Annotated in this window: 44 protein-coding genes and 2 tRNA genes; 23 read left to right on the top strand and 23 right to left on the bottom strand. The window is 59.7% G+C overall.

Annotated elements, in window-relative coordinates; genetic code table 11:
* The first annotated feature begins 133 nt into the window (after window positions 1-133).
* Window positions 134-526, top strand: coding sequence for a hypothetical protein (locus tag RCH09_RS16815; protein ID WP_326942291.1), 393 nt, complete (start codon window positions 134-136; stop codon window positions 524-526).
* A gap of 133 nt (window positions 527-659) precedes the next feature.
* Here RCH09_RS16815 and RCH09_RS16810 read toward each other — a convergent pair whose 3' ends face one another.
* The 8 genes from RCH09_RS16810 to prfA all read right to left on the bottom strand — a co-directional run bounded on the left by RCH09_RS16810 (window position 660) and on the right by prfA (window position 9,589).
* Entirely contained in the window at window positions 660-1,247 is a 588-nt protein-coding gene (locus tag RCH09_RS16810) for a UbiX family flavin prenyltransferase (RefSeq protein ID WP_326942290.1), read from the bottom strand.
* Window position 1,248: 1 nt separating this feature from the next.
* Window positions 1,249-1,560 carry a Grx4 family monothiol glutaredoxin gene (grxD, locus tag RCH09_RS16805; RefSeq protein ID WP_326942289.1) on the bottom strand — a complete coding sequence of 104 codons (312 nt, stop codon included), beginning with the start codon at window positions 1,558-1,560 and terminating at the stop codon, window positions 1,249-1,251.
* Complete coding sequence (gene iscB, locus RCH09_RS16800) at window positions 1,557-2,978, bottom strand: RNA-guided endonuclease IscB (RefSeq protein ID WP_326942288.1); 1,422 nt, start codon at window positions 2,976-2,978, stop codon at window positions 1,557-1,559. Before iscB ends, grxD begins: the two co-directional genes overlap by 4 nt.
* Window positions 2,979-3,362: 384 nt before the next feature.
* Window positions 3,363-5,714, bottom strand: a complete 2,352-nt coding sequence (locus RCH09_RS16795) for a Tex family protein (RefSeq protein ID WP_326942287.1) — start codon at window positions 5,712-5,714, stop codon at window positions 3,363-3,365.
* A gap of 76 nt (window positions 5,715-5,790) precedes the next feature.
* A complete protein-coding gene (locus tag RCH09_RS16790; RefSeq protein ID WP_326942286.1) occupies window positions 5,791-7,122 on the bottom strand; it encodes a DUF3422 family protein in 1,332 nt (443 codons plus the stop codon).
* 11 nt (window positions 7,123-7,133) lie between these two features.
* Complete coding sequence (gene prmC / locus RCH09_RS16785; protein WP_326942285.1) at window positions 7,134-7,976, bottom strand: peptide chain release factor N(5)-glutamine methyltransferase; 843 nt, start codon at window positions 7,974-7,976, stop codon at window positions 7,134-7,136.
* 2 nt (window positions 7,977-7,978) lie between these two features.
* Complete coding sequence (locus RCH09_RS16780) at window positions 7,979-8,455, bottom strand: disulfide bond formation protein B (protein WP_326942284.1); 477 nt, start codon at window positions 8,453-8,455, stop codon at window positions 7,979-7,981.
* Window positions 8,456-8,506: 51 nt separating this feature from the next.
* Window positions 8,507-9,589: a peptide chain release factor 1 gene (gene prfA / locus RCH09_RS16775; RefSeq protein WP_326942283.1), complete on the bottom strand. Its 1,083-nt coding sequence runs from the start codon at window positions 9,587-9,589 to the stop codon at window positions 8,507-8,509.
* A gap of 104 nt (window positions 9,590-9,693) precedes the next feature.
* On the opposite strand from prfA, the gene RCH09_RS16770 reads away from it, so the two are divergent.
* A complete protein-coding gene (locus tag RCH09_RS16770; RefSeq protein WP_326942282.1) occupies window positions 9,694-10,758 on the top strand; it encodes an RNA-guided endonuclease InsQ/TnpB family protein in 1,065 nt (354 codons plus the stop codon).
* An 81-nt stretch (window positions 10,759-10,839) separates the two neighbouring features.
* Here RCH09_RS16770 and hemA read toward each other — a convergent pair whose 3' ends face one another.
* From hemA to RCH09_RS16750, 4 genes are all read right to left on the bottom strand, one after another.
* Window positions 10,840-12,129 carry a glutamyl-tRNA reductase gene (gene hemA, locus RCH09_RS16765; RefSeq protein ID WP_326942281.1) on the bottom strand — a complete coding sequence of 430 codons (1,290 nt, stop codon included), beginning with the start codon at window positions 12,127-12,129 and terminating at the stop codon, window positions 10,840-10,842.
* 66 nt (window positions 12,130-12,195) lie between these two features.
* Entirely contained in the window at window positions 12,196-14,577 is a 2,382-nt protein-coding gene (locus tag RCH09_RS16760) for a CHASE2 domain-containing protein (protein ID WP_326942280.1), read from the bottom strand.
* A 3-nt stretch (window positions 14,578-14,580) separates the two neighbouring features.
* Window positions 14,581-15,993: a FecR family protein gene (locus RCH09_RS16755; RefSeq protein WP_326942279.1), complete on the bottom strand. Its 1,413-nt coding sequence runs from the start codon at window positions 15,991-15,993 to the stop codon at window positions 14,581-14,583.
* A 26-nt stretch (window positions 15,994-16,019) separates the two neighbouring features.
* On the bottom strand, window positions 16,020-16,709 hold the full coding sequence (locus RCH09_RS16750; RefSeq protein ID WP_326942278.1) for a response regulator transcription factor: 690 nt from the start codon (window positions 16,707-16,709) through the stop codon (window positions 16,020-16,022).
* A 778-nt stretch (window positions 16,710-17,487) separates the two neighbouring features.
* On the opposite strand from RCH09_RS16750, the gene RCH09_RS16745 reads away from it, so the two are divergent.
* From RCH09_RS16745 to RCH09_RS16730, 4 genes are all read left to right on the top strand, one after another.
* Complete coding sequence (locus tag RCH09_RS16745) at window positions 17,488-17,952, top strand: hypothetical protein (RefSeq protein WP_326942277.1); 465 nt, start codon at window positions 17,488-17,490, stop codon at window positions 17,950-17,952.
* 586 nt (window positions 17,953-18,538) lie between these two features.
* Window positions 18,539-18,829 carry a hypothetical protein gene (locus RCH09_RS16740; protein ID WP_326942276.1) on the top strand — a complete coding sequence of 97 codons (291 nt, stop codon included), beginning with the start codon at window positions 18,539-18,541 and terminating at the stop codon, window positions 18,827-18,829.
* A gap of 21 nt (window positions 18,830-18,850) precedes the next feature.
* Window positions 18,851-20,044, top strand: a complete 1,194-nt coding sequence (locus tag RCH09_RS16735; protein ID WP_326942275.1) for an HlyD family efflux transporter periplasmic adaptor subunit — start codon at window positions 18,851-18,853, stop codon at window positions 20,042-20,044.
* 1 nt (window position 20,045) lies between these two features.
* Entirely contained in the window at window positions 20,046-21,632 is a 1,587-nt protein-coding gene (locus RCH09_RS16730) for a hypothetical protein (RefSeq protein ID WP_326942274.1), read from the top strand.
* A gap of 198 nt (window positions 21,633-21,830) precedes the next feature.
* On the opposite strand, the gene RCH09_RS16725 is transcribed toward RCH09_RS16730, so the two are convergent.
* Window positions 21,831-21,900 (bottom strand) — tRNA-Ser (locus RCH09_RS16725).
* Between the two features lie 151 nt (window positions 21,901-22,051).
* Between RCH09_RS16725 and RCH09_RS16720 the strand changes: the two genes are divergently transcribed.
* The 4 genes from RCH09_RS16720 (at window position 22,052) to RCH09_RS16705 (ending at window position 24,531) form a co-directional block, all read left to right on the top strand.
* Window positions 22,052-23,398 (top strand): tyrosine-type recombinase/integrase, encoded by a 1,347-nt coding sequence (locus RCH09_RS16720; protein ID WP_326942273.1) that lies wholly within the window; start codon window positions 22,052-22,054, stop codon window positions 23,396-23,398.
* Window positions 23,399-23,444: 46 nt separating this feature from the next.
* A complete protein-coding gene (locus RCH09_RS16715; protein ID WP_326942272.1) occupies window positions 23,445-23,774 on the top strand; it encodes a type II toxin-antitoxin system RelE/ParE family toxin in 330 nt (109 codons plus the stop codon).
* Window positions 23,767-24,081 carry an addiction module antidote protein gene (locus tag RCH09_RS16710; protein ID WP_326942271.1) on the top strand — a complete coding sequence of 105 codons (315 nt, stop codon included), beginning with the start codon at window positions 23,767-23,769 and terminating at the stop codon, window positions 24,079-24,081. Before RCH09_RS16715 ends, RCH09_RS16710 begins: the two co-directional genes overlap by 8 nt.
* 96 nt (window positions 24,082-24,177) lie before the next feature.
* Complete coding sequence (locus RCH09_RS16705) at window positions 24,178-24,531, top strand: hypothetical protein (protein WP_326942270.1); 354 nt, start codon at window positions 24,178-24,180, stop codon at window positions 24,529-24,531.
* 85 nt (window positions 24,532-24,616) lie between these two features.
* Here RCH09_RS16705 and RCH09_RS16700 read toward each other — a convergent pair whose 3' ends face one another.
* Window positions 24,617-24,913, bottom strand: a complete 297-nt coding sequence (locus RCH09_RS16700) for a transposase (protein ID WP_326942269.1) — start codon at window positions 24,911-24,913, stop codon at window positions 24,617-24,619.
* 221 nt (window positions 24,914-25,134) lie between these two features.
* Between RCH09_RS16700 and RCH09_RS16695 the strand changes: the two genes are divergently transcribed.
* From RCH09_RS16695 to RCH09_RS16680, 4 genes are read left to right on the top strand one after another with little or no spacing between them, the layout of a single operon-like run.
* Window positions 25,135-25,503 (top strand): hypothetical protein, encoded by a 369-nt coding sequence (locus RCH09_RS16695; protein ID WP_326942268.1) that lies wholly within the window; start codon window positions 25,135-25,137, stop codon window positions 25,501-25,503.
* A complete protein-coding gene (locus RCH09_RS16690; protein ID WP_326942267.1) occupies window positions 25,503-25,931 on the top strand; it encodes a VRR-NUC domain-containing protein in 429 nt (142 codons plus the stop codon). Before RCH09_RS16695 ends, RCH09_RS16690 begins: the two co-directional genes overlap by 1 nt.
* A complete protein-coding gene (locus RCH09_RS16685; RefSeq protein WP_326942266.1) occupies window positions 25,924-26,334 on the top strand; it encodes a DUF5681 domain-containing protein in 411 nt (136 codons plus the stop codon). The genes RCH09_RS16690 and RCH09_RS16685 overlap by 8 nt, the downstream gene beginning before the upstream one ends.
* A complete protein-coding gene (locus RCH09_RS16680; RefSeq protein ID WP_326942265.1) occupies window positions 26,334-26,585 on the top strand; it encodes a hypothetical protein in 252 nt (83 codons plus the stop codon). The genes RCH09_RS16685 and RCH09_RS16680 overlap by 1 nt, the downstream gene beginning before the upstream one ends.
* A gap of 179 nt (window positions 26,586-26,764) precedes the next feature.
* On the opposite strand, the gene RCH09_RS16675 is transcribed toward RCH09_RS16680, so the two are convergent.
* Window positions 26,765-26,840: transfer RNA gene (locus tag RCH09_RS16675), tRNA-Phe, on the bottom strand.
* Window positions 26,841-26,964: 124 nt separating this feature from the next.
* Between RCH09_RS16675 and RCH09_RS16670 the strand changes: the two genes are divergently transcribed.
* The 6 genes from RCH09_RS16670 to RCH09_RS16645 all read left to right on the top strand — a co-directional run bounded on the left by RCH09_RS16670 (window position 26,965) and on the right by RCH09_RS16645 (window position 32,375).
* Window positions 26,965-28,155, top strand: a complete 1,191-nt coding sequence (locus RCH09_RS16670; protein WP_326942264.1) for an FAD-dependent monooxygenase — start codon at window positions 26,965-26,967, stop codon at window positions 28,153-28,155.
* A 38-nt stretch (window positions 28,156-28,193) separates the two neighbouring features.
* A complete protein-coding gene (locus RCH09_RS16665) occupies window positions 28,194-28,928 on the top strand; it encodes a DsbC family protein (protein WP_326942263.1) in 735 nt (244 codons plus the stop codon).
* A gap of 85 nt (window positions 28,929-29,013) precedes the next feature.
* Window positions 29,014-29,472, top strand: a complete 459-nt coding sequence (locus tag RCH09_RS16660; RefSeq protein ID WP_326942262.1) for a (2Fe-2S)-binding protein — start codon at window positions 29,014-29,016, stop codon at window positions 29,470-29,472.
* A gap of 29 nt (window positions 29,473-29,501) precedes the next feature.
* Window positions 29,502-30,059 (top strand): nucleotidyltransferase family protein, encoded by a 558-nt coding sequence (locus tag RCH09_RS16655; RefSeq protein ID WP_326942261.1) that lies wholly within the window; start codon window positions 29,502-29,504, stop codon window positions 30,057-30,059.
* A gap of 62 nt (window positions 30,060-30,121) precedes the next feature.
* The gene (locus tag RCH09_RS16650) at window positions 30,122-30,583 is read left to right on the top strand and encodes a DUF3429 domain-containing protein (protein ID WP_326942260.1); all 462 of its coding nucleotides are present in this window, start codon (window positions 30,122-30,124) and stop codon (window positions 30,581-30,583) included.
* A 1-nt stretch (window position 30,584) separates the two neighbouring features.
* A complete protein-coding gene (locus tag RCH09_RS16645) occupies window positions 30,585-32,375 on the top strand; it encodes a M61 family metallopeptidase (protein ID WP_326942259.1) in 1,791 nt (596 codons plus the stop codon).
* Here the strand turns inward: RCH09_RS16645 and trpC are convergent.
* The 7 genes from trpC to rpe all read right to left on the bottom strand — a co-directional run bounded on the left by trpC (window position 32,364) and on the right by rpe (window position 38,199).
* Window positions 32,364-33,164: an indole-3-glycerol phosphate synthase TrpC gene (gene trpC / locus RCH09_RS16640; RefSeq protein ID WP_326942258.1), complete on the bottom strand. Its 801-nt coding sequence runs from the start codon at window positions 33,162-33,164 to the stop codon at window positions 32,364-32,366. The genes RCH09_RS16645 and trpC overlap by 12 nt on opposite strands.
* Window positions 33,165-33,176: 12 nt before the next feature.
* Window positions 33,177-34,211: an anthranilate phosphoribosyltransferase gene (gene trpD / locus RCH09_RS16635; protein WP_326942257.1), complete on the bottom strand. Its 1,035-nt coding sequence runs from the start codon at window positions 34,209-34,211 to the stop codon at window positions 33,177-33,179.
* 40 nt (window positions 34,212-34,251) lie between these two features.
* Window positions 34,252-34,611, bottom strand: coding sequence for a hypothetical protein (locus RCH09_RS16630; RefSeq protein ID WP_326942256.1), 360 nt, complete (start codon window positions 34,609-34,611; stop codon window positions 34,252-34,254).
* Between the two features lies 1 nt (window position 34,612).
* Window positions 34,613-35,176, bottom strand: coding sequence for an aminodeoxychorismate/anthranilate synthase component II (locus tag RCH09_RS16625; RefSeq protein ID WP_326942255.1), 564 nt, complete (start codon window positions 35,174-35,176; stop codon window positions 34,613-34,615).
* Window position 35,177: 1 nt separating this feature from the next.
* Window positions 35,178-36,674 (bottom strand): anthranilate synthase component I, encoded by a 1,497-nt coding sequence (gene trpE / locus RCH09_RS16620; RefSeq protein WP_326942254.1) that lies wholly within the window; start codon window positions 36,672-36,674, stop codon window positions 35,178-35,180.
* Window positions 36,675-36,862: 188 nt separating this feature from the next.
* Window positions 36,863-37,537, bottom strand: a complete 675-nt coding sequence (locus RCH09_RS16615) for a phosphoglycolate phosphatase (protein WP_326942253.1) — start codon at window positions 37,535-37,537, stop codon at window positions 36,863-36,865.
* Entirely contained in the window at window positions 37,534-38,199 is a 666-nt protein-coding gene (gene rpe / locus RCH09_RS16610; protein WP_326942252.1) for a ribulose-phosphate 3-epimerase, read from the bottom strand. The genes RCH09_RS16615 and rpe overlap by 4 nt, the downstream gene beginning before the upstream one ends.
* Before the next feature lie 163 nt (window positions 38,200-38,362).
* Here rpe and apaG point away from each other — a divergent pair, with 163 nt between their 5' ends.
* Window positions 38,363-38,737 (top strand): Co2+/Mg2+ efflux protein ApaG, encoded by a 375-nt coding sequence (gene apaG / locus RCH09_RS16605; RefSeq protein ID WP_326942251.1) that lies wholly within the window; start codon window positions 38,363-38,365, stop codon window positions 38,735-38,737.
* A gap of 1 nt (window position 38,738) precedes the next feature.
* Here apaG and RCH09_RS16600 read toward each other — a convergent pair whose 3' ends face one another.
* Window positions 38,739-38,864, bottom strand: coding sequence for a hypothetical protein (locus RCH09_RS16600; protein WP_326942250.1), 126 nt, complete (start codon window positions 38,862-38,864; stop codon window positions 38,739-38,741).
* Window positions 38,865-38,879: 15 nt separating this feature from the next.
* On the opposite strand from RCH09_RS16600, the gene mltA reads away from it, so the two are divergent.
* Together mltA and RCH09_RS16590 are read left to right on the top strand one after the other, a co-directional pair.
* A complete protein-coding gene (gene mltA, locus RCH09_RS16595; RefSeq protein ID WP_326942249.1) occupies window positions 38,880-40,055 on the top strand; it encodes a murein transglycosylase A in 1,176 nt (391 codons plus the stop codon).
* 35 nt (window positions 40,056-40,090) lie between these two features.
* A complete protein-coding gene (locus RCH09_RS16590) occupies window positions 40,091-40,867 on the top strand; it encodes an enoyl-CoA hydratase (protein ID WP_326942248.1) in 777 nt (258 codons plus the stop codon).
* Window positions 40,868-41,180 lie beyond the last annotated feature (313 nt).

Below are 41,180 nucleotides of genomic sequence, written 5' to 3'. Positions count from 1 at the left end.
CTGGAAAAACTGGTTTGCTTCATGATCGTCTCGAACTTTGAAAGTTTTTCCATGTGCGAATTTTACCAACTGGGCGCGATTAAATCAGCGTTTCCTTAAAGCATATTTCAAATATAACCAAAGGAATGTCACCATGATTACAGCCATACCGCAACGCACCGTGAACATTTGCTTGTCGGGCAGAACTGACGACGACGCCTCCATAGCGTACAGTTTTTGGTCGCCAAACGATGGCCTGACACGGCTGCACGCATCGGTGTGCGACATGATCGAAAAAATCGCGACGAACACATTGTTCATACTGGACTATGCATCGACGTTGAATGGATGGACGATCGTGGGCATTGAACCAAGACCACCATCGCCAGCGATTCAATATGTAATGGGCCCGGAAAACACGTCAGTGCTGACCATTGATCCGTGTGTCGCGACCAGGACATTTGCATTTTATATCAGCTACTTGAATACGATTACCGATGTACAGTTGAAGTTTGACCCGCAAGAAAGTAATGAGCCGCACAAATGAAATTCAAATGGAATTATTGAATTTTGTGGGTCGGGGAGTGCGTATTCCAGTTGGAAGAGGTATCGCAATTTAATCGAATTTGACGCGTCTGATTATTCAAAAAATCGAACGGTCTTTTAAATTGCATCAGCCGTCACGACGATCCCGGCTTCAACCCATTCCAGCGCGGCGTCAGCTGATGCGCCACGTCAAACAGATCGAGTACCCGGCCGACCGTGTGGTCGACCATCTCGGCGATGCTGGCTGGGCGCTGATAAAACCCGGGCAGCGGCGGGAAGATGATGCCGCCCATTTCGGTGACCGCCGTCATGTTGCGCAGATGGGCCAGATTGAATGGGGTTTCGCGCACCATCAGCACCAGCCGGCGGCGCTCCTTGAGCACCACGTCGGCCGCGCGCGTGATCAGGTTGTCGGACATGCCGTGCGCCACCGAGGCCAGCGTTTTCATCGAACAGGGTGCCACGATCATGCCGTCGGATTGAAACGAGCCGCTGGCAATTGACGCGCCCACATCGCGCACGTTGTGCACGACATCGGCCAAGAGGCCAATCTGCTTGCGGTCCATGTCGAGCTCCTGATGCAGGTTCAGGACACCCGCATCCGACACCATCAGATGGGTTTCGACCGCCGCCTCGCGCAGCACCTGCAGGAGTCGCACGCCATACACCGAGCCGCTCGCGCCGGTGATGGCAATGACCAGCCGGCGCGGTGGGGTTGGCACCTCAGGCTTTGAGCAGGGTTTGCAGTTCGCCGGACTCGAACATCTCGTTCATGATGTCGGTGCCGCCGATGAATTCGCCCTTGACGTACAGCTGTGGCACGGTCGGCCAGTTGGAATAGTCCTTGATGCCTTGCCGAACTTCGGCGTCATCCAGCACATTGATGGTGACGATATTCTCCACGCCGCTGGACTTGAGCAGTTGAATCGCGCGGCCGGAAAAGCCGCATTGCGGGAATTGGGCCGTGCCCTTCATGAACAGTACAACCGGGTTGCTCGTCACGGTCTCTTGAATCCAGGTTTTTACGTCGCTCATCTGATTGCGCGTGAAACCCCGGGGTTTAGCTCGGGGAGGCAGAACTCGGTACGCGTAGCGTTCCGTGTTCTCGGTGGCGTGCCTGTCACGTCCAATTTTGCCACCCGTGAATAACCATATCCGTCCGCACGCTGAATGATCTTGCAGTGCTTGTGCGATATGCCTTGTACAACGCCTTGCTGTGTTTGAATGTTAAAACTCCCGGTCTTCCTCACTGCCACGCGCCCGGTATGCGTGCCGATTTTGCCCCCCTTGGTGACAATGGCGGTAGCCATGTCACCGGTGCAAAACCCGTGCACCGACTTCTGGCGCATCAGGTAACCGCGCGGAAATCCGAAGGCATCCAAGCGCGTGCGTTGATAGCTGCCACGCCCTGTGCATTTGATCGTCAAGGTCGGGCGGTTCCAGCTGACGGCTGCGTCGACAGCACCAATGCAGACCGCATCAAGCGAATGGGTTTTTGGTATGCCAAGACGACTGCGGTTGAACTTGGTCAGTCCGCCGGAGCCGGTTTGCACCGGCAAGCCGGTCGCCTTCAGCGCATTGAGCAGAGCCCAGCGCGTCGCGTTCACGGCGGCGGCGTCCAGCAACGGGCGCTTTAACTGGGCCGTGATGCGCGCCAGTCGAGCCGGGTCCCGCTTCAAAAAATCCTTGACGTTGCGTGCGGACTTTTTGCTGTTGCAGGGCATGCAGGCTACTGTTAAATTGGAGATGCGATCCGAGCCGCCCTCTGCCTTCGCGCGCACGTGGTCGATGTTCAGCGGGACGCCCTTGGCGTCGCAGTAGGCGCACTTGCGCGCCCACTTCTCCAACAGATATTCGCGCGCCTCGTACCCGGCTAACGTCCCCTGTTGATATTCGACGCCGGAGATTTCAGGAGCCTCCATTTGTTGCATGTCGAAGCGCACCAACTCCTGGCTGAGGCCTTTGATCGGCACCCAGCGTCGCAACCGGTCGACCCATGCGAGGATCGTATTGATGCGATGCTGCAAGCTCGGTGCGAGCCAGCCACGCGCCTTGTTGCCGCGGTTCAGAAACCGTGGCTCCCGGTAGCGCAGGTTGCCGCGGCGTCGCCGGCGCATTTGGCTGCGGGACGTCAACGCCTCGCTGATTTGTCGACCACGATGCACTAACTCGAACAAATTTAAGACGTGCGCCGAGATGATTACTTCGCCGGATGATGCATCGGTTGTTACTCTTTCTCTTACCAGCGCCAGCCCAGTTACCTTGCTGCCGGGGTCAATCTTGAGTCGGATCGGCTGCGAGGCGCAGCCGACTAACGAGCGATCAATAATCCGAATGCAGAACGGAATCAGCCGATGCACGCGTGCTCGGCCAGCCTCGAGCAGCTTGCGCGCTCGCTTCTCGCTACACGGCATCACCGGTCTTTGATTTCGGTCTACAACAAACACGGACATTACCTTCTCCAAAATGCGCTTACGCGCCTTGTGACGGACACCTCATGGCGCCGCTCCCTTCGACCATGTTGCAACGCAGCTTCGGTTCAGGAGCGGTAACCCGCACTCTCCTTTGAACCTGATGGCAGACCGTTTCGTGCTTACCCATTCGCTTGTCTGCTTCTGCCACTTGCAGAGCCTGGGACTAAGGAAGCATCCCAGGGTGCGTCTTGTACTTCGTTGCAACGGTGCGCGGTACTTTGCGCTTAGTCTGGTCAACCTAAGCTGGTTCAGCTTTTGCCTTTCAAGCTCTACCCCGTAAGGCAGGGTAGTTGACGCTTACCTCGCTAGTTGGAGTAGTCATTATAGGAAAAAGCGGCGCTGGCCGCTTGCCTGCCGCCGGGATCAGGGTTTCAGCTTGGCAAAGGCGGCCGCCATCGCGCTGTTGCCGTCATTCTGGCGCGGTTGCGCCTGTTGCTGATGCTGTGACAATCGCCTGGCGTCGTTGCGGTCGGCGCGTTGCTCGACTTTCGCTCCTGGAACCGGCGCTGTGTCGGTCAAACGCATGGTCAGCGCGATGCGCTTGCGCTTCTCGTCGACTTCCAGCACCTTCACCTTCACTACCTGTCCGGCCTTGACCACCGTATGCGGATCTTTCACGAACGTGTTCGACAGCGCCGAGATGTGCACCAGCCCATCCTGATGCACGCCGATATCGACGAACGCACCGAATGCGGCGACGTTGGTGACCACCCCTTCGAGGATCATGTCGGGACGCAGGTCACGCATTTCCTCGACGCCGTCCTTGAAGGTGGCGGTAGTGAATTCCGGGCGCGGATCGCGGCCCGGTTTTTCGAGTTCCTTCAGGATGTCGGTGATGGTCGGCACGCCGAACTTGTCATCGGCATAGCGTGCCGGACTGAGTGACTTCAACAGCCGTTCGTCGCCGATCACGGCCTTCACGTCTTTCTTGATATCGGCCAGGATTTTTTCGACCAGCGCATACGATTCCGGATGCACCGCCGAACCATCCAGCGGATTGTCGCTGCCCATCACGCGCAGAAAACCGGCCGCCTGCTCGAAGGTCTTGTCGCCCAGACGCGGCACCGCGCGCAGTGCCGCGCGCGAGGTAAACGCGCCATTCAGATCACGGTAGGTGACGATGCTTTGCGCCACGCTGCCGTTCAAGCCGGAGACGCGCGCCAACAATGGCGCCGAGGCGGTATTGACATCGACGCCGACCGCATTGACGCAATCCTCGACCACCGCATCGAGCGAGCGCGCCAACTGGGTCTGGCCGACATCGTGCTGGTACTGGCCGACGCCGATCGACTTCGGATCGATCTTCACCAGCTCGGCCAGCGGGTCTTGCAGGCGGCGCGCAATCGACACCGCGCCACGGATCGAAACGTCCATGTCCGGCAATTCACGCGAGGCGAATTCGGAGGCCGAGTAGACCGAGGCGCCGGCTTCCGACACCACGATCTTGGTCATGCGCAGTTCCGGGCGCAGTTTGATCAAATCCTGCGCCAGCTTGTCGGTTTCGCGCGAGGCGGTGCCGTTGCCGATCGCAATCAGCGTCACTTTGTGCTGGGCGGCCAGTTGCGCCAGCGTATGCAGCGATCCATCCCAGTCATTGCGCGGCTGGTGCGGATAAATGGTGGCGGTATCGACCACCTTCCCGGTGGCGTCGACGACGGCGACCTTGACGCCGGTGCGCAGTCCCGGATCGAGACCCATGGTGGCATGCGGCCCGGCCGGTGCGGCCAGCAGCAGGGCCTTAAGGTTGCGTGCGAACACGTTGATGGCTTCGACTTCGGCGCGTTCGCGCAGGTTGGTCATCAGTTCGGATTCGAGGTGCATGAATACCTTCACGCGCCAGGCCCAGCGCACCGTATCGGCCAGCCACTTGTCGGCCGGCCGGCCCTGGTTGCTGATGCCAAAGCGCACCGCGATGCGGCCTTCGCACGGATTGTGCGGCGCATCCCACTTCGGTTTTTCTTCTTCGGTGTCGAGCCGCAGCACCACGTTGAGGACTTCTTCGCGCCGTCCGCGGAACAGGGCCAGCGCGCGGTGCGATGGAATGGTCGAGAGGGTTTCGGAGTAGGCAAAATAATCGGCGAACTTGGCGCCGGCATCCTGCTGGCCGTCGATCACGCTGGAGTCGACCACGCCATGTTCGGTCAGGTATTCACGCAGTGCCTGCAGCAGCGTCGCGTCCTCGGAAAAGCGCTCCATCAGGATTTGGCGCGCGCCATCCAGCGCGGCCTTGCTGTCGGCGACACCGGGATTGTCCGTGCCATCGATGCTGAACGGCGGCTTCAGATACTTCAGCGCTTCCTCTTCCGGCGACAGCTGCGGATCGGCCAGCAGTGCATCGGCCAGCTCGGTCAGGCCGGCCTCGGCGGCAATCTGCGCCTTGGTGCGGCGCTTGAGCTTGAAGGGCAGATACAGGTCTTCGAGCCGGGTCTTGTCCTCGGCGTGCAGGATCATCTCCAGCAACGCCGGGGTCATCTTGTTCTGCTCCTCGATGGCACTGACGATGGCACTGCGGCGCGCTTCGAGTTCGCGCAGATAGCGCAGGCGTTCTTCCAGCAGGCGCAGCTGGATATCGTCGAGGCCGCCGGTGGCCTCCTTGCGGTAACGGGCGATGAAAGGGACTGTCGCACCTTCGTCGAGCAGGGCAATGGCGGCGGCAACCTGGGCCGGACGGGCGACCAGTTCGAGGGCAAGACGTTGTTCGATGGATGGCAGCATGAAGTTGGAAAAATTGAAAAGGCGTGAATTGAAAAAGCAGGCCTGCAGGATACCCGGTTGGTGCGGCTGCGCCAGTCTATTTGTGCTGAATCTGTCGATGCAGGCGGCGCATGCCGAGCCAGACGCCCAGCACCACCAGCGGCACCATCAGGCCGGTGGCAATGTCCGGATTGATCGGCAGGCCGGCCGATTTGGCGGCCTTGCCGGCATAGCTGCACAAGCCGATCAGGTAATACGATACCGCCGCCACCGACAGGCCTTCGACGGCCTGCTGCAGGCTCAGTTGCTGCGCGGCGCGGGCGTTCATCGACTGCAGGATCTGGCGGTTCTGGTGTTCCTGCACGATGCCGACCCGGGTGCGCAGCAGGTCATTGGTGCGGGCAATCCGTTCGGCCAGCGCTTCCTGCCGTCGTGCCACCGCTTCACAGGTGTTCATGGCTGGCGCCAGGCGGCGCTCCATGAATTCGCCCAGCGTCGGAATGCCGTCGATGCGGCTTTCGCGCAGTTCCTCGATGCGGGCCTTGACCAGACGGAAATACGCTTGCGAGGCCGAGAAGCGGTAGCTGTTGTTGACCGACAGTTTTTCTCCGCGTGCGGCCAGCCCGGTGATGCTGCGCAGCAGGGTCTGTTCGTCGTCGGGGACGTCATCGGTGCTGCTGGCGTCGTCACTGTCGACCATGGCCGCTGTCAGCAGCGCCAGTTCCCCTTCGATCGCATTGAGCATCGGGGTCGAGGCTTGCGCCAGCGGCAACCCGAGCAAGGCCATCATCCGGTAGGTTTCGATTTCCAGCACGCGCTGCACCAGCCGCCCGAGTTGCTGCTGGCGCAGATCGACATCGCGCACCACGAAGCGGCTGAAGCCATCCGGCTGGATCAGAAAGTCGCTCCAGACTTCGGCGCCCTGCAACACGGTGCTGGCGGCCAGGGACGCGCCATCGAATGCGGCGCGCATGTCGGCGCTGGCGGCGTCGCTGGCGTGTTCGGCTTTTTCAATGACGACGTGCGCCGCAACCAGGATGGCGCCGTCGAGCTGGCGCATCCATTGTTGCGGCACATGGATCAGCGGCACGCGCCGGAATGCCTCGGCCAGGGTGACGTTGGCATCGTGGCTCTGGGCGAACGTGAAGGTTGCAAACTCGGTGTGGCATTCCCACTTCAGGCGGAAACGGCCGAAGTCATGATAAAAATATTTGGCCTCGTCGACCGGACCGGCCACGCCGAAACCGGCGCACAGGTCGCGCAGCCGGTGTAGCTGCCAGGCGGGATCATTGCCGCCGCTGCGTTGCGGATACACCGCCAGATGGGTCAGGCTTTCCGGCGCCACCAGGCGCAGAAACGGGCGCGAATGGGCTTCAGCGGCCAGGCCAATGCGCAGCGGGTGATTGAGTGCCGGGTAATCGGTGGGCATCGCGGCAACGGCTAGGGCTTGCCGGGCACGCGCGCGCCGGTGACGCGCTCGATGCCGGACAGATCCTGCCAGCTCTGGATGTCGACGAACTCGGTCGCGCCCAACAGGGCGCGCACGGCGGCCGACTGGTCATAGCCATGTTCCATCAGCAGCCAGCCGCCCGGTTCCAGAAAGCGCCAGGCGCCCTTGACGATCTGGCGCAGCGCGCTCAGGCCGTCGGCATGGTCGGTCAGTGCGTCGATCGGTTCGAAGCGCAGGTCGCCTTCGCCCAGATGGTGGTCACCCGCCACCACATACGGCGGATTGGCGACGATCATCTCGAAGCGCTGGTCGGTCAAGGCGTCGAACCAGTCGCTGCAAAACAATTGCACCTGCACCGAATGGGCTGCCGCATTGCGCTTGGCAACCGCCAGCGCGGGGTCGCTCAGGTCGAGTGCGATGACGCAGGCGTCGCGCCGGGTGTGGGCCAGCGCGATCGCGATCGCACCCGACCCGGTGCCCATGTCGAGTACGCGTCCCTGGCGCGGCAGGCGCTCGATGGCGAGGTCGACCAGCAATTCGGTGTCCGGCCGCGGAATCAGTACCGCTGGCGTGATCTCGAAGCGCAGGCCATAAAATTCGCGCGCCCCGATCAGGTAGGCAATCGGCTCGCCGCCGAAACGCCGTGCATACAGGTCGGTGACCCGCTTTGCCTGCTCCGGCGAGAGTACCCGCTCCGACTCGGTGACAAGTTCGATGCGGGTCAGGCCGAGCGCGTGGCCGAGCAGGATGCGACGCTCGCTGATGTCCAGCACCGGGCGCAGCAAGGCCTGCGCGATGGTTTCGCCGGCGGTCAGCGGGAGCGGTTCAGTCATGATCAGCTGCGGCGCTTGAAGGCAACCCAGCCCAGCACCAGCGCCATGCCGACGAACCAGGCCAGCGACCATTGCGGAATCGACAACCCGAGAATCGGATCGTAGGGGGTGGCGCACAGGCCGTCGGCGTTGAACAGCAGCGGAAACAGCTTGGCGGTGGGAATGGTGTTGAGCGAGGTTTCCAGCGGGTCGATGCCGCATGACACTTCCGGATGCGCCTTGACCCACAGGTGCCATCCGGCCGTGCCGGCGCCGCCCAGCGCGAACAGCATTGCGAGGCCGGCGCCAACTGGAGCCGTGCCGCGTGGCATCACGGCGAACACGAGGCAGACCAGCGCGATCGCAGCAAAGGCATAGCGCTGGATCACGCACAGCGGGCAGGGTTGCATGCGTTCGACGATTTGCAGATACAGGGCAAAGGCGAGCAGCCCGATGCAGGCGAGCGCGACAAACAGGAGCAAGGGTCGGGAAGTTTTCATAAGCGTCTGGAAAGGGAAGGAAGTGTGCGACAGACCGTAAGATACCCGATCTTAACCTTCGTCCCCCAGCGCGGCCAACAATTCGGCCTGATGCTCGGCTGCCAAGGCGCCGGTCAGGTCGTTCAGGTCACCGTCCATGATGAAGTCGAGCTTGTACAGCGTGAGGTTGATGCGGTGATCGGTCATGCGGCCCTGCGGAAAATTGTAGGTGCGGATGCGCTCGCTGCGGTCGCCCGAGCCGATCAGCGATTTGCGGGTGGCGGCTTCCTTGCTTTGCTGTTCGCGCACCTGCGCATCCTTGATGCGCGCGGCCAGCACCTTCAGGGCCTGCGCCTTGTTCTTGTGCTGGCTGCGGTCATCCTGGCACTCGACCACGATGCCGGTGGGCAGGTGGGTGATGCGCACCGCCGAGTCGGTCTTGTTGATGTGCTGTCCGCCGGCGCCGGACGCGCGATAGGTGTCGATGCGCAGGTCGGCCGGGTTGATGTCGACATCGCTGACTTCGTCGACCTCCGGCATGATCGCCACGGTACAGGCCGAGGTGTGAATGCGCCCCTGGGTTTCGGTGGCCGGCACGCGCTGCACGCGATGGCCACCCGATTCGAACTTCAGGCGCGAGTACGCGCCGGCGCCAATGACTCGCACGATTACCTCGCGGTAGCCGCCCAGGTCGGAGGCCGATTCCGACACCATCTCGACCTGCCACCGATTGCGTTCGGCATAGCGTGAATACATCCGCAGCAGGTCGCCGGCAAACAGCGCCGATTCATCGCCGCCGGTGCCGGCGCGGATTTCAAGGAAGATATTGCGCTCGTCGTTCGGGTCCTTCGGCAGCAGCATGGTTTGCAGGTCGGCTTCGATTTGCGTGATGCGATTCTTGGCAGCGCTGATTTCATCCTGGGCGAGGTCCTTCATCTCGGGGTCGGCCACCATCTCCTGGGCCGAGGCGATGTCGGCCTCGGCGCTCTTGAAGGCGCCATACAGCGCCACCAGCGGGCCGAGTTCGGCATGTTCGCGGGTCAGCTTGCGGTAGTTGTCCATATCGGAGGTGATGTCCTGCTGGGTCAGCAGATCATTTAACTCGGCGAGCCGGTCGGCCAACTGATCGAGTTTGGCCAGCATTGAAGGTTTCATCAGATTTACTCCGAAATGCCTCGCCTCTTAGTGCGAGGCGTGAAATAGGACGGGAACAGATAGGTTGCTGGGCCCAGGCTAACAACACTGTATATAATTACAGTATGATTTTGGTCTATCGATATCGGGTGAAATCTCTGAACGGTTTGCTGAACAAGCAAAGCCGAGCGTGCAATTTCGTTTGGAATTACTGCAACGATCGGCAGAAAGACGCCTTGCGCTTTGACCGGCGATGGCATACCGGATTTGACCTGAACAAACTGACGCAAGGCAGCAGCAAGGAGCTTTGTCTGCACTCGGGTACAGTCAACGCCGTCTGCGAGCAATACGCGAAATCGAGGTCGCAGAAAAACCGACCGTACTTGCGCTATCGCGGCACGAAGAATCTTGGATGGGTTCCATTGAAGGGGCGCGAGCTGAAACGAGAAGGGGATGCTTTCCGGTTTGCCGACAACACGTTTCGCGTGTTCAACAGCCGTCCCCTGCCTGAAGGAAAAATCAGGGATGGGACGAACTTCTCTCAAGACGCGCGTGGCAATTGGTTTCTGAACATCGTCATTGAGGTTGCTGTCGATGTAACTGTTCGCCAGCCAATTCGCGGGGTCGGTATCGACCTTGGCTTGACGGACTTCGCTACGCTCTCCACCGGCGAGAAAATCAAAACACAACGCATCTATCGTGGCACGGAGAAGGCGCTGGCGATCGCCCAGCGGGCCGGGAAGACGCGGCGCGTTAAGGCAATTCATGCCAAGACGAGAAACCGTCGTCATGATTTGCATCACAAGCTGTCGGAACGCATCGTTCGGGAGTTTGACTATATCGCGGTCGGCAATGTGAATGCCGCCGGGCTCGCCAAGACCACGATGGCGAAGTCGGTACTCGATGCAGGTTGGTCGTCGTTCAGAAAAATACTGGCGTACAAGGCTGTTAAGCATGGCGCGTGGTACGAAGAAGTGAACGAAAAGTTTTCTTCCCAAGTTTGCTCGGATTGCGGCGCACTGCCCGATTCGCGGCCGAAAGGTATCGCAGACCTTGGAATAAGGAATTGGAAATGTTCGGAATGTGGCTGTTTGCATGATCGTGATGTGAATGCCGCTAAAAATATTCTGAAAAAATTCAATCCCCCTGTCGGACATGACAGGCTAGTTGTAGGAATTCCCGCCTTTTAGGGCGGTAAGGATGTCAAGACGGGGTCCAGGTAATTCGGGGAAAGGTGCGCGTGCGCGCCGTGACAAAGCGAAGCAGGGTCGCTAGCGGCGGGTGCGGAACAGTTGTGGCAGCAAAACGGCAAGGCGCGCGCGTTCGTCGCCTTCGGCATGATTGAGCGCCTGTTGCGGGCCATGCAGGAATTTGGCGGTCAGGCCGCGCGACAGCGCTTCCAGTACCACCTCGATGGATTCGCCCCTGGCCAGCAGTTTGCGCGCCCGTTCTAGTTCGAACAGCCGCATTGCTTCGCTGCTGTCATGCAGGTCCTGAATGATCGGTACGACGGCGCGGTGATCGATCCAGTGCAGGAACGACTGCACCCGGGTTTCGATGATGGCTTCGGCCTGGGCCACCGCCGCCTGGCGGTTTTCCATGCCGGTTTGCACCACCACGCCGAGATCGTCGACGGTGTACAGAAAGACGTCGTTGAGGCGCGCCACTTCATGTTCGATGTCGCGCGGCACGGCCAGGTCGACCATGAACATCGGCTTGTGCCGGCGCGCCTTGACGGCGCGTTCGACCAGCCCGAGTCCGATGATCGGCAGCGTCGAGGCGGTGCAGGAAATCACGATGTCGAAGGAGGCCAGCTGCGCCGGCAGTTCGGCCAGCCGGATGGCGCGGCCATTGAAGCGGTGTGCCAGGGCTTCGCCACGCTCCATGGTGCGATTGGCGACGGTGATGGATTTCGGGTTTTGTGCCGCGAAGTGGGTGGCGCACAGTTCGATCATTTCGCCGGCGCCAATGAACAGCACATGCTGCTCGGCCAGGCTGTCGAAAATCCGCTGCGACAGGCGCACCGCGGAAGCCGCCATCGAGACGCTGTGCGCGCCGATTTCGGTCGTGCTGCGCACTTCCTTGGCGACCGCAAACGTGCGCTGGAACAGCTGATGCAGATAGGTGCCCAGACCGCCGGCGGCCTCCGCCTGGCGCACGGCATCTTTCATCTGGCCAAGGATCTGCGGTTCGCCCAGCACCATCGAATCGAGTCCGGAAGCCACCCGAAAGGCATGCCGCACCGCGTCGCCCTGCGGCAACGCGTACAGATACGGGCGCAGATCGCCGTACGGCAGGTTGTGATAGCTGGCGAGGAAGTGTGCGGTCGAATCGAGCACCGCATCGGCGCCGCCCGGCAGGTCGCTGGCGGCATACACTTCGGTGCGGTTGCAGGTGGACAGGATGGCGGCTTCGTCGCCGATGCGCGAGGTGCCGTCGTTGCCGAACCAGACACGCGCAGCCTGCACCGCCTGGCCGATCTGGTCGGCCGGAAAGGCGACTTTCTCGCGCAGCGAGAGCGGGGCGGTGTTGTGGTTCAGGCCGAGGGCGAGCAGCTGCATTATGGGGAAGGCCAAAGGACTATTTCAGGCAATCATTATAACCGGTCAGGTCACCGCCACGACGACTCAGCCAGGATCGACCAGCGCTGGCAACACCACGGTGAAGGTGGTGCCGATGCCAAGGCGGCTGGCAAAGGAGATGTCGCCCTGGTGACGCTCAATGACCGTTTTGACAAACACCAGGCCGAGTCCGATGCCGTCGTGGCGCGGCTGGTTGGGCACGTCGACACGGGCAAAGCGGCGGAACAGCTTGATCTGGTCGGCTGCCGCAATCCCGTAGCCCTGGTCGGTGATGCTGCAAACCACCTGGTCGCCGGCCAGGCCGTGACGCGGTGACAGTGCGCAGACAATCAGGCTGCCGGACGGACTGTAATTGATGGCATTCGACAACAGATTGGTGAGCGCGCGCGTCATCAGGCTGCGGTCAACCCGCACCAGAAACACTTCGGCCGCCATTTCGGCGCGGATATCGATTTTCTTGCTGGTTGCCAGACTCCACATTTCGTCAATCGCGTCGAGCACCATGTCGTGAAAGTCGACGTCCTCGAAACGGTATTCGTGCGATTCGGCGCGCGCCAGTTGCACGAAATTGTCTGCCAGTCCCAGCGTCTTGCGGCTGGCGCGCTCGATTCGCGCAAATAGTTCGGCCTGTGGCAGCGCCGATGCGGCATTGGCCTGTAGTTCGAGCAGGGCCAGAATCGAGGCCTGCGGGGCGCGCATGTCGTGCGACAGGAAGCGCAAGGTTTCGTCGCGGCTGCGCTCGGCCGCCCGGATCGCGGAAATGTCGATGACACTGACGATCCAGCCGGTCAGCACGCCGTCCACGGAGCGACATGGCGCGCTGCGCACCAGCAATTCCATCCCGGCGTCATTGCGAAAGCCGACGCCGGCCGAAAAGGTGTCGGCGTGGGCCGGATCGAGCAGGTCCCACCAGTTGAATTGCGCCTCGATGGTGTGATCGAACACCTGTGGCATGGTTTGGTCGGGGGTCGTAAACAGGTAGGGCAGCAGTGCCCCGGTGATTTTCTTGAAGCCGACCCGGCTGAAATAATCGACCGCATGTTTGTTTGCCAGTAGTACATAGCCATCGACGGTGGTCACCAGCGTGGCGTCCGGCACGCTGTCGAGGCTGTCGGAGACGAAGCGGCGCAGATCGCGCACCCGCGACGCGGCGTTCTTCATCGCATTGATGCTGCGTTCCAGCACGTCGGCGCTGAACTCGCCGGTTTTCCGGGTTTCGGGCAGCAGATGCGGCTCGCTGTCGAGCCGCGAATATTCCTGATCGAGGTAGCCGATGGCCGCCTCCAGCCGGCGCCAGCTCCACAGCGGATACGCAATGATCAGTGCAATGCAGGGTGCGGCCGGCGCGATCCATAGCCCGAACCGAAACGCGATCAACGAAAAGAGGGCGCTGGCCAGGATCAATGCCGCGGTGGCAATCAGGGCCACGCGCGGCGAGAACAGGAAGTAGCACAACAGCGCAAGCATCACCGGGACGCTGCCAAACAGCGCGGCCTGCCACGGCCTGGCCGCGCTGATGGACTTGCCGTCGAGTAGTGCGGCCAGAATGTTGGCGTGGATCTCGACCCCCGCCATGCCGCCGCTTTGGCCGGACACTGGTGTCGGATAGGCATCGGCCATGCCCACGGCGGTCGCTCCGACCAGCACGTATTTGTCGGTGAAGAAACCGGGTGCGACTTCGCCGCGCAATACAGCCGCGTACGGCACCGTCGAAAAATGTCCGCTGCTGCCGGCATAGGGAATCAGGATGCGGCCGGTGCGCTGCCAGCCAACCGCAGGGGCAGCAGGCGCGGGCGCCGGCGCCGGCTGGAACAGTTTTTCGCCACCGAGCTTGAGCGCAAAATGGGGCCACAGTGGCAGCGTGTCGCCTTCATGCAGAAACACGCTGCGAATGACGCCGTCGCGATCGAGGTCCAGTCCGATATGCCCCATGCCGGCCGCCGCCACGGCCAGTGCGGGAATCGGCAGCGTGGCAGTTTGCCCCTGGCCCAGATTGTTCATGATCACCGGCATGACCACCGCGCCATTGCGCACCATGGCGGCTTGCAGCGCGAGGTCACCGACGCGCGGGGCTGGTTCGGCTTCGGCCATGATCACATCCAGCCCGACCGCGCGGGCCTTGGCGGCAGTCAGCCGGTCGAGCAATTGCGCGTGCAACTGGCGCGGCCATGGCCAGCGTCCCAGCAGGGAAAGGCTGTAATCGTCGATGGCGACGATGATGATGTCATTGCGGGCCGGGCGTCCCGAGCTGGCAATCAGCAGGTCGTACCAGGTCTGATCGATCCGCCCGAGCCCATTTTGCCAACCCAGCCCAGCCGCGACCGCCAGCATCATCAGCAACATCAAGGCCCACTCGCGCAGCGCAAAATGATTGCGCGAGGAAGGCCGTCGTGGCGTCAACTTCAGCGGCGCGACGCGGCTGGCCACGGGTCAGCGAGTCCGGCTGTTCTTGGCCATGATCGGGTTGCCGTCATTGAGCACCCATTGATCGGTGACGATGAGGGTTTGGGCGGGCGAGAACGGACCAAGGCTGCCGTCACTGCGACGAATCCGGACGCGCGCGAAGTAGGTTCCCAGTGGCGGACGCGGCAGTGCTGCTTCCGGCTTGAGGCTGTTGGCGCTGTACTGCAGTCGTTTGAAATCGGGGTCGCGCGCCAGTTCGATGGCGAAGCCGGGCGCCGCCACACTACGCCACTTGAGCAGGAACTGTTTGCCCTCGACACTCTCGACAAACGGCGCCGACGGCGTATCGGCAGTCGCGGTCACCGGCGCGCGGACATTGAGATTGACCGGCACGATGCGGGGAAACCCTTCCAGCCCGAGTACGTCGATCGCCGAGATGCGTGCGAAGTAGGTGCCGGCAGGAATGCCGTCAAGCTGGACAGTGTTGTCGTTCGAGCGGGCTTCGGCCAGCAGGTTTTGCAGTTCGGGATCGCTGGCGAGCTGTACGTGCCAGACCCGTGCGCCAGCCACCGGCGTCAACACGAAGCGCGCGCTCGAGCGTTCCTGTAGCCACGCTGCTTCGACCAGCTCCGGCGCAACCAGCAGCGCCACTGGCGCGCCGATGACGTTGCTGCCAACGATATTGCCGTGACCCGAGTGCAGCCGCACTGGAGTCGCTGATGCGATCGGAGTGACATCGACTGCGCCGGACAGCAATTCGGTGGCAGTGCTGCCGTTGGCCAGCAGCGCCACGCGGAAATGGGTGCCGCGCACGCCGGCAACCGCCAGCGGGGACCGAATCTCGAACCGCCCCATATTGCTTTCCAGCGGAGTGACGCGCGATTCGACAGAGCCGCGCAAGATGGTGATTTCGGTGCGCGGACTCTGGGTGTACCGCGCCACGCGCAGCCTGGCGAATTTGATGCGGCTGTTGGAAGGAATCGAAACGCGCGAGGCGTCCCACAGCGAAACCGTCAGAAAGCTGTTGCCGGCGGTTTCCAGCTGCGTTCCTTCCGGCACCCGGCTGCCGATTTTCAGGGCCAGCGCAGCCCCATCCGGACCGGTCGCGGTGACGGCCCCGAACAGCGCCACAACCTGCGCCTGGGCCGGATCATCGGCCAGCAAATTGGCCGGAATCCGAATTGGCGTACCAATGGGAAGGCTGGTGTCTTTGGTAACGTCGTTGATTTTTCCGAGCGCCACCCAGTTCGCGGTAGCGCTGGTCAGGCTGGTGGCGATCGACGACAGGGTGTCGCCGGCGTGGGTCGTGTAGGTGATGCCGGCCGGCATGACGACGATGCTCTCGGCTTCACCCGCGGCAAATGCGGCGTGCACCAATCCCAGCGCTGCAATAGCCGCCAGCAAACCGGTGCGAAGTCGATGGGCAATGGTCGAACACATACATTCTCTTTACTGCGACGAAAGGGTTAGGCGGTGATTTGTTCCAGCCGGTAACCGTAACTATAAACTGGTGCCAGCCGGAAACCGTTTTCTGGACGTAACTTTAACTTGGTTCGCACACGTGACACATGCGTATCCATGGTGCGCGATGGTATTTCGACATCACGCGACCAGACGGCTTCGAGGATGTAAGCCCGTGACAGCGGCCGGCCAAGGTTGCGAAACAGGAGCAGGGCCAGGTCAAATTCCTTCTGGGTCAGCTCGGCCTGTTCGCCATGGACGCTCAGGCGTCCGGTGCGCGGCTCGAAAATATACTGGCTGAACTGGATCTGCTCGATCGCATTCTGGGTGGGATAGGCCCGACGCAACAGCGCCTGCACCCGTGCCAGCAACTCACCGCGCCGAATCGGCTTGATCATGTAGTCGTCGGCGCCAGCCGCCAGGCCGGCGACGATGTCATCCTCGCCGGAGCGGCTGGTCATGAACAGCACCGGCAACGTCGCCGGCAGCTTGTCGCGTGCCCAGCGCAGGACTTCGGCGCCGCTCAGGTCAGGAACCTGCCAGTCAATGATCAGCATGTCGAAACTCTCGCGCCGCAATTGGTTGAGCATCTCCTTCCCACTCTGGAAGGCATGGCAGGTATGGCCGGACGCGGTCAAGACCTGGCAGACCAGATCGGTTTGGGTGCGGTCATCGTCGAGTACGGCAATTCTCATGATCAGGGGTCGCAGTTGCGTGGAGTGAATCGATGATCTCAATTTACCAAATTTTGTTAATTATCGGCATCATTTCGTTTTACTTTAACAATCGTTCACATCGCGAATTAACATTTTTTGCAATTCGCCTGTTGGAGTTGATTCAATGACAAATGTCGATGCCATTGGAGATTCGCCGGATTGCGCACCCGGCTTGAAACCTTTCAGTTAATCGCAACTGTTCGCCGGTGGAAATGAAACGGGACGAGATAATCGATTGATCTGAATCAGAGGGGGGGGCGCTCGCCGCATACTTTGTTGCACCCATTTAAAATGCTTATTTAACAATCTTTTGATTGCGCCTTTCGGCACATCTTTAATTTTAGAAAATATAAACCGTCAGCAGTCGCGCAAAGAGGCGCACACTCAGGCACTGCGAACCAGTCTGGCCGATCAAAGTCCGCTATGGGCGCTCGGTTTCCCCCTTCCTCGTTGAGCAGCTAACGTCCAATAAAAAGCCGGATCGTCGCGTTGCGTCGGCTTGCACTGCCATTATCGAATCAATCTCCATCGACTTTCATAGTTGCGCCAACGATGCGCGATCCGAGTGCTGCAAATAATTTATTATTCTTTGGTTACACCATGATGTATCCTGTTGGTAGTTTACATACGTCAGATTTTCAAGCCGCAGATCGAGTCGGCGACGGCCTCAAATCAGATAAGCCGCAACCATTCGCAAGAGAGACGATTCGAGTCAGTTTTTTTCGATGACCTGCCACTATCTTTGGAATAGCTCAATATGAAAACATCTTCCGAGCGCACTGCTTTCAGCACGCGCTTGCAACAAGCCCTTCGAAATGCCAATCACGCAGCAAATCATCCGACCTACTTGTCGCGCGAGTTTAACTTCCGGTTCTCCGGTAGTCCGATTACCGTGCACGCGGCACGCAAATGGCTGGTGGGTGAATCGATTCCAACGCAGGACAAGCTGCGCGCGCTGGCCAATTGGCTCAATGTCACTGCGGAATGGCTGCGTTTTGGCGGGCCGGAAGAAAACGCCGCAACTGCCGCTCTGCAGGCGCGCGACAGCCCTGAATCCGCGCAAAGCAAGCTGATTGCCGATTTCATGGATCTGGACGAGCATCATCGCCAGATTGTCCAGGACTTCATCAGGATGCTGGCCCAGAAGGGTCGCCATGCAGGTTCTGCTCCGTCACCCGAGCGGGCGCCACGCGTCGTCAAGCTCAAGATCAAGCAAACCTGACGCAACCTGTTTCACCCATGCCGGCCGGCGCGCCAGCATGGGGCGGACAATAGTCAACGGGAATGAGCCCGGTCGTCGAGACTGTCGCCGCCGCTGGCACGTGCCAGTGGCTCCAGGGCCATCCCGAATTTTCCGGCAAACTCCTGCGCGCCTGATCCTGGCGCATAAAAAAACGGTTACCAGCGAATGCGGGTAACCGTTTTTTTGGCTGCAATTTGTTGTGGCCCCGGGCGAAAACGAGCCGCCGCGACAACGATTTCATTTTTTGCGTGAGCCAGGTTGTTCTGCCAGCCACCAGCGTAGCCGGTTTCGCTACCGATTCAGCACAGCGGCAGGGTTGCTGGCGCATCGAAATTCGGTCCCCCTGCCGTATGTGTTCAGCCACCATCCTGCCCAACGCCCCTGCACGCAAACTTTCCAACGCCATCAGCCCGGTGAATCAGGCGCGGATGCTGTAAAAAAGCACCGACATACCGCTAGCTACAGGCCGGGTGGGCAAACATTAATCTGCGTCAATCCAATGGATCGGCACGTGCGGATAATCAGTTGCTGGTTTGCTACGTAACGCTTGGGCGAAAGGCCTCTTATGTACACCTATGCAGTTAAGGTTCGCACCAAGACCTATCTATGGGGATCGAGCGGCGTCGCCAACGACCTCAACGTCCCACTGCTGCTAGTTATCCATAACGACCTGTGGGGTGATCCGATTAGCCTGGGTTCCGATGCGGGCGCCGGCCAGGCCAGCTTGGGCACGCTGCAACCGGGAGAGTGCTGGACAGTTCCGCTGTTTGGCTTGCGTGGCGTGCACGCCAGTTGCCAGGCTGACAGCACACTCAACTGCATGATTTTCACTTTACCCGGTTCGACCCTCGCGTAACAGAAAGAAAGGCGGCACCAAATGGCTACAGCGAAGGCAATAAGCCTGACCGTTCGTCCAACACAGTCGGCCGACCTCTGCTACCCAATCAGCGGCATCATCGAGTACCAGCCCGAAACGCTGCTGGGTCAAACCGTGAGCGCCTACGACCTGATTGCCCTGAAGAACAAACTGCATCCCGTGGTAGAACTTCCGGCCGCGTCGATCAAGATTCGCAACTTCGATTCTTTGAGCGGCAGCAAAAAAATTGTCAGCGGTATCGCAGCCACGCTGATACCACCTCCTATCGGGGACGGCCCTGGCGAAATTGAAAGCGATCTCGGACAGTCAGTGCTGTCGCGCCTTCGCGCCAAGGACATCGCGACCGGGTTGACGCAGGCTCTCGCATGGTACGGCCTCAAAAATAGTGCCGACCTGACAGGCGAGGCGGTTAAAAACAGGACCGAGCTGCTGGGCAATAACCCGGCCGACCCCAACTCGCTGCCATCGCTGCTGGGCAGCTTGTCACGCGTGCTAAAACGGCGGCACGACCTGCTTGCGGCGCTGTATGAGTCCAATGGAGTCGACGCCGTCACCAATTCCACCTCAAACAGTACTTCCTCATCGCAAACCACCGGTGGTCAAGCATTCAACACGGCATCGCAGTCTGAAACTACCTATGGCGGACAGGAATTCCATGCATACCCGGCGGACAATGCGGCGCGCTACCTGCGCGCCGAAATCTCGCTGCGCCAGGAACGCCTGGCCGCCTTCCGTCTCGTCAAGATGAACCTTGGCGAGAACGTTGAATACGCCAAGGCGATGACGGCGGCAGATATCAGAAAAATTCAGCTGGACTTCATCGACAGCTTCCTGGTGGCGCCATTTGACGGCGTGGTGACGGCGGTGTTTCGCAATATCGGCGAATTTGTGACCGCGGGACAGCCAGTTTTGCGGCTGGAAAACGACAAGACCGTCTACCTGATCGGCCAGATCAAATGCCGCAGTCTGATACGCGTGGGTTACACGGCGCACGTGACAACCACATTGTTTGGCGAGCCAGCCGGCACTCAAGTGCAGATAGATGGCATCGTGTGTGCAATCCGTGGTCATGAGCCAATCGACGAACAATGGAACGTCATCATTCGTTGCAATAACACCGGGCCCGGCGGTTCGATTCTGCCCCTGAATTACAACTTTGATTTTGATAATACGGAAATCACGGTAGAGGCCTGAGGTGAGCTGGTTTGACTGGTTCGACGATATCTTCAGCGGCGCTTCCAGCAGTGACGGCGGAAGTGGGGGTGGCGGCGGAGGGGGCTCATTCGCCCACTTCGCTCTAGGCGAGTTTGCGGCGCAGGTTCCGTACATCGGTCCCTACCTTGGTTTCTACCTGGCTGGCCATGAAGACCTATCGGAACTGACCAACTTTCCTGAACCTGGTGAGCGTTCCAGTGCGGATTCGACAGGCACTGATCGCCTGGATCGGAATGAATTCGGCATCGACGACGGTGCCGACCATAACCTGCTGCGCAACCCAAACCTGCTGGCAGAGAACGCGGCGACGAAGGTGTCGGTGGAACCGTGGATGAACGCCCCGATCACCCCTGCCTGGGCTGGGCAGGAAATCATGATCGATACCGGCGCTCCGCCGCGCGCGCAGACGCAGCCGGCGCAAGCCCAGCCACCGCCGATCGACGAGGTGATTGTCCGCGGCGTTCGTCCGGATCGCAGCAAGGCGTCGCCACCAATTCAGCTGCCGAGTTCGTCCCATCGTGCGCCGTATCGGCCGTCCGAAAGCCGGCCGGAGCGCCAGGGACCGCCGCGCACGGAGACCAAGGCGCCGGAAGCGCAGTGGACACAGGAAATCTTTATCAGCGCGGAGCCCTCTCCGTTTGACCGCGAGGAATCGGATCCGGAAGCCTTGGCCCGGGCGGAAGGGCGCGGCCGCATCGAGTGGGGCGACCTTGTGCAGCTGGGACGGGGCGGGGTGAACGGCTTGATTTCGGCTGGACAGCAGCTTGCGCGAATAGGGCTGTACGGCGCGGCAGGACAGGGGCTGGGACCAATCCAGTCGCCTTACGCAGAAGAAGTCATCCGTTCGGTCGACAAGTACCGGCTGTCGATCGATCCCCGCTACGGGGGCGGCGGCATCATCGGCGAGCAGTTGGCCGAAAATCTCGCCTTCGAAGGATTGCCCCTGGCGCCGCAACTCGGAAAATTGGCAAGCAGAGCGCTGCGCAGTGAACATGTTGTGGCGCCGGTTTTCTGGTTCCTTGGCGCGGGTGGGATGGGTGGCAGCAGCCGCGCCAGCCGCGCACTTCGACTGGCGGCGCGCGACACTGGCCCCGCGAATCGCCTCGTTTCGATATCCGAGCGCGCGGCAGGATTCAGGTCGGTCAGCGACCCGTCGAAAACCTATGTGCATCTGGGCGATACGCCGGCGCGCACTGACCAGGCTTGGGGGCGATATCAGACAGAGATTACAGGGTCGTCAACGGAATCGGTGATTGGCATCGTTGATAAAAATGGCAATCTGGTAGGCACGCGACAACTCGACACCAGCTTGACAGGGCTCGAGGGAAAAGTCCCCGAAGCCAAGTACGGCAATATGGGGCAGCTTTACAACCCGGAACGCTACGAACACTTTGTCGGGCAATCCCAATTCCTGATCGATTTCGCAAGAAGTTCGGGACGACCCGGGGTGGAATACCGCGTGTCGAGCCAGCTCGGGACGGCGCGACTATATGCCGTATTTACTTACCTGCATCCAGAACAACTGCGGTCAGGATTTCTCACCGTTGGTTGGTTCCCCATCTTCTGAGCAAGGGAAGTTTGAGTCGTCGCGCTGATATCGCCACGTGCACTGCGAGCGAATTGGCACAATCCCGAATAACAGTGACCCCATCCGCAAGAAGTTATTTCCTGGCTTGCACATCCCTGCAAATCCCACATTGCCACTACGCCGAAGCCGGAAAGCAAAAAGCCCAACCGGAAGGCTGGGCTAAGTGTTTGATTCTATTGGTGGCCCGGGGCGGAATCGAACCACCGACACAAGGATTTTCAATCCCAGTAAAAACCCATTTATTGCCGTTGATTAACATAGCTAATTCTGTGTAATCCTATAAAAAACAATGAGTTAATAAAAATAAGTCCTTGTGTTGCGTTGATTAAAGTTGATTGATATACTCCAAGCTGGGTTACACAGCGGTTACACAGATTACACAGCGGGGTATTTCAGCGATGGCAAAGGTAAAATTCACGGCGGGCCGTGTTACTGACTTCCAATGCGAACAAGGTAAGAGGCAGTCGTTTTTATGGGACACTGCCGCGCCGGGTTTGGGACTTCGGGCTACCGTCACGTTCGATAGCAAGGAAAAAGACCGGAGCCGGGGGAAGTCGTACATATTCCAAGCCAAACTCAACGGGCAGGCAATGCGCATCACTATTGGCGCACCTGCAACGTGGACCATTGACCAAGCACAGGCCGAAGCCCGCCGCCTAAAAGTCATCATCGACAACGGCCAAGACCCGCGCCAAGTAAAAGCCGATGGACTGGAAGCAAAGCAGGCCGCCCGCAATGCCAAACAAGCCGAAAGGAACGCGATGCAAACCTTGCAAGTGCGTGAATCGGTGACATTGGGCGATTTATGGCCGGAATACGTCGCTGACCGTGCGCCGCAATGGTCCGACCTGCACCACAAAGACCACCTGCGCATCATCCAAGCCGGGGGCGTACAACGCACGCGAAGCCCGAAACTGACCGAGCCGGGGCCGCTTGCGTCACTGGCCGGTGTGCGCCTAGTTGACCTGACGATGGAACGTATCGAGGCATGGGCCAAACTGGAAGCCAAAAAGCGTCCGACACGCGCTCGCCTTGCCTTGCGATTGCTGAAGGCGTGTTTATTCTGGTGTGCTGCGCATCCGGTCTATGCCGGAATCAGCAAGGCCAATGCCGCACAAAGCAAAAAGGCCCGCGAAAGTCTGGGCAAATCCAAGGTGAAAAACGACGTGCTGCAACGTGAGCAGGTCGCCGCATGGTTCGCAGTCGTGCGCCAAATCGCAAACCCGGTTATCAGTGCCTACCTTCAATGCCTGCTGCTGACTGGCGCACGCCGCGAAGAATTGGCAACACTGAAATGGGAAGACATAGATTTTCAATGGAACAGCCTGAAACTGAATGACAAAGTGGAAGACTTCCGCATGGTACCGATGACTCCGTATGTGGCGCATCTTCTGGCCGCCCTGCCGCGCCGCAGCGAGTGGGCATTTTCAAGCCCCACCGCCGCATCTGGCCGCCTAACTGAGCCAAGCATAGCCCACCGCAAGGCGTGTGCCGTTGCTGGCTTGGACGTGTCATTGCATGGCCTGCGCCGGTCCTTTGCGAGTCTGTGCGAATGGACGGAAACGCCCGCCGGTATCGCGGCACAAATCCAAGGACACGCCCCGCAAGGTGTACGCGAACAGAATTACATCCGCCGACCGCTCGACCTGCTACGCATGTGGCACGTCAAGATTGAGGCTTGGATATTGGAGCAGGCCGGGGTTTCATTCATGCCAATGGAACCCGGATTGCGCGCTGTAAAGTGAAGTGCCTTGCATCTCTCAATCTGTAACGTATAATCCACAATATGCCATGTATCAAATTACCGACTATCTGACCGAGGAGGGGCGCGACCCCTTCAAAGACTGGCTTGCAAGCCTGAATGACCGGCAAGCGAGAGCGCGGGTTTTGGTGCGTGTGCAGCGTATGGCCGCCGGTAATTTGGGCGATTGTAAGCCTTTGAATGATGGCGTTTGGGAATTGCGCATCGACTATGGGCCGGGCTATCGCGTGTATTACGCCCGCACCGGTGAAAAGCTGATGTTACTGCTTATCGGTGGCGACAAGCGCAAGCAACAGGCCGACATTGATACAGCCGTGGCCTATTTGAAAGACTGGAACAGGAGAACTCACAATGATTAAAGCAAGCCGACCGCACGATGATGCAGTCGTGGAACTGCTGCGCGATGACCCATCCTTTGCGGATGAATACCTTGCTGCTGCGATGGAGGAGGCCGACCAAGCCGGGGGCCGTGAAGCGCTGTTAGCCGCTTTGCGCCATGTGGCTGAAGCGCAAGGGATGGCCGCCGTTGCTGAGCGAGCTGGCATTCCCCGCGAGAGCTTATACCGTGCGCTATCCCCAACAGGAAACCCAACTATCAAAACTCTGCTGGCTGTGCTGGATGCTGCTGGTTTGAAATTGGGTGTGCGCCGTACCGTGACCGCGTAACAGTTCAAAGCGCCAGACTATCCCGACGGGGAGAAAAGCGGGTTCCTTCGCCTGCCTGTCTGGTGCCCTATTCAATGAAGGCGTTTGAAGGAACGTATGAAAAACACCATCGTTTTACCAACTGGACAAGCCCGCATATCCGTTGGTGCCGCCTTAAAGGAAATCGTTAATGTCGCCAAGTTCCCGCCTGCCGTCAGTATCTTTGTGGAGATATTCACTGACAGCGACGGTAACGAATCTTCACCTGATGATGCTCAAGTACGGTGCGAACAAACGGACGGGAGAAGGCTTGCAACGCACAAGGTCAAAGCAACATTTTTGTCGTTCTGCGAATCGACCGGCACTAAGCCGCGCAACCCATACGCGCCGTGGGTTTTTGACTACGCAGCCTTCAGATGGACGCCATCTCTGCATAACAGCGGTTTTGCAGGACGGCGCCGCGCGCCGTAGTAGCCCGAACGGCTCACCGCCAGGACGCGGCAACTGTGCTCAATTGGAATGGCCTTCTTTTGCAATTGGTCGATGAGCTGGTAGCTCATTTCATTTCCCGGGCAAAGAAGGCCGACGCATTTTTTAAGATGGTCACGTCCATGCGCAGTTGTCGGTTCTCCTGCTCCAACTGACGGATGCGCTGCTGTTCCACCGTCAGCGGATTGCCGATTCCTCGCTGCCCGCTTTGCTCCGCTTCATACTGCTTGAGCCAGCGTCGGATCGCCGTCTCGCCGATATCCATGCTGTGGCTGACCTGTGTCGTGCTCAGACCCTGTTCTTTGATCATGCGTACGACTTCCAGCTTCAGGCTGATGTCGAAATGTCTGCGTTGCTTTGTCATTTGCTTTTCCTCTGATGGTGAATTTTCCACCTATCGAGGTGTCCGTGCAAATTAGACCACTACATAGATACCGCGTGCGCTGCCTTCCACCTGACGCGGCAACCGCAAACAATGCGCGCTTGGGCTTGCCTTGAAAATGGTCCTATACGCCCGACCCGCATCAATGGCCGCTTGTCGTGGTCAGTAGCCGATATTAAGCGCCTGCTGAACGGGGGGCAATAATGAAAAAGTCCGACCGCCGCCAAGCTAAACCGGACCTTTTCGAGACTGCCGAAACTGTCCCTAATTCTACTACGCCCGTTAAATTTAGCGGCACTGATAACCCGCGTCACCTTCGCGCCATACATGCCTTGCTAGTGCGACCTGTACCGCGTGAGCAATTGGACCGTGTAGCAGGTTGCAGCAATGGCCCTGACTTAATTGCCGCATTGCGTGATATGGGACTAGGCAAAGATGGATTACCTTGCACAAAAGTTCCCGACCGCGACCGCGACGGCTTCGCAATTCGCCGTGGTGTGTATTCATTGTCTGAGGCTGGCCGCCGCGCCGTCAATGTATGGCTGCGCAAGCGCACAAAGGGGGTCAAATGATGACCGCCGCACAAGCCGCCAAAGATGTGGCGACCGACGTTTATAACCTTGGCCGCAGCGATGCCCGCGAATGGATCAAAAATCCGTACAGCAAGCCGCTGGCCTGCCTCCGTCTTGAATATCAGGACACGGTAGTGGACGCCTGCGAATGGGGCACAGTGAACGCATCAAGCCCGCACGTTACTGTGGCTGGCCTCATGGAAATGCTCGCAATTTATGGCGCGGGTGTTGATAGCCCTGACGTGCTGGGACAGTTGAAGGATGGCCGATTGCTTGGCGTGGAAGTCAAAGCCGAGAAAGGACGATTACGACCGGAGCAAGCCGTTTTCCTTGAACGCATTCGGTCTGCTGGTGGTGTCGCATTCATGGCGAGGGATTGCCGGGATGTTTTTAGAGAACTTGATATAGCAGGGGGTAAGCATGACTGAACAGAAAAAGCGTGGCCGGTGGTCTGCTGGCGAAAGTGGAAACCCAAAGGGGCGAACGCCTGGCACGGGTGAGGTGGGAAGGCTGCGCGCTGCTATATCCGTGCACCTGCCGGAGATTATCGAGCAATTGGTTAGCAAGGCCAGAGACGGCGATTCACAGGCCGCCCGCCTGCTGCTGGAGCGTGTATTGCCGCCGATGAAGGCAATTGAATCTATGGTGACGCTCGACTTGCCTGTTGGCGCTGGATTGACTGAGCAGGGACAAGCCATCGTGCAAGCCGTGGCCGCTGGCACACTCGCGCCCGGTCAAGGTGCTGCACTGCTGTCTGGATTGGGCAGTGTGGCGAAACTGAAAGAGATTGATGAACTAAGCGCCCGCATCACGGCACTGGAAAATAAATAATGAGCCTGAAAAGCAGAGTTGAGAGACTAGAAGCCGCCGCGCCTCCCAGTGCTGGGCACTACTGCCTAGTGGTGCACGGTGACGACTGCCAAGCATCCAAGGATGAAGCCGTGACGAGGTTTGTGGCGATGCATGGATATGCGCCGCAGAACTTTATCAACGTCATTACCATTTGCACCGAAACAAAACGGGCAATTTGCGGATGTGATGGTGACCGTGGTAAAGACCCGTTGAAGCTCGCGTCGATTTGAAAAACAATCAAGGTAAATCAAACCCGCCATGCGCGGGTTTTTTCATGCCGACTTTGCAGAACTACGCCTGATTTATGAAATCGGGTTACACAGCGGTTACACAACGCGACTAATGAACCGGACAAGAAAAAAGGGCTACAAGCATAAGCGTGTAACCCTCTGATTTTACTGCTGTTTCTTGGTGGCCCGGGGCGGAATCGAACCACCGACACAAGGATTTTCAATCCTCTGCTCTACCGACTGAGCTACCAGGCCAAGGCGCGCAAGTATAGCAAAGCTGGCGGATATTGCAAGATGCATCGGCGATGAAATATCGATTCCCCGGCTATAATCGGTCCAACGCGGTTCGCGCCCCCCATTTTTTCTGTGATTGAGTGACATGCACACTGATGTTTGCGTTATCGGCAACGGTGCAATCGGCAAAACCGTGGCCCTCGGATTGGCGCAAGCCGGCCACCGCGTTTCGCTGTTGTGCCAGGCGCCATCGTCAGCCAAGGTTGAATCCGCCTCGGCCCAGTGGGATTTGCGGGTCTATGCCCTCAACACGATCGCGCGTAACTTGCTGACGTCCCTGAAAGTCTGGGATGCGCTGGACGCCTCGCGGGTCGCACCGGTCACTGGCATGGTGGTCAATGGCGACGGCGCGCGCGGCGGCAAGCTGGAGTTTGATGCCTACGGCGCGCATGCGGAGGCATTGGCGTGGATCGTCGAAGACAGAAATCTGAATCAGGCGCTTGATGCGGCATTGCGGTTTGCTTCCAACGTGACGCTGGTAAGCGGACGGGCGGTGCGCCTGGGCGCCGACGGGCAGCAAGCCCTGGTTGAGCTGGAGGGCGGCGACAGTCTGACCGCCAGCCTGGTGGTTGGTGCCGATGGGGCCCACTCCTGGGTGCGCAATCAATGCGATATTGGCATCGATTACCGTCCTTATGATCAGCGCGCGGTAGTCAGTAACTTTAGCTGCGAGCTGCCGCACCAGGGCCAGGCCTTTCAGTGGTTCACCGCAAGCGAGGGCATTGTCGCGCTGCTGCCGTTGCCGGGCAATCGTATCTCGCTGGTCTGGTCGGCGCCGGAATTGCTGGCGACGACACTGATGCAGGAAACCGCCGGGCAGCTGGCGGCCCGCTTGAGCGCATTGCCAGGCCAGCCGTTCGGCCAGTTGCAACCGTTGCTGCCGGAAGCGAAGCAAGCGATCCCGCTGGCCTTGATTCGCGCCCATCAATTGGTCGGACCACGCGTTGCGCTGGTCGGCGATGCCGCGCATGCGGTGCACCCACTGGCTGGACATGGCATGAACCTGGGATTCTCGGATGTGGTTGCATTGCTGGACACGCTGGCCGACGAGGCTGCCCGGCGCGACTGCGGCGATGCCCGCGTGCTGGCGCGCTACGCCCGTGCGCGCGCGGAGGACGTGCTGCTGATGCAGCTGGCAACCGATGGCCTGGAGCGCCTCTTCAACGCGCAGTTCGAGCCGCTGCGGATCGTCCGCAATCTCGGCCTGAATCTGCTGAATCAATTCCCCCAAATTAAACGTCGCCTGATGGCGCATGCCTCAGGAAGCCGGCATTGACGCACGATGCCTTTCACCTTTTTGTAATTGGACCCAGCATGAAAACCTTGAAGTTCGCGCTACCGCTGCTGCTCGTGGCGCATTGCGCATTCGCCGAAACCACGCAGGAAACCGCGATCAAGAAATTGATCGAGCCAAAACTGGGTGACGGCGCCGTGGTCGAGTCAGTGCGCAAGACGCCGTACAGCGGCCTCTTTGAATTGCGCGTCGGCGGTGAAATCCTGTACACCGATGCAGAGGCACGATACCTGTTTGTCGGGCGCGTCCTAGACACAAAGAATTTCAAGGACCTGACCAAGGCGCGGGTCGATGAGATCAATCAGGTCAAATTTTCCGATCTGCCGCTGGAGCTGGCTGTGAAAACCGTGCGCGGCGATGGCAAGCGCATCATCGCCGTGTTCGAAGATCCCGATTGCGGCTATTGCAAGCGCTTCCGCCAGACCCTGCAAACCGTGGACAACGTGACGGTCTATACCTTCATGTACAACATCCTGTCGGAAGCCTCGGCGCCGAAGTCGAGGAATGTCTGGTGCGCGGCCGATCGCAGCAAGGCGTGGGACGAGTGGATGCTGAAGGGCAAGGAAGCCCCGGTCGCAGCAGCGGGCTGTATCGCACCGAACGACAAGGTGCTGGCGCTCGGGCAGAAGTTGCGCGTCACCGGCACCCCGACGATTTTCTTCGCCGATGGCAGCCGGATTCCCGGCGCCGTCGACAACAAGGGTCTGGAGACCAAATTCAGTGCGCTGAAAGACGCGGCGTCAGCCGCACGCTGATACGGCGTCCCGGTCCTCTTCTGGTGTGAAATCCGTTATATTCAGTGCCAGTCATTCGAACCCAACCCCATCGCCGGAGCGTCTCATGGTTACCCTGAATATCAACGGTCACGACAGGCAGATCGATGCCGACCCGCAAACGCCGATCCTGTGGGTATTGCGTGATCTGCTGAACATGACGGGCACCAAATTCGGCTGCGGCACCGGGCTGTGCGGCGCCTGTACGGTGCTCTTCGATGGCGCGCCGGTGCGTTCCTGCGTTACCCCGCTCAGTGCCGCCGCCGGCGTGCGGGTCATGACGATCGAGGCGATGCAGGGAGATAAGGTGGGCAAGGCCGTGCAGGATGCGTGGGTCAAGATCGACGTGCCGCAATGCGGTTACTGCCAGAGCGGCCAGGTCATGAGCGCGACGGCCCTGCTGCGGCAGAACAGCAAACCCAGCGACGCCGATATCGATGCCGCCATGAGTGGCAACCTCTGTCGCTGTGGAACCTATCAACGTATTCGGGCTGCGATCAAAGACGCCGCCAGCACGCTGGGCTGATCGCAACGATGCACTGTACCGGAATTCTTTTGGCCGCCGGGCGCGGACGGCGCTTCGATCCAAGCGGCCTGCAAAACAAACTGTTGCAGGCGCTGCCGGATGGCGACCGCATTGTCATGGCCGCCGCCAGGCGCCTGTCGCAGGCACTGACCACGAGCCTGGTGGTGGTGCATCCCGATGAAGACCGTCTGATTGCGATGCTGTCCAGCGGTGGCTTCACAACCAGCCGCTGCCCCGATGCGGCTGCCGGCATGGGCCATTCGCTGGCGCACGGCGTGCGTGTCAGCGATCGCGCGCCCGGGTGGATCATTGCATTGGGCGATATGCCGCGCGTGCGGCTGACGACCATCATCGCGCTCGATACCGCGATCCGCAATGGCGCCGATATTGCGGTGCCGGTGCACGATGGCCGACGCGGCAATCCGATTGGCTTCAGCCGGGAGCATCGCGCCGCCTTGCTGCAAATGCGTGGCGATCTGGGCGCACGCCACCTGTTGCGCGAATTTCCGGTGACGGAAGTCGCGGTTGATGATCCCGGCATCTTTTTCGATATCGATGTCATGGCTGACCTGTACAACCTCGCGTGACCACCATGACGTACTTGCTCCTGCTTTCCTAACCGCAGTTCTTTTTTCGAAGCCTCTCCTCGATGAATACCAATTTTTTCAATAAGCGTCTGGCACATCTGCTTGGTGTGGCCGGGCTGGTGCCATTCGTGCTGCTGTCGGTAGCGTGCTGGATCGTGCATCCGGATTGGCTGGGTCTGGTGGTCCGGGGGCAGCTGTCATACGGGATCGCGATCCTGTCATTTTTGGGTGGCATTCATTGGGGGGCGGCATTGACCTGTTCGATGCTGACCATCGGCCAGACCAAGCGCGCCCTGATCTGGGGCGTGACGCCGGCGTTGATTGCCCTGGTCGCAGCAAAGATCGTGCTCGGACTGGGATTTGCCGTGATGGTGGTCGGCTTTATCGCCGCCTATCAGATCGACAAGCGGCTGTACCACTGGTACAGCATTCCGGAGTGGTTCATCCGCCTGCGTTACCAGCTTACCTGCGTCGTCATCGCCGCACTGGGCCTGACCTTCATTGCCGCTAACGTCCGAGGATAATTTGAACCACGCCATTCACTATTCGATCATCGCCAGCGATCTTGCCGCCCATTTGTTTGAAATCACATTGACCGTTGCGGAGCCCGATCCCGCCGGCCAGGTGCTGTGTTTGCCGGCCTGGATTCCCGGCAGTTACATGATCCGCGAATTCGCCCGCAACATCGTGCAGATCCGTGCCGACTGCAACGGCAAGAAAGTCGCGCTGAAAAAAAGCGACAAGCATAGCTGGCATGCCGCGCCCGTCACTGGCGCGCTGGTTGTTCGGTATCAAATCTATGCCTGGGATCTGTCGGTGCGTGCAGCGCATCTGGATCAGACCCACGGGTTTTTCAATGGCAGCAGCGTGTTCCTGGCCGCGCGCGGGCACGAAGCCGCGGCGCATGTCGTCGATATCGTCAAGCCGGCTGAGCCCGCCTGCAAAGCCTGGCGGGTGGCTACCGCACTGCCTGAACTCAAGGCAAAGCGCTACGGCTTCGGTACCTACATCGCGGCCAGTTACGATGAATTGATCGACCATCCGGTCGAATACGGCGCCTTCGCCCTTGCGACGTTTACCGCCCACGGGGTGCCGCACGATATCGTCATCACCGGGCAGGTGCCGAATCTGGACATGGCACGCCTGCAGGCGGACCTGAAAAAAGTCTGCGAAGCCCAGATCGCGTTGTTTGAGCCGCGCTCGAAACGCGCCCCGATGGAACGCTATCTGTTCATGACGCTGGCCGTCGGCGACGGCTACGGTGGCCTTGAACATCGTGCCTCGACGGCGCTGATCTGCGCGCGCGCCGATTTGCCGGTCAAGGGACGCAGCGAGCAGAGCGATGGTTACCGCACCTTTCTTGGCCTGTGCAGCCACGAATATTTTCATACCTGGAACGTCAAGCGCATCAAGCCGGCCGCGTTCGCACCCTATGCGCTGGCGGCGGAGACGCATACGCCGCTGCTTTGGCTGTTCGAGGGGTTCACCAGCTATTACGACGATCTGATGCTGGTGCGCAGTGGCGTGATCGACGAGCCCGCGTACTTCAAGCTGCTCGGCAAGACCATCAACAACGTGATGCGCGGTTCTGGGCGCAGCAAGCAGTCGGTTGCCGAATCGAGCTTCGATGCCTGGACAAAATATTATCGGCAGGACGAAAATGCCCCCAATGCCATCGTCAGTTATTACACCAAGGGTTCCTTGGTGGCGTTGACGCTGGACCTGACCATTCGCGCCGAAACCGCCGGCAAGAAATCGCTCGACGATGTGATGCGCGCATTGTGGCAACGCTTCGGGCGGGATTTTTACAAGGCCAATGGCGGGCGCGGCGTCACCGAACAGGAAGTCGATGCGCTGTTCGACGAGGTCAGCGGCCTGAACTTGCGGCGTCTGCTCGATCGGGCCGTGCGCGGGACGACGGACTTGCCATTGAAGGAAGTGCTGGCGCCGTTTGGCGTCGCATTTGCGCCTGCGTCGGTTGATACCGCAGCGGGTCTCGGTGTGCGCACGACGCGTGACGGCAACGACTGCAAGCTCGCCAACGTCTATGAAAAAGGCGTCGCGCACAAAGCGGGACTGTCGGCCGGCGATGTACTGATCGCGCTCGATGGCCTGCGCATCCAGGCCGCCAATCTGAACGATTTGCTGCATCGATATCGTGCCGGCGACACGGTGACGCTGCACGCATTCCGGCGCGATGAGCTGATGACATTCACTGCCAGGCTGGCACTGGATGACGCGCCCCAGGTCACGCTCACAACACTCGAGAAACCCCCGGCGCTGCGCAAGGCGCGCAATGCCTGGTTAGGCAAATAACTGGTTCAGTGCAAAGCCCGGGTCGGGCGCGCGCATGAAAGCCTCGCCCACCAGGAACGCATTGACGTTGACGTCGCGCATGCGTTTGACATCGTCCTGCGTCAGGATGCCGGACTCGGTGATCACCAGCCGGTCCGGAGCGATGCGCGGCAGCAGGTCAACCGTGGTTTGCAGGGATGTTTCGAAGGTGCGCAGGTTGCGGTTGTTAATGCCCACCAGCGCGGTGTTCAGGCGTAACGCCGCAGTCAATTCGTCGGCGTTGTGCACCTCCACCAGAACGCCCATGCCCAGTTCCAGTGCCAGTGATTCCAGCTCGGCCATCAGGCCGTGATCGAGCGCGGCGACGATCAGCAATATGCAATCGGCGCCCCACGAGCGCGCTTCATAGACCTGGTATGGATCGATGATGAAGTCCTTGCGCAGGATTGGCAGCGCGCAGGCGGCGCGCGCCTGTTTCAGATATTCCGGCGCACCCTGGAAGAACTGCCGGTCGGTCAGTACCGACAGGCATGCTGCGCCAAATTGCGCGTAGCTGGCAGCGATCTCGGCCGGGCGAAAATCGGCGCGCAGAACACCCTTCGACGGTGAGGCTTTCTTGACTTCGGCGATCACACCGGATTGTCCGGCGGCGATCTTGGTGCGCAAGGCGGCTTCGAAGCCGCGCAACGACTGGCGCGCTTCGCGATCCGATTCGACCTCGCGGCGCAGGCTGGCAAAGTCACGGTATTTTTTCGCGGCGGAGACTTCGTCGGCCTTGACGTCGAGAATGGAGTTGAGAATATCGGACATGGTTTTCAGGGCTCAGGAATGGGCAAGTTGCTGGGTGACTGCGATGAACTGGTCGAGTTTGGCACGCGCAGATCCATTCGACATGGCCGCGCGCGCCTTGACCAGGCCATCGCCGATCGACGCGGTCAGTCCCGCCGCGTAGAGTGCGGTGCCGGCGTTGAGCGCGACGATATCGCGCGCCGGGCCATCGACGTCGTCCAGCGCCTCAAAAATTTTCTGTTTCGATTCGGTCGAATCGGCTACGCGCAGATTGCGGCTGGCCACCATCGACAGGCCAAAGTCTTCCGGGTGGATTTCGTATTCGCGGATTTCGCCATTCACCAGCTCCCCGACCATGGTGCCGGCACCCAGCGACACTTCATCCATGTTGTCGCGGCCCCAGACCACCAGCGCATGTTGCGCCCCCAGCCGTTGCAGCACGCGCACCTGGATGCCGACCAGGTCCGCATGAAACACGCCCATCAGAATGTTGGGTGCGCCGGCCGGATTGGTGAGCGGTCCCAGAATGTTGAAGATGGTGCGCACGCCAAGCTCCTTGCGCACCGGGGCCGCGTACTTCATCGCGGCGTGATGGTTCGGCGCGAACATGAAGCCAATCCCGGTCTGAGCGATTGATTGGGCCACCTGTTCCGGACTCAGATTGATGTTGGCGCCGAGCGATTCCAGCACGTCGGCGCTGCCCGACGAGGACGACACGCTGCGTCCGCCATGCTTGGCCACGCGCGCACCTGCGGCAGCGGCGACGAACATTGATGCGGTCGAAATGTTGAACGTGTTCGCGCCATCGCCGCCGGTGCCGACGATATCGAGCAGGTTGGTGGTGTCCGCCATTGGCACCTTGGTGGCAAATTCGCGCATGACCTGGGCTGCCGCGGCAATTTCGCCGACGGTTTCCTTCTTGACCCGCAAGCCCATGGTCAGTGCAGCGATCATGACCGGCGACATCTCGCCGTTCATGATGCTGCGAAACAGCGACAGCATCTCGTCATGAAAAATTTCGCGGTGATCGATACAGCGCAACAGCGCTTCCTGTGGCGTGATTGGCATGGCACATCCTTTGATTTTGGATCGTCGTGCGATCCGAACTTTAATTGGCGAGGTGTTTCAGGTGCTCGACCTGTTTCAGGTCCGCGTCGGCTTCGCAGGCCTGCCGGTCCACGCCGTCGGCTTGCGCGCGGCAAAGTACCGCACGGGCGCGCACATGGCCCGCCTGGGTCGCGCGAAAATCGCGCAGCGCGGTTCTTCTGCCATCGGTTTTGGTCTTCTGGTTGACTGCCTCTTGCGTCGCCAGATTGGTTTCACGCAGCAGATTGGCGGCGCGGGTGCGTTCGGCCTCGACGCACAGACGGATTCCACCGATGTCCTTTTCCTTCTGGCTGCACGAATCCAGCGTGGCCGCATGGGCCAGCGGCGCAGTCAGGCACAACAGCAGCAGTAGCGCACGCATGTCAACTCCCCAGGAAGTTTTGCAACAGCGCGTGACCGTGCTCCGAGAGTATCGATTCGGGATGAAACTGCACGCCCTGCACATCGAATTCCTTGTGCCGTACACCCATGATTTCACCGTCGTCGGTCCACGCCGTGACTTCCAGGCAGGAGGGCAGGGACGCGCGTTCAATGGCCAGCGAGTGATAGCGAATCACCGTGAACGGGCTCGGCAGGTCCTTGAACACGCCGACGCCGGTGTGGGCGATCAGCGAGGTTTTGCCGTGCATGACTTCACGCGCGCGCACCACTTTCCCGCCGAACGCCGTTGCAATGCTCTGATGGCCGAGGCACACCCCGAGAATCGGGATCTTCCCGGCAAATTGCTGCAGCAGCGGCACCGAAATGCCGGCCTCGTTGGGCGTGCGCGGTCCGGGCGAGATGCAAATCCGGTCCGGCTGCAGCGCGGCGATCTCGTCGAGCGTGATCTCATCGTTGCGCAAGGTGCGGACGTCTTCCCCGAGTTCGCCGAAATACTGGACCAGGTTGTAGGTGAAGGAGTCGTAGTTGTCGATCATTAGCAGCATGTCAGATCTCCCCATCCAGGCCATCTTGCACCTGCTCGGCGGCACGCAACACGGCGCGCGCCTTGTTTTCCGTTTCCTGCCATTCCATTTCCGCCACCGAATCGGCGACGATCCCGGCCGCGGCCTGGACATACAGCATGCCGTCCTTGATCACGCCGGTGCGAATTGCAATGGCCAGATCCATCTCGCCGCCAAACGACAGATAGCCGCAGGCGCCACCGTAGATGCCGCGCTTGGTCAGTTCCAGTTCGTCGATGACCTCCATGGCCCGGACCTTGGGTGCGCCCGACAGGGTGCCGGCGGGGAAGGTCGCCTTGAGCACATCGAGATTCGACAGCTTCGGCTTGAGCGTGCCTTCGACGTTCGACACGATGTGCTGCACGTGTGAATATTTTTCGATGCAGAACTTGTCGGTGACCTTGACGCTGCCGGTCTCGGCAATGCGACCCAGATCGTTGCGCGCCAGATCGATCAGCATCACGTGTTCGGCGATTTCTTTCGGGTCGTTGAGCAATTCGGTTGCCAGGGCTGCGTCGCCCTCTGGCGTTGATCCGCGCGGACGGGTGCCGGCCAACGGTCGAATGGTGACTTTCTTCTTGTCGTTATCAATGGATTCGTTGCGCACCAGGATTTCGGGCGAGGCGCCGACAATCTGCATGTCACCGAAGTTGTAGTAGTACATGTACGGCGACGGATTCAGCGAGCGCAGGGCTCGATACAGACTCAGCGGCGAATCCACATACGGTTTGCGGATGCGCTGGCCAATCTGGACCTGCATCAAATCGCCGGCCATCACGTATTCCTTGGCCTTGGCGACCGCCTTCAGGTAGGCGTCGCGCGGGAAATCGCGCACGCTGTCCGTGCGTACCGAGGCCGAGGTCACCGGCGCGTCGACGGCGCGGCGCAGCATCGCGCGCAAATCCTTGAGGCGCTGACGCGCTTTGGAAAAGGCTTCCGGGCGGGTCGGATCGGCGTACACGATCAAATACAGCTTGCCGGACAGGTTGTCGATGACAGCCAGCTCTTCGGTCAGCATTAGCTGGATGTCGGGCAGGCCAAGATCGTCTTTTGGCGTTGAATCGGCCAGGCGCTTCTCGATGTGACGCACCGTGTCGTAACCGAAATATCCCGCCAGCCCGCCGCAAAAGCGTGGCATGCCGGGGCGGATCGCCACCCGGTAGCGCTGTTGAAAAGCTTCGATGAAGTCGAGCGGATTGCCTTCGACGGTCTCGGTGACCACCCCATCCTGCAGCACTTCAGTCAGTCGGCCAGTGCTGCGCAGGAGCGTGTTCGCGGGCAGGCCGATGAACGAGTAGCGGCCGAAGCGCTCTCCGCCCACCACGGATTCAAGCAGGAACGTATTCCTGCCGGTGCCCTGCGTTTGTGCGAGTTTCAGATACAGGGTCAGCGGCGTTTCAAGATCGGCGAAGGCTTCGGCGATCAGTGGAATGCGGTTGTAGCCTTGCGACGCAAGCGATTTGAATTCGAGTTCAGTCATGTTTCTCTCCGGGCCGCTCGGCGGGATTGAGCGGCGGGTTATCTAAAAACGTTGATGTCCGCAAAGGGGATCAACGGCGCATCAGGGGTTGGTTCAACCCGGGATTTGCCAGCCTCGCCACAGCCAGGCCTCGGAGGCGCTGGTGATCTGTGCGTGTGTTTTTTGGACCAGAAACATGAGTTTAAATATCAGGGTGAGATGAGGTGGGCTGCTTCAAGCAGCGTCTGGACTATACCATCCGAATCAATCGTGTGTACAGATTGGCCGTGGTTGTAGCCATACGGAACCGTCAGAACGTGGCATCCGGCTGCGCGTGCGGCAATGGCGTCGTTGCTGGAATCGCCGATTGCCACGACCTGTTGCGGCTGCAGTCGGAACTCGCGGAAAACATGCAGGAACGGACCTGGATCGGGTTTCCTGGTCGGCAAGGAGTCGCCACCAACGATGATGTCAAAGTAGTCGTGCAAGCCAGTCTTTTGCAGCAATGGCACGGTAAAGCCGATCGGCTTGTTGGTCACGCAGGCCATCCGGAGATTCTGCTGGCGGAATGCCTCCAGGCCTTCACGCACCTTGGGGTAGAGCGCCACATGATCGCCATTGATCATCAGATAGTGGCGCTGGTACGCGGCCAGCGCCGATTCGATGCGCGCCTCGACCTGCGCGGCATCGAAATCGACCGCCAGCACCTGGCGCACCAGATTTTCCGATCCCTTGCCGACAAACGACTTGATGGTGTCGATATCCAGCGGCGCCAGCGCAAGTTCCGCGCGCATGCGGTTGATGGCACTCTGGAAATCGGCCGCGGTGTCGAGCATGGTTCCGTCAAGGTCAATAATGACGGCGCCGATCCCGGTGAACTTCACAAGCTGGCCAATTGTGCGCGCATGGCGTCGATCACGGCGTTGTAATCCGGTTTGCCAAAAATGGCCGACCCCGCCACGAAGGTGTCGGCGCCTGCTGCGGCGGCAGCAGCAATGTTGTCGATCTTGATGCCGCCATCGACCTCCAGCAGGATCTCGCGGCCCGAATCGTCGATCAGGCGACGCACTGCGGCGATTTTTTTCAAGGCTTCCGGGATGAACGACTGGCCGCCGAATCCTGGGTTCACCGACATGATCAGGATCAGGTCGATCTTGTCCATGACGTGCTCCAGAAAATGCAGTGAGGTGCCCGGATTGAACACCAGTCCGGCCTTGCAGCCATGATCGCGAATCAGTTGCAGGGATCGGTCAAGGTGCTCGGAGGCTTCCGGATGAAAGCTGATGATGTTGGCGCCGGCCTTGGCGAAATCGGGAATGATGCGGTCCACCGGCCGCACCATCAGATGTACATCGATGGGCACCTGCACGTGCGGGCGAATTGCCTCGCAGACCAGCGGGCCGATGGTGAGGTTGGGAACGTAATGGTTGTCCATCACATCGAAGTGGATGATGTCGGCGCCTGCCGCGACGACATTGCGAACTTCCTCGCCAAGACGAGCGAAGTCGGCAGACAGAATGCTGGGAGCGATGCGGTAGGTGGTCATGGGTATCAATTCAAATGAGGTGGCGCATTTTAACCTTCTGGTGCTTGCTAAGCGATGCCGCGTTCGTCAGAATAGATGGAGTTTTTGCACCGTCGGCGATGGGATCAGCTCCCTCGAACCGGATTTATTTGATTCTTAGTCGGACACTTTTCAAGGAATTCGCATGGCAGCGTATGAGCTCACGGTCACCGTCAGGACGCAGTACCTTGACGAACAATCCGAGCCCGACCGCTCAATTTATGTGTTTGCGTATGCGATTACGATTACCAATAGCGGACAAATCCCGGCGCAACTGATTTCCCGGCATTGGGTGATTACCGATGCCAACAACCATATCGAAGAAGTCCGCGGACTTGGCGTTGTCGGGCATCAGCCACTGCTTGAGCCGGGTCAGGTTTTCGAATACACCAGTGGCGCAACGCTGGCCACGCCACAAGGCTCAATGCGCGGCGCGTATTTCTGTGTGGCCGAGGATGGTGAGCAGTTTCAGGCAAACATCCCCGAGTTCGTGTTGTCCCGGCCGCGCACCCTGCACTGATCTATTCCGGCTGATCTTCTTTTTCTTCCGTCGGGGGTTTTTTCTCAGGGCCGGAGTACATGGTCCACCAGACGATGAAAATGAACAGAAAGCCCGCGAAGCCCGCTTCCAACAGTAGTAGCCACATGTCAGACCATCCCTCATGTCATTAAAGCGTCTTAGTATACTTGCCGCGCTTGCGCTGCTTGCTGCCTGTTCCACAGTGCCGCCCGACCGCAGTCCGGCGGCGACCGTTGCGGCCCCGCCGGTCAAGGGCGACATCCTGCGCCCGGTGACCTTTGCAGTCCTGCCGGGCTGGGATAAGGATGATCTGCGCGATGGTTGGCCAGCCTTTCTTAGTTCCTGCGAAGTACTGGTAAAGAAACCGGACTGGAAAGAGCCGTGCATGATTGCCCGCGACGTCAACGCGAAGGATTTGAAGGCGGTCCGCCAATTTTTTGAGGCATTCTTCATCCCGAATCAGGTCTTCAATCCGGACGGCACCGAAACGGGCCTGGTCACCGGCTATTACGAGCCGTTGTTGAAAGGCGCCCGCAAGCGGGGTGGCGCCTATCAAACGCCATTGCATCGTACGCCCGATGATTTGTTGACGGTCGATCTGGCGGGGGTCTATCCCGAGCTCAAGGGAATGCGTTTACGCGGTCGGTTGCAGGGTAACAAGGTGGTCGCGTATTCGTCGCGCGGCGAATTGATGAAAGCCGGTGCACTGTCCGGCACCGAGTTGATGTGGGTTGATGATCCGATTGAAGCGTTCTTTCTGCAGGTTCAAGGGTCAGGACGCGTGCAGTTTGCCGATGGCAGCCCGGTGGTGCGGATTGCTTATGCGGACCAGAATGGTTATCCGTACAAGTCGATTGGTCGCTATTTGGTTGATCGCGGCGAGTTGACGCTGGATCAGGCCTCGGCGCAGGGCATCAAGAGTTGGTACGTGGCGCATCCCGATCGCCAAGCGGAGCTCCTGAATGCCAATCCCAGCTATGTCTTTTTCAAGGAAGAGCCGGTGATCGATCCCCGCAAGGGGCCGAAGGGCGCGCTCGGTGTGCCGCTGGTGCCGGAGCGCTCCATGGCAGTTGACACGCAATATATTCCGCTCGGGGCGCCGGTATTCCTGTCCACGACGCAGCCAGGCAGCCAGAAGACCTTGCAGCGGTTGATGATGGCGCAGGATACTGGAGGCGCCATCAAGAACGCCGTCAGGGCCGATTTCTTCTGGGGTTTCGGCGCAGAGGCCGGTGAGAAGGCCGGCAAGATGAAACAGCGCGGGATGATGTGGGTTCTCATGCCGAAGTTGCCGGCAGCAACCGAGAAAACCAGGTAACCATTCGATTTCACCTTTATGAAACGGGACAGGCAATGACTTACGAAACGATTTTGACCGAGGTGCTTGGGCGCGTTGGAGTCATTCGACTCAATCGTCCGAAAGCACTGAACGCATTGAACAATCAACTGATGGATGAGTTGGGCGTCGCCTTGCTTGCATTCGACCATAATGACGACATTGGTTGCATCGTTCTGACTGGCAGTGAGAAAGCATTTGCGGCAGGGGCTGATATCGGCGCAATGGCGGGGTACAGCTACATGGATGCCTTCAAGGGTGATTACATCACGCGCAACTGGGAGCAGATTCGCAAGGTGCGCAAGCCTGTCATAGCCGCAGTTGCCGGATATGCGCTGGGCGGTGGCTGCGAGCTGGCAATGATGTGTGATTTCATCATCGCTGCCGATAACGCGCGGTTCGGACAACCGGAAATCAAGCTTGGAACGATTCCTGGCGCAGGAGGAACGCAACGCCTGCCGCGCGCAGTGTCCAAATCGAAAGCAATGGATCTTTGCCTGACAGCGCGGATGATGGATGCCGCGGAGGCAGAACGCGCCGGACTTGTTTCACGGGTGGTGCCGCTGGACAGATTGTTCGACGAGGCGCTCGCCGCCGCTACCGTCATCTCCGGAATGTCGTTGCCGGCGGTAATGATGATCAAGGAATCGGTCAACCGCGCTTATGAGGTCTCCTTGTCCGAAGGCGTCCTGTTTGAACGCCGTTTGTTTCACAGCACCTTCGCAACGGAAGATCAAAAAGAAGGAATGGCAGCTTTCGTCGAGAAACGCTTGCCAATCTTCAAGGGGCTTTGATATAGTTCGGCTCCCGTCGAAAGGCGGGCAAGAAGAGGTTGTGGTGCTGTTCGGTTTGTTGTCTGGTTTTGTTACGCGGTACGGTACGAAATTGGGTAGCGAAAGGGGTTGACGACTAGGTAGCAAAGCAGCATAATCTCATCTCTCTGCTGCAGACAAACAAAACGCTTTGTCTGGTGCACGAAGTAGCGGCGGTCGGTGCAGTTGATCGAAGTCTTTACGGAGTGCGGTAGAAGTTCTTTAACAATTAACAGCCGATAAGTGTGGGCACTTGATGGAAATGCACTGCGGTGACTTCGGTTGCTGCAGACAC

The organism is Actimicrobium sp. GrIS 1.19 (assembly GCF_035984655.1).
In the GTDB taxonomy this organism is placed as follows: Bacteria; Pseudomonadota; Gammaproteobacteria; order Burkholderiales; family Burkholderiaceae_D; genus Actimicrobium.
The sequence above is the reverse complement of the archived record's forward strand: the minus strand, read 5'-3'. Positions and strand labels throughout refer to the sequence as shown.

What these genes read in the sequence shown, in the direction of transcription:
- RCH09_RS16815 (WP_326942291.1), top strand. Translation starts at nt 134, where the DNA reads ATGATTACAGCCATACCGCAACGCACCGTGAACATTTGCTTGTCGGGC.
- grxD (WP_326942289.1), bottom strand. Translation starts at nt 1,560, where the DNA reads ATGAGCGACGTAAAAACCTGGATTCAAGAGACCGTGACGAGCAACCCG.
- iscB (WP_326942288.1), bottom strand. Translation starts at nt 2,978, where the DNA reads ATGTCCGTGTTTGTTGTAGACCGAAATCAAAGACCGGTGATGCCGTGT.
- RCH09_RS16795 (WP_326942287.1), bottom strand. Translation starts at nt 5,714, where the DNA reads ATGCTGCCATCCATCGAACAACGTCTTGCCCTCGAACTGGTCGCCCGT.
- RCH09_RS16790 (WP_326942286.1), bottom strand. Translation starts at nt 7,122, where the DNA reads ATGCCCACCGATTACCCGGCACTCAATCACCCGCTGCGCATTGGCCTG.
- prmC (WP_326942285.1), bottom strand. Translation starts at nt 7,976, where the DNA reads ATGACTGAACCGCTCCCGCTGACCGCCGGCGAAACCATCGCGCAGGCC.
- RCH09_RS16780 (WP_326942284.1), bottom strand. Translation starts at nt 8,455, where the DNA reads ATGAAAACTTCCCGACCCTTGCTCCTGTTTGTCGCGCTCGCCTGCATC.
- prfA (WP_326942283.1), bottom strand. Translation starts at nt 9,589, where the DNA reads ATGAAACCTTCAATGCTGGCCAAACTCGATCAGTTGGCCGACCGGCTC.
- RCH09_RS16770 (WP_326942282.1), top strand. Translation starts at nt 9,694, where the DNA reads ATGATTTTGGTCTATCGATATCGGGTGAAATCTCTGAACGGTTTGCTG.
- hemA (WP_326942281.1), bottom strand. Translation starts at nt 12,129, where the DNA reads ATGCAGCTGCTCGCCCTCGGCCTGAACCACAACACCGCCCCGCTCTCG.
- RCH09_RS16755 (WP_326942279.1), bottom strand. Translation starts at nt 15,993, where the DNA reads ATGTGTTCGACCATTGCCCATCGACTTCGCACCGGTTTGCTGGCGGCT.
- RCH09_RS16750 (WP_326942278.1), bottom strand. Translation starts at nt 16,709, where the DNA reads ATGAGAATTGCCGTACTCGACGATGACCGCACCCAAACCGATCTGGTC.
- RCH09_RS16745 (WP_326942277.1), top strand. Translation starts at nt 17,488, where the DNA reads ATGAAAACATCTTCCGAGCGCACTGCTTTCAGCACGCGCTTGCAACAA.
- RCH09_RS16740 (WP_326942276.1), top strand. Translation starts at nt 18,539, where the DNA reads ATGTACACCTATGCAGTTAAGGTTCGCACCAAGACCTATCTATGGGGA.
- RCH09_RS16735 (WP_326942275.1), top strand. Translation starts at nt 18,851, where the DNA reads ATGGCTACAGCGAAGGCAATAAGCCTGACCGTTCGTCCAACACAGTCG.
- RCH09_RS16720 (WP_326942273.1), top strand. Translation starts at nt 22,052, where the DNA reads ATGGCAAAGGTAAAATTCACGGCGGGCCGTGTTACTGACTTCCAATGC.
- RCH09_RS16715 (WP_326942272.1), top strand. Translation starts at nt 23,445, where the DNA reads ATGTATCAAATTACCGACTATCTGACCGAGGAGGGGCGCGACCCCTTC.
- RCH09_RS16710 (WP_326942271.1), top strand. Translation starts at nt 23,767, where the DNA reads ATGATTAAAGCAAGCCGACCGCACGATGATGCAGTCGTGGAACTGCTG.
- RCH09_RS16705 (WP_326942270.1), top strand. Translation starts at nt 24,178, where the DNA reads ATGAAAAACACCATCGTTTTACCAACTGGACAAGCCCGCATATCCGTT.
- RCH09_RS16700 (WP_326942269.1), bottom strand. Translation starts at nt 24,913, where the DNA reads ATGACAAAGCAACGCAGACATTTCGACATCAGCCTGAAGCTGGAAGTC.
- RCH09_RS16695 (WP_326942268.1), top strand. Translation starts at nt 25,135, where the DNA reads ATGAAAAAGTCCGACCGCCGCCAAGCTAAACCGGACCTTTTCGAGACT.
- RCH09_RS16690 (WP_326942267.1), top strand. Translation starts at nt 25,503, where the DNA reads ATGACCGCCGCACAAGCCGCCAAAGATGTGGCGACCGACGTTTATAAC.
- RCH09_RS16685 (WP_326942266.1), top strand. Translation starts at nt 25,924, where the DNA reads ATGACTGAACAGAAAAAGCGTGGCCGGTGGTCTGCTGGCGAAAGTGGA.
- RCH09_RS16680 (WP_326942265.1), top strand. Translation starts at nt 26,334, where the DNA reads ATGAGCCTGAAAAGCAGAGTTGAGAGACTAGAAGCCGCCGCGCCTCCC.
- RCH09_RS16670 (WP_326942264.1), top strand. Translation starts at nt 26,965, where the DNA reads ATGCACACTGATGTTTGCGTTATCGGCAACGGTGCAATCGGCAAAACC.
- RCH09_RS16665 (WP_326942263.1), top strand. Translation starts at nt 28,194, where the DNA reads ATGAAAACCTTGAAGTTCGCGCTACCGCTGCTGCTCGTGGCGCATTGC.
- RCH09_RS16660 (WP_326942262.1), top strand. Translation starts at nt 29,014, where the DNA reads ATGGTTACCCTGAATATCAACGGTCACGACAGGCAGATCGATGCCGAC.
- RCH09_RS16650 (WP_326942260.1), top strand. Translation starts at nt 30,122, where the DNA reads ATGAATACCAATTTTTTCAATAAGCGTCTGGCACATCTGCTTGGTGTG.
- trpC (WP_326942258.1), bottom strand. Translation starts at nt 33,164, where the DNA reads ATGTCCGATATTCTCAACTCCATTCTCGACGTCAAGGCCGACGAAGTC.
- trpD (WP_326942257.1), bottom strand. Translation starts at nt 34,211, where the DNA reads ATGCCAATCACGCCACAGGAAGCGCTGTTGCGCTGTATCGATCACCGC.
- RCH09_RS16630 (WP_326942256.1), bottom strand. Translation starts at nt 34,611, where the DNA reads ATGCGTGCGCTACTGCTGCTGTTGTGCCTGACTGCGCCGCTGGCCCAT.
- RCH09_RS16625 (WP_326942255.1), bottom strand. Translation starts at nt 35,176, where the DNA reads ATGCTGCTAATGATCGACAACTACGACTCCTTCACCTACAACCTGGTC.
- trpE (WP_326942254.1), bottom strand. Translation starts at nt 36,674, where the DNA reads ATGACTGAACTCGAATTCAAATCGCTTGCGTCGCAAGGCTACAACCGC.
- rpe (WP_326942252.1), bottom strand. Translation starts at nt 38,199, where the DNA reads ATGACCACCTACCGCATCGCTCCCAGCATTCTGTCTGCCGACTTCGCT.
- apaG (WP_326942251.1), top strand. Translation starts at nt 38,363, where the DNA reads ATGGCAGCGTATGAGCTCACGGTCACCGTCAGGACGCAGTACCTTGAC.
- RCH09_RS16600 (WP_326942250.1), bottom strand. Translation starts at nt 38,864, where the DNA reads ATGTGGCTACTACTGTTGGAAGCGGGCTTCGCGGGCTTTCTGTTCATT.
- mltA (WP_326942249.1), top strand. Translation starts at nt 38,880, where the DNA reads ATGTCATTAAAGCGTCTTAGTATACTTGCCGCGCTTGCGCTGCTTGCT.
- RCH09_RS16590 (WP_326942248.1), top strand. Translation starts at nt 40,091, where the DNA reads ATGACTTACGAAACGATTTTGACCGAGGTGCTTGGGCGCGTTGGAGTC.